Annotated in this window: 60 protein-coding genes and 2 tRNA genes (2 of these 62 cut by a window edge); 22 read left to right on the top strand and 40 right to left on the bottom strand. The window is 59.3% G+C overall.

Annotation, left to right across the window (positions count from 1 at the left end; translation table 11 throughout):
- The 3 genes from HDC32_RS17355 to HDC32_RS17345 form a co-directional block, all read right to left on the bottom strand.
- Positions 1-399 carry the 5' portion of an EamA family transporter gene (locus HDC32_RS17355; RefSeq protein ID WP_131700432.1) on the bottom strand. Its footprint begins 435 nt before the window's first position, so 399 of the gene's 834 nt are visible here — the first part of the coding sequence; it begins with the start codon at positions 397-399; its stop codon lies off the left edge, out of view.
- Positions 400-796: 397 nt separating this feature from the next.
- The gene (locus HDC32_RS17350; RefSeq protein ID WP_131700431.1) at positions 797-1,747 is read right to left on the bottom strand and encodes a transporter; all 951 of its coding nucleotides are present in this window, start codon (positions 1,745-1,747) and stop codon (positions 797-799) included.
- Positions 1,748-1,937: 190 nt separating this feature from the next.
- Positions 1,938-3,185 (bottom strand): acyl-CoA dehydrogenase family protein, encoded by a 1,248-nt coding sequence (locus HDC32_RS17345; protein ID WP_167654690.1) that lies wholly within the window; start codon positions 3,183-3,185, stop codon positions 1,938-1,940.
- 507 nt (positions 3,186-3,692) lie between these two features.
- Here HDC32_RS17345 and HDC32_RS17340 point away from each other — a divergent pair.
- Positions 3,693-4,694: a helix-turn-helix domain-containing protein gene (locus HDC32_RS17340; protein ID WP_145335596.1), complete on the top strand. Its 1,002-nt coding sequence runs from the start codon at positions 3,693-3,695 to the stop codon at positions 4,692-4,694.
- Positions 4,695-4,758: 64 nt separating this feature from the next.
- On the opposite strand, the gene HDC32_RS17335 is transcribed toward HDC32_RS17340, so the two are convergent.
- The 6 genes from HDC32_RS17335 to HDC32_RS17310 form a co-directional block, all read right to left on the bottom strand.
- A complete protein-coding gene (locus tag HDC32_RS17335) occupies positions 4,759-5,436 on the bottom strand; it encodes an energy-coupling factor ABC transporter permease (RefSeq protein ID WP_131700428.1) in 678 nt (225 codons plus the stop codon).
- Between the two features lie 68 nt (positions 5,437-5,504).
- Positions 5,505-5,945: a nitrile hydratase accessory protein gene (locus HDC32_RS17330; RefSeq protein WP_131700427.1), complete on the bottom strand. Its 441-nt coding sequence runs from the start codon at positions 5,943-5,945 to the stop codon at positions 5,505-5,507.
- Positions 5,942-6,595 (bottom strand): nitrile hydratase subunit beta, encoded by a 654-nt coding sequence (nthB, locus tag HDC32_RS17325; protein WP_065924014.1) that lies wholly within the window; start codon positions 6,593-6,595, stop codon positions 5,942-5,944. The genes HDC32_RS17330 and nthB overlap by 4 nt, the downstream gene beginning before the upstream one ends.
- Positions 6,596-6,615: 20 nt before the next feature.
- The gene (nthA, locus tag HDC32_RS17320) at positions 6,616-7,248 is read right to left on the bottom strand and encodes a nitrile hydratase subunit alpha (protein ID WP_184744881.1); all 633 of its coding nucleotides are present in this window, start codon (positions 7,246-7,248) and stop codon (positions 6,616-6,618) included.
- Positions 7,249-7,956: 708 nt separating this feature from the next.
- A complete protein-coding gene (locus HDC32_RS17315; protein WP_131700425.1) occupies positions 7,957-8,445 on the bottom strand; it encodes a group 1 truncated hemoglobin in 489 nt (162 codons plus the stop codon).
- A gap of 769 nt (positions 8,446-9,214) precedes the next feature.
- The gene (locus HDC32_RS17310) at positions 9,215-10,108 is read right to left on the bottom strand and encodes a LysR family transcriptional regulator (protein ID WP_131700424.1); all 894 of its coding nucleotides are present in this window, start codon (positions 10,106-10,108) and stop codon (positions 9,215-9,217) included.
- Between the two features lie 94 nt (positions 10,109-10,202).
- On the opposite strand from HDC32_RS17310, the gene HDC32_RS17305 reads away from it, so the two are divergent.
- Positions 10,203-11,369: an MFS transporter gene (locus tag HDC32_RS17305; protein WP_184744879.1), complete on the top strand. Its 1,167-nt coding sequence runs from the start codon at positions 10,203-10,205 to the stop codon at positions 11,367-11,369.
- Positions 11,370-11,933: 564 nt separating this feature from the next.
- Here the strand turns inward: HDC32_RS17305 and HDC32_RS17300 are convergent.
- Positions 11,934-12,010, bottom strand: a tRNA-Met gene (locus HDC32_RS17300).
- 143 nt (positions 12,011-12,153) lie between these two features.
- Here HDC32_RS17300 and HDC32_RS17295 point away from each other — a divergent pair.
- Positions 12,154-12,297, top strand: coding sequence for a hypothetical protein (locus HDC32_RS17295; RefSeq protein ID WP_178116706.1), 144 nt, complete (start codon positions 12,154-12,156; stop codon positions 12,295-12,297).
- Positions 12,298-12,348: 51 nt separating this feature from the next.
- Here HDC32_RS17295 and HDC32_RS17290 read toward each other — a convergent pair whose 3' ends face one another.
- Positions 12,349-12,900 (bottom strand): RNA polymerase sigma factor, encoded by a 552-nt coding sequence (locus HDC32_RS17290; protein ID WP_131700422.1) that lies wholly within the window; start codon positions 12,898-12,900, stop codon positions 12,349-12,351.
- Positions 12,901-13,162: 262 nt separating this feature from the next.
- On the opposite strand from HDC32_RS17290, the gene sctW reads away from it, so the two are divergent.
- The 11 genes from sctW to sctU are packed head-to-tail and all read left to right on the top strand — an operon-like array spanning position 13,163 to position 23,300.
- A complete protein-coding gene (gene sctW, locus HDC32_RS17285) occupies positions 13,163-14,227 on the top strand; it encodes a type III secretion system gatekeeper subunit SctW (RefSeq protein WP_184744877.1) in 1,065 nt (354 codons plus the stop codon).
- Complete coding sequence (gene sctV / locus HDC32_RS17280) at positions 14,224-16,317, top strand: type III secretion system export apparatus subunit SctV (RefSeq protein WP_184744876.1); 2,094 nt, start codon at positions 14,224-14,226, stop codon at positions 16,315-16,317. The genes sctW and sctV overlap by 4 nt, the downstream gene beginning before the upstream one ends.
- A gap of 34 nt (positions 16,318-16,351) precedes the next feature.
- Entirely contained in the window at positions 16,352-17,251 is a 900-nt protein-coding gene (locus HDC32_RS17275) for an FHA domain-containing protein (protein ID WP_131700461.1), read from the top strand.
- Positions 17,248-18,606, top strand: a complete 1,359-nt coding sequence (locus HDC32_RS17270) for a FliI/YscN family ATPase (protein WP_131700419.1) — start codon at positions 17,248-17,250, stop codon at positions 18,604-18,606. Before HDC32_RS17275 ends, HDC32_RS17270 begins: the two co-directional genes overlap by 4 nt.
- Positions 18,593-19,021: a type III secretion system stalk subunit SctO gene (gene sctO, locus HDC32_RS17265; RefSeq protein WP_131700418.1), complete on the top strand. Its 429-nt coding sequence runs from the start codon at positions 18,593-18,595 to the stop codon at positions 19,019-19,021. The genes HDC32_RS17270 and sctO overlap by 14 nt, the downstream gene beginning before the upstream one ends.
- Positions 19,018-19,476 carry a type III secretion system HrpP C-terminal domain-containing protein gene (locus tag HDC32_RS17260; RefSeq protein ID WP_131700417.1) on the top strand — a complete coding sequence of 153 codons (459 nt, stop codon included), beginning with the start codon at positions 19,018-19,020 and terminating at the stop codon, positions 19,474-19,476. Before sctO ends, HDC32_RS17260 begins: the two co-directional genes overlap by 4 nt.
- Complete coding sequence (locus tag HDC32_RS17255) at positions 19,473-20,486, top strand: FliM/FliN family flagellar motor switch protein (protein ID WP_184744875.1); 1,014 nt, start codon at positions 19,473-19,475, stop codon at positions 20,484-20,486. Before HDC32_RS17260 ends, HDC32_RS17255 begins: the two co-directional genes overlap by 4 nt.
- A complete protein-coding gene (gene sctR / locus HDC32_RS17250; RefSeq protein ID WP_115486563.1) occupies positions 20,483-21,136 on the top strand; it encodes a type III secretion system export apparatus subunit SctR in 654 nt (217 codons plus the stop codon). The genes HDC32_RS17255 and sctR overlap by 4 nt, the downstream gene beginning before the upstream one ends.
- A gap of 7 nt (positions 21,137-21,143) precedes the next feature.
- On the top strand, positions 21,144-21,407 hold the full coding sequence (sctS, locus tag HDC32_RS17245) for a type III secretion system export apparatus subunit SctS (RefSeq protein WP_065938437.1): 264 nt from the start codon (positions 21,144-21,146) through the stop codon (positions 21,405-21,407).
- A 10-nt stretch (positions 21,408-21,417) separates the two neighbouring features.
- On the top strand, positions 21,418-22,206 hold the full coding sequence (gene sctT / locus HDC32_RS17240) for a type III secretion system export apparatus subunit SctT (RefSeq protein WP_131700415.1): 789 nt from the start codon (positions 21,418-21,420) through the stop codon (positions 22,204-22,206).
- The gene (gene sctU, locus HDC32_RS17235) at positions 22,203-23,300 is read left to right on the top strand and encodes a type III secretion system export apparatus subunit SctU (protein ID WP_131700414.1); all 1,098 of its coding nucleotides are present in this window, start codon (positions 22,203-22,205) and stop codon (positions 23,298-23,300) included. Before sctT ends, sctU begins: the two co-directional genes overlap by 4 nt.
- Here sctU and HDC32_RS17230 read toward each other — a convergent pair whose 3' ends face one another.
- The 17 genes from HDC32_RS17230 to HDC32_RS17155 all read right to left on the bottom strand — a co-directional run bounded on the left by HDC32_RS17230 (position 23,301) and on the right by HDC32_RS17155 (position 37,785).
- On the bottom strand, positions 23,301-23,651 hold the full coding sequence (locus HDC32_RS17230) for a transcriptional regulator (RefSeq protein WP_145335457.1): 351 nt from the start codon (positions 23,649-23,651) through the stop codon (positions 23,301-23,303).
- An 11-nt stretch (positions 23,652-23,662) separates the two neighbouring features.
- Complete coding sequence (gene hrpT, locus HDC32_RS32090) at positions 23,663-23,866, bottom strand: HrpT family type III secretion system protein (protein ID WP_131700412.1); 204 nt, start codon at positions 23,864-23,866, stop codon at positions 23,663-23,665.
- The gene (gene sctC, locus HDC32_RS17225) at positions 23,863-25,998 is read right to left on the bottom strand and encodes a type III secretion system outer membrane ring subunit SctC (RefSeq protein ID WP_131700411.1); all 2,136 of its coding nucleotides are present in this window, start codon (positions 25,996-25,998) and stop codon (positions 23,863-23,865) included. Before sctC ends, hrpT begins: the two co-directional genes overlap by 4 nt.
- Before the next feature lie 14 nt (positions 25,999-26,012).
- Positions 26,013-26,405, bottom strand: coding sequence for a type III secretion protein (locus HDC32_RS17220; protein WP_145335453.1), 393 nt, complete (start codon positions 26,403-26,405; stop codon positions 26,013-26,015).
- A 1-nt stretch (position 26,406) separates the two neighbouring features.
- Positions 26,407-26,613: a hypothetical protein gene (locus HDC32_RS17215; protein ID WP_145335452.1), complete on the bottom strand. Its 207-nt coding sequence runs from the start codon at positions 26,611-26,613 to the stop codon at positions 26,407-26,409.
- Positions 26,614-26,720: 107 nt separating this feature from the next.
- Positions 26,721-27,293, bottom strand: coding sequence for a type III secretion system stator protein SctL (gene sctL / locus HDC32_RS17210; RefSeq protein WP_145335450.1), 573 nt, complete (start codon positions 27,291-27,293; stop codon positions 26,721-26,723).
- Between the two features lie 573 nt (positions 27,294-27,866).
- Positions 27,867-28,667, bottom strand: a complete 801-nt coding sequence (gene sctJ / locus HDC32_RS17205; RefSeq protein WP_122309105.1) for a type III secretion system inner membrane ring lipoprotein SctJ — start codon at positions 28,665-28,667, stop codon at positions 27,867-27,869.
- A 490-nt stretch (positions 28,668-29,157) separates the two neighbouring features.
- Positions 29,158-29,355: a hypothetical protein gene (locus HDC32_RS17200; RefSeq protein WP_131700407.1), complete on the bottom strand. Its 198-nt coding sequence runs from the start codon at positions 29,353-29,355 to the stop codon at positions 29,158-29,160.
- 279 nt (positions 29,356-29,634) lie between these two features.
- On the bottom strand, positions 29,635-30,558 hold the full coding sequence (locus HDC32_RS17195) for a sigma 54-interacting transcriptional regulator (RefSeq protein WP_184744874.1): 924 nt from the start codon (positions 30,556-30,558) through the stop codon (positions 29,635-29,637).
- A 314-nt stretch (positions 30,559-30,872) separates the two neighbouring features.
- Positions 30,873-31,973, bottom strand: coding sequence for a redox-regulated ATPase YchF (ychF, locus tag HDC32_RS17190; RefSeq protein ID WP_065924046.1), 1,101 nt, complete (start codon positions 31,971-31,973; stop codon positions 30,873-30,875).
- A gap of 22 nt (positions 31,974-31,995) precedes the next feature.
- The gene (pth, locus tag HDC32_RS17185) at positions 31,996-32,580 is read right to left on the bottom strand and encodes an aminoacyl-tRNA hydrolase (RefSeq protein ID WP_131698530.1); all 585 of its coding nucleotides are present in this window, start codon (positions 32,578-32,580) and stop codon (positions 31,996-31,998) included.
- A 167-nt stretch (positions 32,581-32,747) separates the two neighbouring features.
- Positions 32,748-33,347, bottom strand: a complete 600-nt coding sequence (locus HDC32_RS17180; RefSeq protein WP_131698529.1) for a 50S ribosomal protein L25/general stress protein Ctc — start codon at positions 33,345-33,347, stop codon at positions 32,748-32,750.
- A 138-nt stretch (positions 33,348-33,485) separates the two neighbouring features.
- Positions 33,486-34,427 carry a ribose-phosphate pyrophosphokinase gene (locus HDC32_RS17175; protein ID WP_003171603.1) on the bottom strand — a complete coding sequence of 314 codons (942 nt, stop codon included), beginning with the start codon at positions 34,425-34,427 and terminating at the stop codon, positions 33,486-33,488.
- Positions 34,428-34,473: 46 nt separating this feature from the next.
- Positions 34,474-34,548 (bottom strand) — tRNA-Gln (locus HDC32_RS17170).
- Between the two features lie 37 nt (positions 34,549-34,585).
- Entirely contained in the window at positions 34,586-35,389 is an 804-nt protein-coding gene (gene ispE / locus HDC32_RS17165; RefSeq protein ID WP_205885421.1) for a 4-(cytidine 5'-diphospho)-2-C-methyl-D-erythritol kinase, read from the bottom strand.
- 49 nt (positions 35,390-35,438) lie between these two features.
- Positions 35,439-36,056 carry a lipoprotein insertase outer membrane protein LolB gene (gene lolB, locus HDC32_RS17160; protein WP_131698528.1) on the bottom strand — a complete coding sequence of 206 codons (618 nt, stop codon included), beginning with the start codon at positions 36,054-36,056 and terminating at the stop codon, positions 35,439-35,441.
- A gap of 4 nt (positions 36,057-36,060) precedes the next feature.
- A complete protein-coding gene (locus HDC32_RS17155; protein WP_131698527.1) occupies positions 36,061-37,785 on the bottom strand; it encodes a tetratricopeptide repeat protein in 1,725 nt (574 codons plus the stop codon).
- 274 nt (positions 37,786-38,059) lie between these two features.
- Here HDC32_RS17155 and hemA point away from each other — a divergent pair, with 274 nt between their 5' ends.
- The 6 genes from hemA to HDC32_RS17125 all read left to right on the top strand — a co-directional run bounded on the left by hemA (position 38,060) and on the right by HDC32_RS17125 (position 43,413).
- A complete protein-coding gene (gene hemA / locus HDC32_RS17150; protein WP_131698526.1) occupies positions 38,060-39,346 on the top strand; it encodes a glutamyl-tRNA reductase in 1,287 nt (428 codons plus the stop codon).
- Positions 39,343-40,425: a peptide chain release factor 1 gene (gene prfA, locus HDC32_RS17145; RefSeq protein WP_184744873.1), complete on the top strand. Its 1,083-nt coding sequence runs from the start codon at positions 39,343-39,345 to the stop codon at positions 40,423-40,425. Before hemA ends, prfA begins: the two co-directional genes overlap by 4 nt.
- The gene (prmC, locus tag HDC32_RS17140) at positions 40,426-41,256 is read left to right on the top strand and encodes a peptide chain release factor N(5)-glutamine methyltransferase (protein WP_184744872.1); all 831 of its coding nucleotides are present in this window, start codon (positions 40,426-40,428) and stop codon (positions 41,254-41,256) included.
- Positions 41,250-42,005, top strand: coding sequence for a molybdopterin-synthase adenylyltransferase MoeB (locus HDC32_RS17135; protein WP_131698524.1), 756 nt, complete (start codon positions 41,250-41,252; stop codon positions 42,003-42,005). Before prmC ends, HDC32_RS17135 begins: the two co-directional genes overlap by 7 nt.
- Positions 41,998-42,792: a glutamate racemase gene (gene murI, locus HDC32_RS17130; RefSeq protein ID WP_184744871.1), complete on the top strand. Its 795-nt coding sequence runs from the start codon at positions 41,998-42,000 to the stop codon at positions 42,790-42,792. Before HDC32_RS17135 ends, murI begins: the two co-directional genes overlap by 8 nt.
- A gap of 102 nt (positions 42,793-42,894) precedes the next feature.
- On the top strand, positions 42,895-43,413 hold the full coding sequence (locus HDC32_RS17125) for an acyloxyacyl hydrolase (RefSeq protein ID WP_131698522.1): 519 nt from the start codon (positions 42,895-42,897) through the stop codon (positions 43,411-43,413).
- 136 nt (positions 43,414-43,549) lie between these two features.
- Here HDC32_RS17125 and HDC32_RS17120 read toward each other — a convergent pair whose 3' ends face one another.
- The 12 genes from HDC32_RS17120 to HDC32_RS17065 form a co-directional block, all read right to left on the bottom strand.
- A complete protein-coding gene (locus HDC32_RS17120; RefSeq protein ID WP_016977069.1) occupies positions 43,550-43,855 on the bottom strand; it encodes a YkgJ family cysteine cluster protein in 306 nt (101 codons plus the stop codon).
- Between the two features lie 54 nt (positions 43,856-43,909).
- A complete protein-coding gene (locus tag HDC32_RS17115) occupies positions 43,910-44,389 on the bottom strand; it encodes a DUF2878 domain-containing protein (RefSeq protein ID WP_131698521.1) in 480 nt (159 codons plus the stop codon).
- Positions 44,382-45,653, bottom strand: a complete 1,272-nt coding sequence (locus tag HDC32_RS17110) for a cyclopropane-fatty-acyl-phospholipid synthase family protein (RefSeq protein ID WP_184744870.1) — start codon at positions 45,651-45,653, stop codon at positions 44,382-44,384. Before HDC32_RS17110 ends, HDC32_RS17115 begins: the two co-directional genes overlap by 8 nt.
- Positions 45,640-46,449, bottom strand: coding sequence for a DUF1365 domain-containing protein (locus HDC32_RS17105; protein ID WP_131698519.1), 810 nt, complete (start codon positions 46,447-46,449; stop codon positions 45,640-45,642). The genes HDC32_RS17110 and HDC32_RS17105 overlap by 14 nt, the downstream gene beginning before the upstream one ends.
- On the bottom strand, positions 46,446-47,693 hold the full coding sequence (locus HDC32_RS17100; protein WP_131698518.1) for an FAD-dependent oxidoreductase: 1,248 nt from the start codon (positions 47,691-47,693) through the stop codon (positions 46,446-46,448). Before HDC32_RS17100 ends, HDC32_RS17105 begins: the two co-directional genes overlap by 4 nt.
- Positions 47,690-48,472: an SDR family oxidoreductase gene (locus HDC32_RS17095; RefSeq protein WP_145335433.1), complete on the bottom strand. Its 783-nt coding sequence runs from the start codon at positions 48,470-48,472 to the stop codon at positions 47,690-47,692. Before HDC32_RS17095 ends, HDC32_RS17100 begins: the two co-directional genes overlap by 4 nt.
- Positions 48,469-48,891 carry a nuclear transport factor 2 family protein gene (locus HDC32_RS17090; RefSeq protein ID WP_184744869.1) on the bottom strand — a complete coding sequence of 141 codons (423 nt, stop codon included), beginning with the start codon at positions 48,889-48,891 and terminating at the stop codon, positions 48,469-48,471. The genes HDC32_RS17095 and HDC32_RS17090 overlap by 4 nt, the downstream gene beginning before the upstream one ends.
- Positions 48,884-50,326, bottom strand: a complete 1,443-nt coding sequence (phrB, locus tag HDC32_RS17085) for a deoxyribodipyrimidine photo-lyase (protein WP_184744868.1) — start codon at positions 50,324-50,326, stop codon at positions 48,884-48,886. Before phrB ends, HDC32_RS17090 begins: the two co-directional genes overlap by 8 nt.
- A complete protein-coding gene (locus HDC32_RS17080) occupies positions 50,327-51,256 on the bottom strand; it encodes a MerR family transcriptional regulator (protein ID WP_131698514.1) in 930 nt (309 codons plus the stop codon).
- A 15-nt stretch (positions 51,257-51,271) separates the two neighbouring features.
- Positions 51,272-52,237 (bottom strand): DUF523 and DUF1722 domain-containing protein, encoded by a 966-nt coding sequence (locus HDC32_RS17075; protein ID WP_131698513.1) that lies wholly within the window; start codon positions 52,235-52,237, stop codon positions 51,272-51,274.
- A gap of 112 nt (positions 52,238-52,349) precedes the next feature.
- Positions 52,350-52,565, bottom strand: coding sequence for a TIGR02450 family Trp-rich protein (locus tag HDC32_RS17070; protein ID WP_184744867.1), 216 nt, complete (start codon positions 52,563-52,565; stop codon positions 52,350-52,352).
- Positions 52,562-53,548, bottom strand: a complete 987-nt coding sequence (locus tag HDC32_RS17065; RefSeq protein WP_131698511.1) for an NAD(P)/FAD-dependent oxidoreductase — start codon at positions 53,546-53,548, stop codon at positions 52,562-52,564. The genes HDC32_RS17070 and HDC32_RS17065 overlap by 4 nt, the downstream gene beginning before the upstream one ends.
- A gap of 212 nt (positions 53,549-53,760) precedes the next feature.
- On the opposite strand from HDC32_RS17065, the gene HDC32_RS17060 reads away from it, so the two are divergent.
- Together HDC32_RS17060 and hemH are read left to right on the top strand one after the other, a co-directional pair.
- Positions 53,761-54,660, top strand: coding sequence for a TIGR01777 family oxidoreductase (locus HDC32_RS17060; RefSeq protein WP_184744866.1), 900 nt, complete (start codon positions 53,761-53,763; stop codon positions 54,658-54,660).
- 15 nt (positions 54,661-54,675) lie between these two features.
- Positions 54,676-55,041, top strand: partial view of a ferrochelatase gene (gene hemH / locus HDC32_RS17055; protein WP_131698509.1) — the 5' portion only. The gene runs 660 nt beyond the window's last position; only the first 366 of its 1,026 coding nucleotides appear in the window; it begins with the start codon at positions 54,676-54,678; the stop codon falls past the right edge of the window.

The following is a 55,041-nucleotide window of genomic DNA, read 5'->3' as shown; positions in this document are numbered from 1 at the left end:
GGTTGCAGCCATGCTCAAAATGCCGATGCAGATGATGGCAATGCCAAGCCAGGCGAAGGAGGACAAGGATTCGGACAACAGCCCTACGCTCGCTGTCGCCACCAGCAACGGCGCGGTGCCGCGCATGATCGGGTAGGTCTGGCTCATGTCGGCAATGCGGTAAGTCGAGGCGACCAGCACGAAATACACCACCTGCAAAATCACCGACGCGCCGATGAAGGGCCAACTTTCCTTGGATGGCAGTTCCAGAAACGGAATGACCGCCGATGCGATCAGTGATGCGATCGACGCGATCATGCAGGTGGTCAGCAGCTTGTTGTCACCGCCCTTGACCACGGCATTCCAAGTGGCGTGCAACGCAGCGCCCAGCATGATGATTGCGAACACATCAAGGCTCATGAAGGGACGTCCTATTGGCTAAGTTCTGTATCCAGGAGGGGCGCTGCGAGTATGCCCCAGGCACTTTCTTCAAGGCATAAAAAAACGGTCTACCTTTCGGTAAGCCGTTATCAGTACTGGGTTACGCGTCAATTGAGGGCAAATGCTGTTCGATTACGCCTGGCTACCCCATGCCCGGATATGTTTTAACGCCAGGCGTTCTTCTTCGTCTTCGCTGATGCGAACTCCTTTAAGAGCGCAATCGGCTTGATTTTTCCAGTGAGTGACCGTCGAGTCGGTGGCGCGAAGATGAGACAGTGCACCGGTGCATGCCGACAGTGGTGCGCGGCAGCTCGGTGCTCAATGTCTGCTCGATCGATTGTTGGCTCGGGGCTAGACAAACATGTTGTCTTCCTACTCAGAACACCTGCAACAGTCGAACGTTGATGCGGGCGCTTTCCTTGAAGCCATTTTCCACCTCAAGGTCGCGCCCAAGGGCTACTAGCAGTTGCGTCTTCGGGCGGATGAAGTAACTGCCACCCACGCTGATTTTTCGTTGCCGGGCTTCGTCGTTGCTGTCAACGCCATTGACCCGGGTCTCACCGCCCCAGGTCTGCGACAGGCCGACGAAAGCGTTGGCTCCGGGCGTGAACTGGTAACGCAAATATCCCTGCCCCTGGTAGAGCTGTTTCTGCTTGAGCGTGTCGCCGGCAGCGCCATAGTTGTCGTTCTTGCCGTGGAACATGACGTCGCCGGTCAAATCGACATACCAATTGTCGGTCAGCCCTTTGACGAAACCTACCTGTAAATCAAACTTCCAGCGGTTTTCACCCAGATTGAGCGGGCGGTCGTGGCTATAGCTACCCGTTGGAAGGTAAAGATAGGGCGCTATGGCTAGATAGGTGCGAGACGCTGAGTCGTTGATCAACCAGACTGGTGCGGCCAGGATGACGTCACCTACCCCGCTGGTCTTGCCCAGTGCACTCGTGTCGCGCCCGGCATCCAGCCGGCCAAACGGTACCAGGATCTGGGGGCCTACCGTCAGCCCGCCAATCGTGGTGTAGTGCACCAGCCTCCCGATACCGACATCCGAGACCAGCCGAGGATCCCGCGCCGTCTGCCGTCCCTGAGCATAGAGTTTGTCGCGCTTGGCATGCTGCAGGTACAGCAACCCCGCTGTCGTACCCTCCGGCGCCGGGACGAAATCACCGATGTCCACATCGATGGCCCGGGCGGTCATCGGTACCATCGTGACCATCGGTAGACAGGCCAAGGCCAATACCTTGTTCATGCAGCTCAGGGGCGAGTGGGTACCGGCCTTTGACACGTGGCCGGTCCTGCGGGCGACGCTGGAGAATGCTTGGGTCATTACGGAAGTCCTCTCTCGAGTAGTCATCTGTCATTGATCGGTCGGCGAAATGCGGCGACACAGGACAACGCGGTAGTGCGCATGACAAAGATAGGGGGGGAGCGCCCCAAGTCGCTTTGTTGGGGCGGTCATTCGTTGTGCTGGGAAGGACAGCTGCTCGGCGCTTACGCCTCGTGGCACGGGGGCCGCTTCAACTGCGTGCCTCTGCGCAGGCCATGGCGTCGTAGGCCGGCGAGCGCAGCAGGGCATGGAGTTGCCGGCGGCGGACCCCCATGTTGCCGCCGTCGTACAGGGGAAAACACAGCGCGTCCTGCATCAGGCCGGCCAACGGGTAGAGGTCGGTGTAGGCATCGACACCGACAACGCGCATGGCATCGTAGACAGCCTGAACGCACAGTTCCGAACAGTGCACCTTGGTGATGATGGCCAGTTCGCGGCTGCGTCCCTGGGTGATATCGAGTTGGTGACAGGCTTTCCAGGTCAGGTAGCGCGCGGCCTCGATGCGCATCTTGATGTCGGCCAGCATGAAGCCAACGTTCTGGTGCTCAATCACAGGCACCGTGCCGGAGCGCTTGTCGGTGCGGGCAAACTTCAAGGCGACGTCGAAGGCCGCGCGCATCACACCTACGCAGGCCGCGCCGATAAGAGCCGCAGTCCAGGAGAAGGCATCTTCCACCATGGCAATGCCATCGCCCGGCTTGCCGACAATATTGGCCGCCGGCACGCGCACATTGTTGAAATGGATGCGCGGCGAGATCGTCGCGCGATGGCCGACGGTATCGAGAAAACCCGCGATCTCGATGCCCTGAGCGCTACCGGGCACCATGATGACTGCCAGCGATTGCTGTGGCGGCAGGGCCGCATCGGTGCGGCATATGACGCTGTACAGGTGCGCGCCCTTGCCGTCCCAACCGGTACCGTTGGTGGTGTAGTGCTTTGCGCCGTTGATGACCCATTCGTCGCCTTCGAGGCGGGCGAATGTCTGTACGCCGGCGGAGGGGTCAGGGCTGTCGTAGTTCGCGCCTCCGGTGACCTCAGTGAAGGCCAGGGCGGCCAGGCGCGAGCCATCTTCGACGAAGTCCGGCAGGAAGCGGCGTTTCTGCTCCTCGGTGCCGTGGTGCAGCACCGCGTGCAAACCCAGGCCGGTGCCCAGTAAGGCCGAAGGCAAGTTGACGTCGGCGGCGGCGAGTTCTTCGGCAGCCAAGGCAAAATCCAGCGTGGTCAGGGCGCTGCCGCCGAACGAGGCTGGCAGCAACGCCTTGATGAAGCCGGCGTCGACCATTGCATCGTAGAACGGCCGCGTGGCGTAGAACCGGTCTTCCGGTCGCGCGATTGGGGCGATGGTGGAGGCGACCTTGCTGAGGACTTCGGCGGCGAAGGTTCGCGCGCTTGCCTGTAAAGCCTTCTGTGATTCGGTGAGCTGGAAATCGATAGCCATGGGAAGCGACCTTTCTTGCGGTGGGTTAGGTAACGGACAACCCATCGTAGGCAGCCGGACTGCCTCGGTCTCGCTGGAGCGTGCAACCCCAGTTGACGATTTGCGCAAGGGCGCAGGGCTTTCCCGACTGAGGTTGTGCCTTCTGCAGAAAGAGCCTGTAGCGGGTGAATGCCCCCTTGGTTCTGGCGCGGACTTTGCGTCTTTCTGCCGCAGGTCACATGGGGTCAGTCGTGCGCCTGATTATCCGGCGAAAAACTGCACCGACATGACACATTCGCATTCCCGCCGTGCACAGCGCAGGAGCAAACGAAAATGCCGTGCCAGGGTGCCTGCAGCCCATCAACCGGCGACTTGCCTTTGCGTGCAAGACCAGTTGACGATCTGTGCAACAGGAGGAACACATGACACGTCTGAGCGGCCTGCCATACCGTGACATTGGCTCAGAAATTAGTTGCTGGCTTGCGCTCGTGATGATTGTCTTTTGCGCCACTGAGGGGTGACCGCAGGATGCAAATCTGGACTACCGAAGCGTGCGTGCAGCGCGAAAGATTCAGCTACTGGCGTGAGGTCCTCTGCGAAGCCTTCGTCTCGCTCAATCCCATCCTCAAGCAAGAGCATGCAGGATCGGACTTCACGGGCGAGGTGAGCTCCCGGCCCCTCTCCATGAGCGCGCAGACCCGCGTGTTTTCCCGTGCGCAGTTCGTCCAACGACGCTGGGATGAAATCCGCCGCAACCCGGTGGAGTTCTGTTTCGCGAACTTCCAGTTGGAAGGGTCATGCGTGGTGCGTCAGGATGGGCAGGAGACACTGGTGTTGCCCGGTGACTTCTCCGTCGTGGACTCCACGCGTCCCTACTTTCTCGATTTCAGGGAAGATTGGCGAGTGCTGTCATTCCGTATACCCAGGGAGCAACTGGTGTCCAGGCTCGCGGCACCGCGCCAGGCGACAGCGCGCTGCGTCAGTGGACAAGCGGGACTTGGATTGGTCGCGGCTCGCTTCGCCCGTTCGCTTGAACAGATGGACGCCAGCGTCGGCATACAGGCGCAGCATGGGCTCAGCGCCGCGCTCAATGGCGTCATCGCCATCGCGTTGGGCGCCACGCTGGAGGCGCAGGAGCAGGACCGGGTACCGGTGCGGACAGCCTTCCGCCAGGCGGTCGAAACTTATATAGCCGATCATTTATCTGAACCCGGGCTCGGGCCGGACCTGCTTGCGGCGCGATTCAAAGTCTCGCGCCGGACACTCTATGGCCTGTTCGAGGAGGAGCCATTTTCTGTCAGTGGCCTGATTCGGGAGCTGCGCTTGCGGCACAGCGCTCGCGATCTCTGCAGTTCCGGCCATCCTGGCGTACTCGCCGTAGCGCTGCGCTGGGGCTTTAACGATGCTTCGCATTTCTCCCGGTTGTTCAAGCAGCGGTTCGGGATCTCCCCACGCGGACTCGCAGCCAGCGTAGAAGGTGAAGCCAAACCAGGAACGGACAGTTGTGGATCGGTCCAGAATCTTCTTTGATGCCCCGAGCATTGCGGTCTTCGAATGCCCGGGGAAAGTCTGACCTGGACTGGCGTCTGTCGACTCAGGCGGCCTGGTACAGACGACGCTCGACCAGCCTGCTATTGCGCAGGTGATGCGTTGCCTTCGCTCCGGCCAGCACGGCCAGGTCCAACAGCGGTTCGAGGATGACGACGGTCATGTAGGCACTGCCGAAGGTCAGGACTGACAGTGCGTTCTCTGCCGTGAAGCCCTTCCCGTAGAAGGCCCAGAAGGCAACCCAGGCGACGATGCCTGACTGGAAGGCCGTCGACAGCCCCAGTGCCTGGCGATAGCTCAGATCAACATAGGGCGTGTTTGGCGCGATGATACGCCGCGCCAGGGCAGCAACTGCTAACAGCGGTACCAAAAGGGTGGTGACGTTCATGCCGTACTGCGGCAGGTCGAATGGGGCGAAGAACAGCCCCTGGATTAACAGCCCCAAAGCGAGACCTACTGCTGCAGGTGCTGCACCGAACAACAGGAACAGCGTCGAGCCGAGTATGAGATGCACCTCCGAGACGCCAACCGGATGATGGGGTAGCAGTTCAAAGAAGCCAAACACCAGCGCCGTGGCGGCGGCGGCGCGAACTACCAGCGAGACGGCACCTCGTTCACCAATGGCGTCCGCAACGAGTTTGACGGTGTAGGTGCCGACGCTTGCGGCGGTAACATAGCTCAGCCAGAGTTTTCCGGCTTCCACGAGGCCAGGTTCGATATGCATGACGATGACTCCTTGGCCGCCTCTGCGGCTTGCTAGGTAAAAAAGGACAACAAAAAACTGCTCTGCCTTCAGTTAGAGGCTCGGCTGATTGCCACGGGCTTGCGATGCGGCAGATGCTCAGAGGTGTGCCCGTGGGCCGGCGGACAACTTGCATTGAGCAAAACCACCGGTTGTCCATGGGGAGTATTCAGGTAGGCCTGCCTCCATTCCTCGCCCCGCTGGAAGATGTCCTCCATCCCGGTCAGGCCGAGGGTGGTGACCATTCTTTCCATGGCCGTGATCCATTGCCGGTAATAGGCGTCATTGACGCTTTCTCCGGGTTGCGCCGGGGCAGCCTTGATCTCTTCGCTGAATACCTGCACCCAGTCCTTCCAGGGGAACACGCCGGCTTGGTGCAAGTGCACCAGCAGGGAAAAAGCCTGAGCCTGCCAAGGCTTGTCGAACACCGGGCCTTCATCGTCGAGAGGGAGGCCGACGGCCTTGTAGTCGTGGTGCATGCTCGTGTTCATACGGCCTCCAGGTAGTTGTCCCATAGGTCGATGCATACACTGTCGGGTCGCCGTACTCCCCACAGCTCTTCGGCACTGAAGCGTACGGCATAGACCTGCTGCGGCTGTTCGCCCAAACCATGGGCCATCGTGTCCGGGGTAGCGAACGCGCCATGTGCAATCACGATGGTGCCGACCTTACCGCGCGCGTAGCGTGGCAGCCGGGTGTGATTGGTTGGGTTGAGGCACTTCGTTCGCACCCGGTCACCGACTCGGAATTGGCCGGGGACATCTTCTTTTGCCCGCGACGAGGCGCCGCCGAGCACTACGGCGTCGACGATGTCCGGAGTTAAAACCGTGACGGGCTGTGTCGGTGGGGTTGGTTTGGCCGTACCCTGCAGTTCGGCGGCGCTGATGACACCCTTTTCTGTCAGCAGGGTCTCGAAGGCGTGCAGCCAGTGCTCGTAGTAGCTCGACTGCAGGTATTCGGCCGGCTTCATGCGTTCGATCGCGTGGCGGAATTCGTCGACGTTGAAGTACCCGCCGACGAAGAGCGAGGCGAAGAGCGGAAAAACTCTGCGCTCCCAATCATGATGGAAGATGGGTTCGTGCTCTTCCGTGAGCACTGGGCCGAAGCCATGCATGCCGCCCAGGTCGTGTATACCATTCATGGGTTTTCTCCTTCTCAGGTTCAGGCTACTTGATCTGGTTTCTTAGGCAGTCCGGTGCCGATCATGGCGTCGCGAGTCACGAGTTCGACCAGTTGTTCCTCGTTCCAGCCATCGGTACCCGCCGGACGTTCCGGCAATACCAGATAGCGCAGCTCAGCGCTGCTGTCCCAGACGCGAACTTCCTTGTCATCAGGGATCGTCAGACCGAACTCCGCCAGCACGCCGCGCGGGTCAATGACTATCCTCGAGCGATAAGGTGCGGACTTGTACCAGACCGGTGGCAGGCCCAGGGTCGGCCACGGGTAGCAGGAGCACAGTGTGCATACCGTCACGTTGTGCACGGTCTGGCTGTTCTCCACTACCACCATGTCTTCACCCTGAACACCAGAAAAGCCCAGCTCGGCGATGGCTGCGGTGCCATCTTCCAGCAGCCTGTGTTTGTACAGGGGGTCGAACCAGGCTTTCGCTATCACCTGGGCGCCGTTTCTCGGGCCGACCTTGTGTTGGTAGGTGTCCACCAAAGCATCCATGGCTACGGGATCGACCAGCCCCTTTTCCGTCAGCAGGGACTCGAGCGCTTTGACGCGTAGCGCTATGGCCTCCGGTGGCTCAGTGTGGTCGTGATCATGATGATTTTCGTGCGTATGGCTCATGTCTTTGCCCCCTCTGAAGTTGATGAAATCGCTCCCTGCATTACTTGCCGATGGAGAACCGTTCGCCATGCGTCGAAAGCGGTCCCAGGGATATCGGTACACTCATCGGTTGTTTCCTGATCTGCTTATACGGATGGAGAGTAACGTTCGACGCACAACGTTTTTGAGCCGGCGGTGGAGCAGGCTTACAGCGTTCGCCAATCGACAGAAGCCTCGAATGCGGCGCTGTCATTGTGCTGAGCAATTAAAATAATTGGGGGGCCACGCTGTTGCTTGGTCGAACAGGACAACTACTTGTTTGAGCAGGACAGCTACCTGCTTGAGAAGGAACGTCTATCTGTTTCTGACTCAGAGTGGAAAGCGTGTTCAGTGCACCAACACCATTGACCTGCCACTGCACCTTGAAGGCTTCAATATTCAGGTCCTCGACGAGTGCAGCAATACCAGTATCCGGCGCCAGATAATCAAGTGGGCCGAGCGATGCTGCACATGAAGCCCGCGCGTCGAGGTCCTGGTGTTTTGTGACATCGGCCGCCAACCATTGAAGTTGATCCTCGAGTCGTCATTGCAATTGCTCCGGTCGCTCCCTGCGGGCCATGGCCAGGACGGCAAGCGTGTTCCTGAATTTGCTCATTAAGATTCCTGACAGTCTTGGCAGGTTGATAATGATCTTCAAGAAGTGTCCTCTGCCGACAGCTTTTTTGCAGGTTACTTCCCTCGTTTCGGCCAAATTACCCCAACGCTTTTCATTCCTTTGGCGGGGTCCATTTCGGGGTGTGCGAGTACAACGTCGCGGTAGGAGGGGCTCCCAATCACGGCTGGTTTGAACTTGACCAGAAAGTCATTGACCTCTTTGCGCAGGTCCGGTGCCAGATCGTAGTCGTTGTAGCATTCCTCAAGACAATCGAGCACAGCTTGCCAGTGCACCTCGGTAAGACCCATTCCGCGATGCGCGGTGACCATGTCCCTACCTCTGTATTTAGCGCTGCCACCCCAGTGTTCAGAAAGGAAGTCGACAAAATTGATGTGTTCCTTCTGGAATGTTGATTCGGACATGTGGGCCCAGATGTGGCCGATAGCGGGATGCCCCATGGTCTTCCGCAAAACTGCACCTGCGAACTGATAAATAACGTCGTAACCCCCAAGACGCGTATAGAGGGAGGGCTGTTGTTCCATGGAGGGTTGCTGGTCGGTCATGATGCGGTTTCTCCGTTTCGGCTGGGGACGATCTTATTCGCTGAATGTCGCGTTCCACGCGGTTGATAAGGGGCGCGAGAGCTTGCGACGGATCCAAATTAGATCTGCTGTCGAGTGCACGCTTTGCTGGCAAGGACAATCGTTTGGTCTAGAGGGACAACGGCTTAGAAAGCCGTGCTTACAGCAGACGCAGAATGCCGACATCGGAACTGGTCTTGCGGCCATGGGAGTAGATATTGCCCGTGGCTGGGAGCTCCTTTATTTCTGTCTCAAACGGACGGTCGCTGTTCTAGATCCCCGTGGAGGTTGGTGTTTTACGATTGGTACCATTCCATCGGCGTTGCAGCACCAAGGTCCCGAGTTGCAATAGATAAGTGGCAAACTCTTCGGGGGCCATGTCCCATCTCTGTAAAAACCAGGATGAATCGGATAGTCGCTGCTGTTCTCGTAGATGCATGAGACACCTCGTCATTTGTGTTTGTAGGGACACGGCATGGAGTGAAAATTATCTAGGGGAGATGAAGCGCGCTTGGCTCGAATGGACAACCGTTTGGTTAAAAAGGACAGGTATAAATGTTCGGCATACCAGTGCGCAGCGATGGTATGGGGGGAGGAGGCGAGGCGCCCTGGGAAGTCGCATGGGGAGTGTTTAGACGGGTCTATCTACATACATTCCAGCCAAGTGTTCAGCAAGTAAGCGCCCGGCGAAGTCACCTACCCGATGCGGACAGTATCGCGAGTAGCCGGAAGGATCAGGTGACGCTGCCGCTTACATCCGGTGATTTTCCAGTAGGAAGTCCACGAACAGCCGCACCCGCGCTGGCATCGCCGATCCACCTACAAACACCGCATGAATCGGCTCTTGGTCGCCAGGGTTCCAGGCTTCCAGCAGCGGTATCAGGTCGCCGCGCTGCAGATCTTCGCTCACGCTGAACTCGCCGATACGCGCAATGCCGGCACCTACTCGCGCGAGTTGTGCCAGCGCTTCACCACTGCTGCATTCGATGTTGCCACTGACCTTCAGGGAAAACTCTATTCCGTCGCGGGTGAACGGCCAGTTGGGTTCGGCACGCCGGAAGTTGAAGCGCAGGCAGTTATGCCGTAGCAGGTCTTCCGGTTCGCGAGGGATGCCGTGGCGTTGCAGGTATTCGGGCGAGGCCACCACGACCTGGCCGGTGTCGCCGATCCTGCGCGCGGTCAGCGGGCTGTCGGGCAGATGGCCAAAACGTACCGCCACATCGGCCTGGCCGCCGAGAATGTCGACCACTTCGTCGCCGAGGGTAAGGTCGACCAAGATGTTCGGATGGCGGGCGCTGAATGCCGCCACCAAGGGAACGATGGCCAGCCGCCCGTGGCCAAGGGCGGCACTGACCCGCAATCGGCCCCTGGGTACGCCCTGGTCGGCGATGGCTTCTTCCACCTCGGCCATATCGGCCAGGATACGCCGGGCGCCGCGCAGGAAAGCCTCGCCCTCGGCAGTGAAGCTGATCGCTCGGGTGGTGCGCAACAGCAGCCGGGTGCCAAGGCGCTGTTCGGTACGCGCGATGATCCGACTGACCGCCGAGGGTGTAAGCCCTAATGCACGCGCGGCAGCCGATAGGCTGCCTTCCTGCGCCACGGTGGCGAACACGAGCATGTCACCGGATCTGCCGTTGAAGTCCATTTGTGCTCCTTACGCATAGGTGATTGCCAGAAATGCTATCTACCGCCTTAAAACGCTGGATCGTAGCATTGGCGGCATAGATAAGGAGCCTTCCATGCGTATCAATCCACCACTTGTCGCACTCGCCATAGGTGCCTTTGGCATCGGTGTTACCGAGTTCGCCCCAATGGGCATGTTGCCGGGCATCGCTGAGGATCTCGGCGTTTCCATTCCCGCCGCAGGCCTGTTAGTCAGTGCTTACGCCATGGGTGTACTGCTCGGCGCGCCACTGATGACCCTGACCACCGGCAGGATTCCCCGGCGCTATCTGCTGATCGGACTCATGGCGATTTTCACCCTGGGTAATCTGATGTCAGCCCTGGCGACCGATTACTACAGCCTCATGATCGCCAGGGTGGTGACCTCACTGAACCACGGTGCGTTCTTTGGCGTTGGCTCCATCGTTGCCGCCAGCGTGGTCGCCCCTGAGAAGCGTGCCGGGGCGGTCGCGGCAATGTTTATGGGCCTCACCCTGGCAACCATCGGCGGTGTGCCGCTGGCCGCCTGGTTTGGCGAACTGTTCGGCTGGCGCACAGCATTCTGGGGTATTACCGGCCTCGGTGTGGTGGCTATGGCCGCGTTGTGGTTCGCCCTGCCCAACCTGAAGGCGCCGCCAAGCGTTGGTGTAATGGCCGAAATTCGGGTACTGGGCCGTGGCCCGGTGCTGGGCGCGTTGGCCCTCACGGTAGTCGGCTCGGGTGCAATGTTTACCGTCTTCACCTACATCGCGCCGATCCTCAGCAGCGAGACCCGTGCGTCCACTGCCTACATCACCGCCATGCTGGTACTGTTCGGTGTGGGGTTGACCCTGGGCAACATGTGGGGCGGCAAGGCCGCTGATCGCTCGATAGATCGCACCCTGATCGTTTCGCTGAGCGTGCTGATTCTCGTGTTGCTGGCGTTTACGGTACTGATGCGTTGGCCGCTGCCGGCAGCCGTTGCCATCCTGATATGGGGTATTGCCAGTTTCGCCCTGGTGCCGCCGCTGCAGATGCGCGTCATGGAAGCTGCCAAGGAGGCGCCCAATCTGGCCTCGGCGGTGAACATCGGTGCGTTTAACTTCGGCAATGCGATTGGTGCGGCGCTGGGCGGCGCGGTGATCAATGCCGGGCTAGGTTATCCGGCGATTTCCCTGGCCGGAGCGGCGGTGGCGGGGCTAGGGCTGCTGATGGTGTTGGCGTTTGCGTGGCGTTCCAGAAAGATTGCAACTGCGGTGGTGTGACCTTGATGTGAGCGCCAGTCGCTTAGTTGCTCCGTGACTTTCATCGTGTTTTGGGCATGACCACAGTGGATTGGCTGAATCGCCGATCAACACGCGCCTTGCTGCCCACGGGAACACTTAGAATGGAGCCTGATATGGCGGTTGGAGAGTAGCCTAAGGCCCGCGTTAAGACCCCTCATCTTCCTTCCTTGACACCTCATTAATGAGCACCGGGAAGTGTTGGGCTTCGTGTTACACCGCTCGAAAAATATACGTGCTTAGGGTCGTATTTCCCATCACCGGTACCTGCCGATAAATTTCAGGTTTGATCTAGATGCATGCTCTAGTTCGCGGTTTGCCCCGGCCTCAGGCTCCAGGCTGGAAAGTGTCGTGTCAGCGAGAGGGCGTCGCTTGATATCTGTGCGTTGCCTCCAGTTCAATTTTTATTGAAGCATGCATGGGGGCATACACGGAGGGGAAGGATAGGGATAGACAGAGGTGAACAGCCAGAAACAAGAAAGCCCGCACGAGGCGGGCTTCTTGAGGTGATTCATAGACTGCTGTAGACATCTATGGATCGGTACTTGGTGGCTACACAGGGACTTGAACCCCGGACCCCAGCATTATGAATGCTATGCTCTAACCAACTGAGCTATGTAGCCAAGTGGCGCGCATTATTCGCGTAGAACGGGAATGCGTCAAGCATTTATTTTGAGTTTTTATCTACGCTTTCAATTGTTTATCGGAAACGCGCGCGTTGGGCGACGAGTGGTTGCTGATTCGCGTCTGCTGTGAAGTGACCCCCATGACGTCAAGCAATTCCTCGACTGCCGGGCAAACCAGCTCGTTGACCCTGCTGGCAGTTGGGCTGATGTTCGGTCGTGGCGGGATCAGTGCGGCGCTGTCAGGACTATTGGTGATCTTTCTGGCGCGCACGAAAAAGGTCTGATTCGGTTGGGCAGATATCCCTGTCGCCCAACGCTTGGCCAGTCAGCCGGATTTACGATTGAAACGGGTTCTGGGTGGTGCGCTTGAGCTGTTCGCGTGCTCGCGACAGTCGTGAGCGAACGGTGCCGATAGGGATGTCCAATACGTCGGCTGTGTCCTGGTAGCTGCCGTCGGTTTCCAGCGAGGCGTACATCGTCCTGCGCATTTCCGCCGGCAGGTGGTCAATGGCGCTCAGGGTGTTCTCCAGGCGGCGGTTGATCTCAAATTCCCAATCCAGGTTGTTGTTTTCTTCCTGTCCATGCCACAACGACTCATCAAATTCGCAATGCACGGGTTTGGCATACATGCGCCTGAAGTGGTTGCGAATCAGGTTCTGTGCGATGCCGCACATCCAGGTGCTGAGCGAGGCGTTGCCGCAGAAACGCTCGCGGTTGCGCCAGGCTTCCAGGTACGTCAGTTGCAGAAGATCATCCGCATCTTCCGGGTTGAGTACGCGTTTGTGAATGAAGCGCCTGAGCTTTTTCTGCTGGTCGTCTGTCAGGTGATGCATGAATTGAGGCGAGCTGCCAACGAGGTGAGCTAAAGCTTCAATGGGGAGATTCATGTTTTTTTTCCTTAGGGTAGACGCAGTCGAGCGGGTGTCGACAGGTCCCTTTAGCACTCCCTGTGCCAATCGGAAAAAAATCGTAACTTTATGATTTATATATATAAATATTCTGAATCAATGGTTTTTTTTGCAATGATTTGCACGGAACGCTGAAGGCTTTTGCAAGTTTTATCAAATTCGTATTGAGAGAGGATTTCGATGGAACTGCATGGGGAGACATTGCCACACAGGGAAACACTCTTCCTGTACTGGCGTGTCCATGAAAGTCGAATCCAACAACGATGTGCAAACAATCCGCCCCCTGGATCAGGCGGCTATCAGCCATGCCTCAGTGCCCGCACCCGCGAAGGGCATCGATGAGCTTGCACATCTGTTCGGTCAGGAAGTGGAGCTCAACAGCCGAGCGCTGAGCGAGCGGAAGATGACGGTGCGCGTGCCCCCAGCCGCGCAGCTTGCGCAACTTTATGACCAGTTGGGCCATCCGGCCAAGAAGAAGCTGCCTTTCCTTTTAGCACTCTTCAGACAGCAATTGCAGGACAAACCTACTCTCGAAAAATTGCTGAAGCTTGCGGACGGGGACCCGGCGCGCGCGTTCGTGGTGCTCAAGCATATGGTGACCGAGGCAGGCAGCGAGGTCCGTCAGTCCGAGGCTACGTTGGCGCGCGATGCCATTGCCAAGCTTGAAGCCCGTTTCAAAGGGGAGATCCAGGCAGGCCTGAACATCGCCTTGGCATTGCAGTCTGCCGGGCTCGACCCTCAGGAGCGCCAGGCACTGCGTGTGCTCTACTACAGTAGTGTGGTCACGCGCCAGTCCCTGTCGACGATGATGCAGGCTTTGCTGGGTGTATACGGTGGTGAGCAGTTCCACGTCGGGCTCAAGGTGATGTGTGAGGCTTTGGCGGATGACATTGCGGCCAAGGTGTCGTCAATGCCCACGCCCCTGTTGCGCACTTTGCTGCTGGGCCTGCGGGACTGCGGGCAGTTGAGCTCCGTGTTGGCCGGGTGCAATGCGTTGATCGGGCGCTTGGGCATCGAACATGACGCGGTAGGCTTGTTGCAGCGTCTGTTGGCTTACGCCGGCAGCGGCATTGAGGCTGCTGAGGTCCTGCGACTGGCGAATGATCTGGGAGGGAACTCATCCCTCCGGCAAGTGGTAGCCCTCCAGACGCTATACCCGTTGCTCCAGCAGTTGCCCTTGGCCTTGTGGTCTGACAGTCATGTACGACGGGATACCTTGGCTCGGCTTGTGGTGGTGGTGGATGAACTGGACCGGCATTTGCGCGGGCCTACACGATTTGCCGCTGAGCCGAGGACCATGACGTGACCGCTCTGTCGGCCATCAACCGTGTATTGCTCAAAGTGGCACAGCGCGCCGAAGTGTTGGGCGCGGTGGTGGTCATGGCCATCGTATTCATCTTTATTGTGCCGCTGCCCACCTGGCTGGTGGACATTTTGATCGCCCTGAATATCTGCATTTCGTGCCTGTTGATCGTGCTTGCGCTTTACCTGCCGGGCCCCCTGGCGTTTTCGTCGTTTCCGTCGATCCTGTTGTTGACCACCATGTTTCGACTGGCCCTGTCGATTGCAACCACGCGTCTGATCCTGCTGGAGCAGGATGCCGGCGACATCGTCGAGGCCTTTGGTAATTTCGTGGTGGGGGGCAACCTGGCAGTGGGGATGGTGATTTTCCTGATCCTGACCCTGGTTAACTTCCTGGTGATTACCAAGGGCTCGGAACGGGTTGCCGAGGTCGCGGCGCGGTTCAGCCTGGACGCGATGCCGGGCAAGCAGATGTCCATCGACAGTGACTTGCGTGCTGGCCTGATTGACGGCACACAAGCGCGGGACAAGCGCGAGCAATTGTCCCGTGAGAGCCAATTGTTCGGCGCGATGGACGGGGCCATGAAGTTCGTCAAGGGCGACGCTATCGCGGGGTTGATCATCGTCGTGGTCAACCTGTTGGGCGGCTTCTCTACGGGCATGTTCCAGCACGGCTTGAGCGCTGCTGATTCAATGGCGTTGTATTCGGTGCTGACGATCGGCGATGGCCTGATTGCACAAATTCCGGCGCTGCTGATCTCCCTGACCGCCGGCATGATCATCACCCGCGTGGCGCCGGAGGGGCGCAAAGGTATCAGTAACATGGGCGCCGAAATTGCCCGGCAAATGACCAGCGAGCCCAAGAGCTGGATAATCGCTTCGGTGGGCATGCTCGCGTTTGCGATAGTGCCCGGTATGCCGACCGGGGTATTTATCCTTATTTCGCTGATAACCGGCACCCTGGGGTATTACCTGATGCGCCAGCGTCAGCGACGAGCAGAGCCTGCGGCCGCAGCCGCCGAAGCCGTGCGTCCCGAAGAGAACGGAAAAGAGGACTTGCGCGGGTTCGATCCGTCGCGCCCTTACCTGTTGCTGTTCCCCCCGGTTTTGCGTGGGACGCCTGAGGTGGCGGAGCTTATTCATGGGATTCGCCAGTCCCGAAATGCACTGGTTGCCAATATTGGCCTGACCCTGCCGCCATTCGAAGTCGAACTCGATGACTCGCTGGCCGCCGACGAAATGCGTTTCTGTGTGCATGAAGTGCCGATGGTCAAGGCTTCGGTTGTCAACTATCTGGCCGTCGAGCGTAACGCCTTGACGGTCGAGCCTGAGCATGGAATACCCGGGCTGGCTGAGCGTGATGAACAGGACTGGGTCTGGCTGGCACCGGATGATCCACTGCTCGATGACCCGCAATTGGAACGCTTTACTGCGACCACTCTGATCATCGAACGCATGAAGCAGGCCATGATGCTCAGTGGACCGCAGTTCCTGGGGATCCAGGAGAGCAAGTCGATCCTCAGCTGGCTGGAGCACAACCAGCCGGAGTTGGTGCAGGAACTGCAGCGAATCATGCCGCTATCGCGGTTTTCATCAGTGCTGCAACGTCTGGCCAGCGAAGGTGTACCGCTGCGGGCCGTACGGTTGATTGTCGAATCGCTGATCGAGTATGGCCAGCATGAGCGTGAGCCGGAAGCATTGGCCGACTACGCGCGTATTGCGCTCAAGGCGCAGATTTTCCACCAGTACAGCGAGGCCGACGGCCTGCATGCCTGGCTGCTTTCACCGCACTCTGAAAACATCCTGCGCGAGGCATTGCGCCAGACCCAGACCGGGGTGTTTTTCGCGCTGGACGACGACCATAGCGCTGTGTTGATCACCCTGCTCAGCCAGGCCTTTACCTTAAGGGCCAAGAGCAAGAGTGTGCTGTTGGTGGCGCAGGACCTGCGTAGTCCCTTGCGTACCTTGCTGCTGGAAGAGTTCAACCATGTCCCGGTGCTCTCATTCGCCGAGTTGGGGAGCACCTCCAAGGTCAAAGTGCTGGGGCGCATTGACCTTGGCCAGGACGAGCTGATGCGTGGTGCGGTGGCATGAGTATTTGGCCATGGCCAGCGTGGAGGTCTCGCTGATGTTTGAGTTAAGGGTGCTTGACGGGCTGCGTCAGGGCGCTGCGTTGCCGTTGTTTGGGGAGCAGTGGAGCATTGGCGCTCACGCGGACGCTGACCTGATGCTGAACGACCCGGGCGTCGTCGAGCAGCATGCGCGCCTGCGGTTTATCGACGCCAACTGGTTGGTGCAGGCCGAAGCCGGGCTGTTGCGAGACCCCGAAGGCCAGGTACTGGCGCAGATCGCCAAACTGGAACTGAACGTGCCGTTTTCAGTGGGAGGGGTGCGCCTGTGCGTCACCTTGGCCGAGCAGCCCTGGCCCCAACCCACAGCCCCTGCGACGGTAGCGCCGCTACCGGCCAATGAGCCTGCGCAAGGGATGAAGTTATCGTCAATCTCGCACTCGCAGCAAAAGCGCCTGATCAGCCTGGTGTTGGTGGTGACGGTAATTATCGTGGCAGTGGGCATGGTCTCCACAGGGGAGCGTGAGGCACAGGCTTCGCTGATGCAGCCCGTGGTTCAGAAGCAGGAATTGGCCTCGTCTTTTGAAGTACGCCAGCAGCTGTTGAAGATGCTCAGCGAGCGTGAGTTGAGTCAGCGGGTCATCTTGCAAGTGATCAATGGCCAGGTGGCGCTCAGCGGAGATGTTTCTCAGGACGACGTGGAGCTGGTAGCGCGCATGCTCAGCCGTTTTGGTGAGCAATTCGACAGCTCGGTGCCGGTGATCAGCCGTGTGCGTGTGCGTGATAGCACGCTGCCATTTAGGATTGTGCAGATCGTCGGCGGGCCGAACGGTCACGTGGTCCTGGAGGAGGGCGGCCGACTGTTTGTGGGCGACGAAGTGGAAGGGTTGCGATTGGTGCTGATCGACAACAGCAAGGTGGTCTTCGACGGCGCGCAGCGTTACGAGGTGCGCTGGTGAGTGCAGATCTGCAAGCGCGTCTTGAAGCCTGGCAGCAGCGCCAGTCCCAGTCATTGAGCAGCTTTGCGCCGGTGACGATGCGTGGCCGAATCCAGCGCGTCAACGGCATGCTGCTGCAGTGCCGGCTACCCCAGGCGCGTATCGGTGACTTGTGCCAGGTGGAAAAAAGTCCGGGCGACTATATGCTCGCCGAGATCATCGGCTTCGATCAGCAGGATGCGGTGCTCAGTGCCTTGGGTAATTTGGAAGGCGTGCGGGTAGGGGCTGGAGTGGAGCGCCTTGGGGTATCCCATCGAGTCCAGGTCAGCGAGGCCCTGTTGGGCCAGGTGCTGGATGGTTTCGGACGGCCGATTACGGGGCAGGGCGTGAGTGCGTTTGTCGAGGCTGACTTACCGGATACCAGTGCGGTGTTGTGTGAAGCGCCGTTGCCCACCGAGCGGCCGAGGATTAACCGTGCACTGGCCACCGGAGTGCGCTCGATCGATGGCCTGATGACGATTGGCGAGGGCCAGCGTGTAGGCCTGTTCGCCGGGGCCGGTTGTGGCAAGACCACCTTGCTGGCCGAGATCGCGCGTAACGTCGAGTGCGATGTCATCGTATTCGGGCTGATCGGCGAGCGGGGGCGGGAGCTGCGTGAATTTCTTGACCATGAGCTCGATGACCAGTTGCGCGCCAAGGCGGTACTGGTGTGCGCCACCTCCGATCGTTCCAGCATGGAGCGCGCGCGGGCCGCGTTCACGGCCACGGCATTGGCCGAAGGGTTTCGGCGCAAGGGGCAACGGGTATTGCTGCTGATTGACTCCTTGACCCGTTTCGCCCGGGCCCAGCGTGAAATCGGCCTGGCTGCCGGCGAACCCCTGGGGCGCGGAGGTTTGCCTCCCTCGGTATACAGCCTGCTGCCACGGCTGGTGGAGCGTGCCGGGTTGACGCGTGACGGTGTGATCACCGCGATCTATACGGTGCTGATTGAGCAGGACTCCATGAACGATCCGGTGGCCGATGAAGTTCGCTCGCTGCTCGATGGGCATATCGTGTTGTCCCGCAAGCTTGCCGAGCGTGGGCACTACCCGGCGGTGGATGTGTTGGCAAGCCTTTCACGGATCTTGAGCAACGTCGCAGAGCCGGAGGACATCCAGGCGGGTACGGCATTGCGACGGTTGTTGTCGGCGTACCAACAGATCGAGCTGATGCTCAAGCTGGGGGAGTATCAACCTGGCAGCGATGCCCTGACCGATTTGGCGGTGGACAGCCGTCAGGCGGTCGACGGGTTCCTGCGCCAGGACTTGCGCGAGCCTACGCCGATGTTGACGACGCTGGAGCTGCTTAAGGATCTGACCGCCCATGTCCCATTCTGATGTGCTTCTCGGCGAAGTCGAGACGCTGCGGCGCCTGCGCAGGCATAGGGCTGACCGCGCCGAGCGCGCCCTGCGTGAGGCCAAGCGTGCCCAGCAGGCCCTGCTCGCACATATCCAGCAGGCTAAGAATGCGCTTGAGCAGACTCGGCAGGAGGAGGCTCGGCAAAGTGCTGAATTGCTCAGTCAGCATCAGGGTCAGGTGCTGAGCCTGAAGGCCTTGAAATCGTGGGGCGCACAGGAGCGAACATTATCTGCCGGTACCCGGCGGGACCAAGGCCAACTGGCGCAATTACAAGGCCAGCAGGACGAAAAGGAAAGCCGCGTCGGGAGTGCTCAGAGGCACGTCACCGAGTGTCTGCGGCAGGTGGAGAAACTTCAGGAGTTATCCCTACTTCTGGCTCAGGAGCCGACATGACCCAGGTTTCAAATAAACCCCTTGAGCGGCCACGTCCGCGTGAGGTGCGCGAGGAGCGGGAGCCGGGCGCTACGGGCGTAGTGCCTTGGGAACAAGTGCGACTGTTCACTCAACTGTTTGCCGATAACGATGAAGGCACTGGATCGGGAGCTTCCTTAGCGGGAATCAAGGCGTCGGCCGGTGCCTCCATGGTCGAGGCCCTCACCGAACAATTGGCCCCTCGTGTACAGGCCGGTTCCCAGTGGCCGCTGCAGGCGGTGTTGTACTTGCCTCGGCTGGGGCGGATCAACGCCAGCGTTCGCCGTGAGCAGAGTGCCTGGAGCATCGAGCTGGAAGCGGAACATGACGCCACGGCACGTTGGCTCAGCGGCGTGCGGCAACAGTGTGAGGACCGGTTCTCGGCAGTGCTGGGGTTGCCGGTCAACCTGCTTGTGCCTAGTACCGGCTGCGCATGAGAGTGCCGCACTTGAGCTTTCCCTTGATCAAGAGCAACACGGTTGCCGCACGCCGTCGGCTGGGGCGCGGCTTGTGCCTGGCGTTTCAGGTCGCCGGCGAGGACGGCGAGCTGCGACTGGAACCTGGACGGGCCCCAGCAGGGGCCGAGGCGTTCTGCTTCGAAACCGTGTGTGGTGTCCTGGCGCTCGCGGAAGCGGGGCCGTTGCTCAGCCTGCTGGGCGAATGCCCGGTGACATTGGCCCCGTCCGGCAACGATCCGGAGTCCTGGTTCTGGGCTTTGTTCCAGCATCACCTGAGCCCGCAGGTGAGTGCGTTATTGGGGTATATGCGATTGCTGGAGACCGATCGGCCCAAGGGGTTTGGTTGTCGGCTCAGCGTAACCTTGGGGGCGTCGCGGGTCGTGGGCTATCTGTGGCTGGCCCCTGAAACTTTCCTGGCGTTTTGCGACGCCGGGCCGTGGCGCACCGCTGCCGGGCCGATGCCGACGCGGTTCCAATTGGCTATTGCCGTGACCCTTGGGCGTTTGCAGTTACCGATTGCACAGGCTCGTAGCCTGCGTACCGGTGATGTGCTGGTGCTTGAGCAGACCTTTTTTCAAGCCCAGGGCAGCGGCTACATACAGGTTGGAAAGCAGCGGCTACATGGCTGCATTGACGATGCCACTGGTCTTTTGTGCCTGACCCTTACTTCTATCGAGGACACGTCCATGGACGAAGAGTTTGCAGCGCCCCATTATTCGGAATATGAGGCGGGGGAGCCCGTGGAGGATGTGTTTGGCCATGAGCCGTTCGATGAGTTGAGCATGGCGCTGAATGTACGCTGCGGAACGCTGAACCTCACGCTGGGTGAGCTGCGTAATCTCGCACCCGGCTCGATACTCGGTATTGCCGGCTATGCCCCTGGTATGGCAGGCCTGTACTACGGTGATCGGCCTATTGGCCAGGGGCAGTTGGTGGAAGTCGACGGGCGCCTTGGCTTGCAGTTATCTCGTGTGCTGTTCGGCCGATGATACTCCAGGGGCTCGACCCCCTCGTTCTCGCGCTTTTTCTTGGGGCATTGACGTTGATGCCCCTGCTGTTGGTCATCTGCACATCGTTTTTGAAAATCGTGATTGTGCTGATGATTACCCGAAATGCCATCGGCGTGCAGCAAGTGCCACCCAGCATGGCAATCAATGGCATAGCGTTGGCAGCGACGTTGTTCATCATGGCGCCGGTGGGTTACGAAATCGCCGAGAGCGTCAAGGCTTCGCCCTTGGACATGAGCAATGTGCAAACGGTACTGCAGACGGGTGGAGAAGCCATCAAGCCGTTGCGTGCCTTCATGCTGCGCAACGTGGACCCGGATGTGCTGACGCATCTGTTGGAAAATACCGCGCGGCTGTGGCCCGCACAGATGGCGCAGGAGGTGCAGCGCGAGGACCTGATCCTGCTGATTCCGGCCTTTGTGCTATCGCAGTTGCAGGCAGGGTTCGAGATCGGCTTCCTGATCTACATTCCCTTCATCGTGATCGACCTGATTGTCTCCAACCTGCTGCTGGCGCTGGGCATGCAAATGGTCTCGCCGATGACCATTTCCCTGCCGCTCAAACTGCTGTTGTTCGTGCTGGTGTCCGGCTGGTCGCGGCTGCTCGACAGCTTGTTCCTCTCCTATCTCTGAGTGGCTTATGGAACCGATCGTGCTGTTCAAACAGGGCATGCTGTTGGTGGTGGTGTTGTCGGCGCCACCGTTGATCGTAGCCGTCGTGGTGGGTGTGCTGACGTCCCTGGTGCAGGCACTGATGCAGATACAGGACCAGACGCTGCCCTTTGGCATCAAGCTGGTGGCGGTGGGTATTACGCTGATCATGACCGGGCGCTGGATTGGCGTGGAGTTGATCCAACTGATCAACCTCACCTTCGAGATGATCGGCCGCTCGGCCCTGAACTGAGGCCTCGCCTGTGTTGCTCTATCTCGAATTCCTGCCCAGCCTGGTGATCGGCATGGCGCGTATCTACCCCTGTGCCATCCTGGTGGCGGCGTTTTGTTTTCAGCACATACGCGGCATGCCTCGGCACACCATTGTGATGGTCATGGCATTGCTGCCCGCGCCTGGTATCCATGCGGCGCTGGAGGGCCAGGATTACTCGGCGCTCATGCTCGGTGGGTTGGTGCTCAAGGAGGTGGCGCTGGGGTTGTTGCTGGGAGTGTTGCTGGCGATGCCGTTCTGGATGTTCGAAGCAGTGGGGGCATTGCTGGATAACCAACGCGGTGCGCTTGCCGGTGGTCAGCTCAACCCTTCGCTTGGGCCGGATGCCACGCCCATCGGGCACTTGTTCAAGCAGCTGGCGATTTTTCTGCTGATGGTCAGCCTGGGGTTGGGCGCGGTGACGCAGGTGATCTGGGACAGTTACCTGATCTGGCCCCCCACCGTGTGGTTTCCGCTGCCTGCGCCTAATGGCATGAGTGTATTTGTCGGCCTGCTGGGCGATACCTTCACGCACATGATGCTGTACGCCGCGCCCTTCATTGCGGTGCTGTTGTTGCTGGAGTTCGGTATTGCGTTGCTGGGGGTCTACAGCCAGCAATTACAGGTGAGTACGCTGGCGCCGCCGGTCAAGAGCCTGGCAGGTATTGGTATTGTGCTGTTGTACTTTGCGCTGCTGCAGGACCTGATTGTCGGGCGCATGCTCCAGTTGGGTGACCTGAAACACTCGCTGGGGCTTCTCTTCAAGGCCTCAGTACCATGAGTGACTCGGGGGAAAAAAAGCACCCGGCTTCAGCCAAGAAACTGCGCGACCAGCGCAAGAAAGGCCAGGTCGCCCAGAGCCAGGATGTTCCCAAATTAGTGGTGCTCACCGCCATCAGTGAGATCGCCTTGTTAACCGCCGAGACCAGTCTTCAGCGCTTCCAGCAATTGATGGTGTTGCCGATGTCGCGCTTGAACCAGCCGTTTGTACGCGCGTTGGAGGAGGTGCTGGTTGAAGGGCTGGTCATGTTTGCTTCGTTTGCCCTGTTGATGGTCGCAGTGGCGATCACGGCGAAGCTGATCAGCAGTTGGATGCAATTCGGGTTGCTGTTCGCCCCGGAAGCGCTGAAGCTCGATTTCAATCGCCTCAACCCTGTCAGCCAGATCAAGCAAATGTTCTCTGCCCAGTCGGTGATGAATCTGATGATGAGCATCGCCAAGGCGTTCCTTATCGGCCTGATTGTGTACCTGGTGGTCTGGCCTTCGCTGGGGGTGTTGATCAATTTGGCAAACAGCGATCTGCAAAGTTACCTGCTGGCGCTGATTGCCCTGTTCCGCCATCTGCTGCACGCCTGCCTTGGGTTGCTGCTGGTGCTGGCCCTGATTGACCTGGCCTTGCAGAAACACTTCTTCGCCAAACGCATGCGCATGACCCAGGTCGAGGTCGTCAAGGAGTACAAGGACATGGAAGGCGACCCCCATGTGAAAGGCCAGCGCCGCTCGTTGGCGTACCAGCTGGCCCAGGAGGAGCCGAAGGTCAAGCTGCCCAAGCTGGAGGAGGCCGATATGCTGGTGGTCAACCCGACGCACTTTGCGGTCGCCTTGTACTACCGGCCCGGTAAGACGCCGCTGCCGTTACTGATCGGCAAAGGCACCGACGCCGAGGCCCGCACGTTGATCGTACGAGCCAAGGCCGCCGAGGTGCCCGTGATCCAGTGTGTGTGGCTGGCCCGCACGCTCTATACGAAACAGCTCGGCGCGAGCATTCCTCGCGAAACCTTGCAGGCCGTTGCGCTGATCTACCGCACCTTGCGCGAGCTTGATGACGAAGCCAAGCGCGAAACCCTGGAATTGCCGGAGCTTGAGCGGCGTTGATCAGCGACTGGAAGGCGCGTCTAGGGCGCCGAGGTTGGCCAGCGATAACATCCGGCTGAAAATCTTGTCCAGCGTGTTATGCGCTGCAGGCAGCGCGTGCCAGATCACCAGGGCGTACTGGGCATCGAGGTAGATGAAAAAGCCATCGTATAACGACGCGTACTCAAAGCGTCGCTCCAGTATCCATTGCAGTTGCCCGGTTTGTTGCGCTTCACGGGCGATATGCAAGGCCACCCCCGGCTGACTGCCGCCTTGCAGCGCGCACAGCTTGATGCCGGGAGCGAGCAGCTGGTGAGCGGCAGCGCCGCTCACCAGACTGTTCAGAAACACCTGGCGTTGTGCGTCGGGCATTTCCTTCACGCTCATCGTTCCAGTGATACCGTTTGATAGTCTTTTCGCTCCCCGGCGGGGCCAGGCTCGACACGCATCTGCGGTGGCCACCAGATCACCATTTTGTCCTTGGTCGCTTGCGGGCGAGAGCACGAGTCACCCTTGCAGGTGGGGGTGCAGCCGGCGACGAGCAGTACAGTGCCGATCAGGGTGACGCAAAATAAGCGGTGTTTCATGGGGTAGCCTTTTGAGCAGGAGTGATCAAGGAGGGGCGGGGCACACTGAGGTGTTCATCCTTCACCACAGGGCGCATGGCGATAAATACCTCGGCTTCTTCACCCGGCTTGAGCCAGGCGCGCGGCCATACGCTGACGGCCAGGGTCTGGGAGTTACTGCACTCCTTTTCGTCGATACGCACATTGCGTTTGAACTGGTTGCGCAACACCACCACCGCTACGTTGTACTCAGGGCCTGCATACCACTGGCTGCGTTCGGTGTTCAGCGCCAGCAAGTCGCGGGTGTTGCACAGGGTATTCAGCCCCAGCGGCATCGGTGCCGCCTTGAACGCCTTGGGCACTTCACCGCTGACCAAATGCGCCAGGGTGCTGATGATATCGCTGCGCTTGATCACCGGTTGGTGAGGGCTATAGCGCCGCGCCAACGGTGCGAGGGCTGCCTGCAATTCGACTTGGTCGTCCTGGGGCAGGTAGCGCGACGGATCGGCCTGGTCACCGATGACGCGCGGGGTGAGAATGAACAGGCGTTCACGCCGATTGTTCTGCCGTTCGGTCGAGGAAAACAGCGCCTTGCCCAGCAGGGGGATATCACCCAGCAGAGGCACTTTGTTGTGCTTGTCAGTGTTTTCGGTCACGTGGAAACCGCCGACCACCAATGAACGTTTTTCCGCCATCACAGCCTGGGTGCTGACTTTGCCTCGGCGTACGTCAAGGTTGCCGGGGAGGGGGTTGGTCTCGTCGAAATTGCCGTCTTCAATATCCACCACCAAGTGGATCTGATGGCCCCCACGGCTGGTGATGACGCGTGGCACTACCTGGAAGCTGGTGCCCACGGTGACCGGCAAAATGGTTGCGTTCTCCCTACCGGGCGTCAGGTACTGCGTGCGGTTGAAGTCGATCACCGCCGGTTGGTTTTCCAGCGTGAGCACCGAAGGGTTGGAGACCATGGTTGCCAGTCCCTTGGCTTCCAATGCGCGTATATCGGCATAGAAGCGATCGCGATTTTCGATCGACAGCTGCGACGAGGTGCCCGGTGACACGTTAGCACCGCCGCGGAAACGACTGTTCTGGAAACCCCAGTTCACCCCGAACTCACGCAACTGCGTGCGTTCGATATCGAGAATGATCGCGTCGATTTCCACCAGCTTGCGCGCCACATCGAGTTGGGTGATCAGCTCGCGGTACATGGCCTGGCGTTCCGGCAAGTCATAAATCAGCACCGCGTTGTTGCGCACATCGGCTTCGACGCGAATCCGGCTATTGGAGACCGGGGCGCGTGGGGTGAGCGCGGGGCCGATGTCCAGTGATGCCGGGTTGGCGTTAGCACCGAGCATCTGGCCCAGCAACGGGTTGCCCAACCGCGGAATGGTGGGTGTGAGCGGCGCGGGTTGAGAGGTGGGACGTTGACTCAGCCCCGCAAGCGTTGAGGAGGAGCGCGGCTCCAACAAGCCGCGCAAAATGCTGGCCACCCCTGGGATGGTGAGCTTCTCGCCGCGATAATCCACCAGGCGGTCCGCTGCATTTGCGAACTTCAGCGGATAACTCAGCACACTCTGTTTTTCATCCGGTGAACGGCGTTGACTGCTGAACTGCTTGATCTGCTCGATGTAGCGTCGAGGACCGGAGACGAGCACTACGCCATCTTCGGGTAACTCACCCCAGCCGAAACGACTGTCGAGCAGGCCGATATCGGTAAGGGCCTGTTTGAGGTCGGCGATGGTTTCGGAAGAGACTTCCAGGCGTGCGGATTCCTGCTGGTCGAGGGTGCTGATATAGAGGGTGTTGTTGTACAGGTACCACTGGAAACGGTGCTCTACACCGAGACGGTCGAGCAGCGACTGCGGGGTATTGGCGCGGATCTTGCCATTGACGTTGCCTTCCAGCAGGCCCTCGACTTGAAGCTGTGTGCCGAAGGTCTGGGCGAAGTCTTCGAGTACTTCCCGTAGGGGTTTGTGCTCGGCTTCATAGGCGTAGGCGGTGTTTTTCCATTCGGGGGGGATGGCCGCCAATGTGTGTTCCACTGGAATCAGTAGCCAGGGCAACAGGAGTATGGTGCGCCAATGGGCTCTTTTGGGCGACTTGCCAGGCGAATCAAAGCGCAAGCAACTGCGCTTGTGGATCTTGTTATACATAGACAATTCTCTGGTTAGTACGAGAGTGAACGGAGTGAGGTGGGTTTGAGGTTTTGGGCTGGGCGAGCGAGGCGTGCGAACGTGGCTCGCCATATGTCGCGCTGGTTGAGCAGGGTTTCAAAGCAACAGAGCACTTGTGCTTCTTCCCGCTCCTCGCGCAGGGTTTGAATCAGCCAAAGGTCTTCACTGTCAGCTTTTCGGACCAATACGCCTTGAAAGCGGCTTAGGCTGACCGCGCCCAAGCGCATCCAACTTTGCAAGCTCGCGTTATCTGAAGACACGGATGTCAGTTGAGCTTCCAATAAAATGAAGGGTCCCTGTCGTTTTAAAATAATTTCGTCGTTATTTTCAGATAAGTTGAGTTGCTCCTCTTGGCTACGTAACCATTCAAGAATCAGGTCGTTCATGTTATTGAAAACTTTCAATGGTCGTTTTTAGAGAAAGCAGCTCAACTCGATGATTCTCAGTGAACATCCCGTGGGTCGCTAAAGACTGCATTGATAACCTATGGAATAGTTCACCGTCCAATTCTTCGCTCACGCTGGCTTGAAGCCGTTTGTACGAAGAGTCAGCCATTTTTGTTGCTTGGTGCGCGAGTGTCTTGGTAGCGGACATAGCGGTTCCTTTAAACTCTGTTATTGGTATTTTTTACTGATTTGGTTTTTTGCAGAGCGCAGTTTTCAGCATGAACTGAGCATTATTAGATGTTGCTCCGATATTCTTTATAAGGTGTGAAAAAAAGCGGTGAGCATGGTCTCCCAGCTGATACAAAAGTCTCCCTCCTCTGTTTTCAGGATCAGTGTTTGAGGAGGGGTCGCCTCATCCGCGTTAAGTTTCCAAATAGTAGGTTTTTGATGAGCAAACCATCGTTTTATCTCATCAAAATCATGCGGATGGCAGAATAGGTCCGCGCAGACTTCGTGGACTTGATTCGCCATCAATTGCCTCAGGAGTGCCGCCAGCCTGATGGGACGGGGTGTTTCATCAAGCAGGCATCGAATAGCCTCACGGGTGATGAAACTCGCATGTTGCTCGAGCTTGTCGCACATGGCTTGACGATCGTGCTCCCAACGTTTGAGCTGAGCATCAGCGCGTCGCCAGATTTCCAGAGATGCTTCCTCCTTCAACGTCTCACATCTTTTTTGCGCCAAACTCAGCAACTTATCGGCTTGATCGTTGGCGTGCCTCAAGAGCTGTTCTGCCTGTATCCAATTTGCAAGTTCTTCCCGTGGGATGAGACTGCGAGGCAATTCGTGCCTGTCCTTGGGCACATCAATGGTATGTCGGTATAACATCACTGATCTCCTTACCCATGTGAGCCAGGGGGTATAGAGTCGCTTGGCAAGGAGGTTACACGCCAGACGACCGCCTGCCAGAGGGTGCTTAATCGGTTGCTTGTGTTCTCTAGGCAGATAGATTTTTTTTCAACCTCATACGTTCTCTGACGGGGAAAGCGCAATCTAAGGCGCTGCCAGATAGGAGGGTCGAGCCAGCTAAGTAGCAGTTGTAATGGATCTGCGTCGGGGGAAAGCATTGCAGGAGGAAGTGCCTTAGATAGGCGTCTGCACCAGTGGTGATGACTTTCACTCAACGTTGGAGCCGCATGAGGATTAACGGTGTCGTGAGCCAGTGCCAGCGCCAGGTCGAGTTGTTCACTTGACGCAAGGGCCAAGCGCAGCACGGTGGGGTTTGTCGCAGGGGGTAAACAGGCTTTCACACCCATGAATACGCCCCATACCGGCTGTTTGCCCTGATAAAGTGTATTAAACGTAGCGTGCTGACCCTCCTTCCAGTCTTCATGGGCGTTTTGCCAAGGGCATGCCCACCACTGAACCCATGCCAGGTGCTCACTCAGTGGGTATTCGATCTTAGGCATCATTCGCAGGTCCGGCAGAATCGTTCATTACTGACGACGCGTGCAGAAATCGCTGACGCCGACGGTGCATAAATAGCGTGGCAACAACAGTTACCACCACGCCAAGCAGAGCGGTGATTAATGTGCTACGCCAAAAACCTAGATCCTCGCCGGGCACCAGGAAGGGGCCAAAATACACTAGGCGTTGCTGCTCCTGATAAGCAGTCGCTGGAACGAATATCACGCTGAGTTTTTGAGGGTTGTCGATTGCCGTGGCCATGCCTGGGATGCTGCCTGCCACCATCCTGCGAACACGTGCGCGGATGTTGTCGGGATCCAGGCGTGGGTCGTGTTTTATAAACACAGAAGCAGATGCGGGCTGGACCGGTTCACCGGGTGCGATGCGTTCAGGCAGTACCACGTGGACTCGGGCAACGATGACTCCGTCAATGTTGGACAGCGTGGCCTCAAGTCCTTGGGACAAGGCATAGATGTAGCGCGCTCGCTCTTCGAGCGGCGTGGAGATAACGCCTTCCTTGCGAAATGTTTCGCCCAGTGTCGTCCTGGCCGCTCGTGGCAGACCCGCGGCTTCCAAGGTACGTACGGCGCGCCCGATGTCGTTTGCGTTGACCGTCACAATGACACCATCTTTGCTAGGGACTTTTTTCGCGCGAATGTGTTTATCTGCAAGTTCTGCTATGACCTCATTGGCCTCTTGCTCAGAGAGCTTGCTATGGAGCTCGACCCGCTCACCGCAACCGTTCAGCATAAGTATAGTTGCCAAGAGTAATACGAAAGGCAATAAGTTATTCATGTTGATTATTGTAAGTTAGAAACTTTGTCAATGCTTTGTGTCGTCTTGGCAAGGCATTTTACTAGCAGTTGGGAGGTTATTTGTATATTCGCCAGCACTCCAGGGAATTCCCGGAATTTAGTCATGTCCAGCTGCTTGTTAGTTGATTTAAGCAGTTTTGCCATTCGCATTTTAGAGGTGTATAACGGATTGATAGCCTCAGCAATCCCGGGGGCTAGAGAAGGCCTGGTATTAGATGCGTTTATCTTTGTATGCTCTTCGAGCAATGATGTGAAGAAACAAGAGTCGCTATGGCAGGTTGACTGATCTCGTTTGGTGTTAGTAGTGCCGAGATCTAGCTTTTTCTCTAAGTCAACAAGTTCTCTTATTTGCATAACATACCTATTATATAAAGCGCCGCAGAAAAATTTACAAAGAATAGTGAGCGCTCACTACGGTTTGGGGTCGAGGCGGGGCCTCTCGGGCTGATATGCCCGAGAGGTAGAAACTATTAAGTTTTGGCAACTTGAAGAAGGTCGTTAAATTTTTTCTTATCAATTTGCTTCAAGGCAGTTTCAATTTTATTCTCTCTGTCAAGGCCGTCAAGAGCGTCTGCGGTGGAGTTAGATCCCGATCCCGAGCTCGGTAAGGCGCCGTAGTTTTGCTGTTGAGGATATAGACTTGTTGGGGAGAGACCGGATATAGCCATGAGAAAAACTCCAGAACATTAATTTTCAAGTTTGTTTTTTGCTGTCGATCAAAAATGTGGAAAAGGTCATTTTTTCTCACAAATGATCTTGGCGTTAGATATGTGGCTTGTAGGTCGGTGGCGTTCCATGTCATGAGTAAATTAGATATTTCTAAATGTGTTACTGGCATGAATGTCGGTATGATATTTTTGTTAAGGTATGGAGTTGCTGAATTTCTCGAGGTGTACCCAGGGGGGGGCAAATGTTTCTAGAGAAAATGCACCTTCAAGCCAACCTGATTACCTCAGCGATATCGCTAGCTGTTTCATCCTATAGTATAAAGTCCGCTTGGTTACCTTAAGCTCAACCGCTACATTGTCTACACAGTGTTGGTGCCGGAACAACGACTCTTCAATTAGCGCTTTTTCAATTTGCTGCAAGCGCTCCTTGAGGCTTGCTTGAACTTCTTGTTCGCTGCTCATGGGAGTAGAAAACGGTGGCAAATTCAACACGAACCGTTTGGCCGTTGACCGTAGTTCACGCACGTTGCCGAGCCATGTGTGGCATAGCAGTTGTTGCAGTAGCCCCTCAGAAGGGGGCGGGGCAGTGCATTTGAAGTGGTTTGCTTCTTGCCGGATCATTTCCAGGAACAGCGGAATGATGCGCTCGCGTCGCTCCCGCAGTGCCGGGAGCTGAATATTCACGACGTTCAGGCGAAAATACAGGTCACGCCTGAAGGTGCCGTGTTCGACCATCTGGTGCAGCGAGTGCTGGGCAGACGCAATGACGCGCATGTCCACAGGGATGAAGCGGGTCGAACCCAGGCGCTCCACGCCGCGTGATTCCAGCACGCGTAGCAGCTTGGCCTGCAGGTTCAATGGCATGCTGTCGATCTCATCAAGGTAAAGCGTGCCCAGGTGGGCAGCCTCTACGAAGCCGGCCCTGGATTGCATCGCCCCGGTATAGGCGCCGCTGTTGACGCCGAACAATTGGCTTTCCGCGAGGCTTTCCGGGATGGCTGCACAGTTCACGGGAACAAAATTACCTCGCCGTCCCGATAGAAGATGAATCCGTTGTGCTAGCGTATCTTTGCCTGTACCGGTTTCCCCCAGTAACAAAATGTCAATGTTGAGGGTAGCCGTGTTGTTTAGTGTGTTTTCAATATCTGGGCCTTCGATGAGTGAAAATGCCGTTTCATTTTCCATGTTGAAGGTTGTCGACATTGAAAGATGTTCCCTTCCTGCTATTAATTCATTGTTAAAAGGACGTTATGCTCGCGATGACCAGTGGCGTAGATTATAGGGGCTGTCATTCATTCTTAAAGGGGGGCGACGGGCAATTGCTGTAGGAAAGTGTCTTTCTGTTGTAGCGATGAAGTCGCATCGTTCTTGGTGGGTGCGAGGAATAAGCAAGTCAAATAGGATAAGTCTGAAAGTATTTAATATTCGGATATGAAGGCTATATAAAATTAAATACGTGCCCACAAAAAAGCCGATGCAATGCATCGGCTTTTTTATTGGTGTGTTAAGAGTGACGTTTACACGTTAAAGCGGAAGTGCATCACGTCGCCATCCTTGACGATATATTCCTTACCTTCCAAACGCCATTTACCGGCTTCCTTAGCACCGGCCTCACCCTTGAACTGGATAAAGTCGTTGTAGGCGATCACTTCAGCGCGGATAAAGCCTTTTTCAAAGTCGGTGTGGATCACACCCGCAGCCTGTGGCGCAGTGGCGCCGACTTTTACGGTCCAGGCGCGGACTTCTTCGACACCGGCGGTGAAGTAGGTCTGCAGGTTGAGCATTTCGTAGCCGGCGCGGATCACGCGGTTCAGGCCAGGTTCTTCCAGGCCCAGGGCCTCAAGGAACATGTCTTTCTCTTCGCCGTCATCCAGCTCGGCGATTTCCGCTTCGATCTTGTTGCACACCGGCACCACGATGGCGCCTTCTTCGTCGGCGATGGCCTTGACCACGTCGAGCAAAGGGTTGTTCTCGAAGCCATCTTCAGCGACGTTGGCGATGTACATCACAGGCTTGGTGGTCAGCAGGTGGAAGCCCTTGACCACGGCCTTCTCGTCAGCGCCCATGGTCTTCATCAGGCTGCGTGCCGGCTTGCCCAGGGTGAAGTGCGCGATCAACTGTTCCAGCAGGCCTTTCTGGACCACAGCGTCCTTGTCGCCGCCTTTGGCGTTGCGTGCGACTTTCTGCAGTTGCTTCTCGCAGCTGTCGAGGTCGGCGAAGATCAGTTCAAGGTCGATGATCTCGATGTCGCGTTTCGGGTCGACGCTGTTGGAGACGTGAATCACGTTCTCGTCTTCAAAGCAGCGGACCACGTGGGCGATGGCATCGGTTTCACGGATGTTGGCCAGGAACTTGTTGCCCAGGCCTTCACCTTTCGACGCGCCGGCTACCAGGCCTGCGATGTCGACGAACTCCATGGTGGTCGGCAGGATGCGCTTGGGATTGACGATGGCCGCCAGTGCTTCCAGGCGCGGATCGGGCATCGGCACGATGCCGCTGTTGGGTTCGATGGTGCAGAAGGGGAAGTTCTCCGCCGCAATACCGGACTTGGTCAAAGCGTTGAACAAGGTGGATTTGCCGACGTTGGGCAGGCCGACGATGCCGCAATTGAATCCCATGGTGTTTCCCCTCGGAAAAAAGTCAGGCCTTCTGGCTGTGCAGGTTTTTCATCGCGCGGTTCCATTCACCGGCGAAGATATCCGGCAGCACGCCGAGGGCAAAGTCGATGCTGGCATCGAGTTTTTCCTGTTCGGCGCGTGGCGCACGACCCAGGACGAAATTTGAAACCATACTGGCGACGCCTGGGTGGCCTATGCCGAGCCGCAGGCGGTAAAAATTATTCTGATTGCCCAACTGCGCGATAATGTCGCGCAGGCCATTGTGCCCGCCATGCCCGCCGCCTTGCTTGAGCTTGGCAACACCGGGTGGCAGGTCCAGTTCGTCATGGGCCACCAGGATTTCCTCGGGTTTGATCCGGAAGAAGCCCGCAAGCGCCGCGACAGCCTGGCCGCTGCGGTTCATGTAGGTGGTGGGAATCAACAGACGAATATCCTGACCCAGGTGCGAGAAGCGCCCGGTCAGGCCAAAATATTTGCGATCGGCCACCAGGTTTACACCTTGGGCGTGGGCGATGCGCTCAACAAAAAGGGCCCCCGCGTTATGCCGGGTCTGTTCGTATTCGGCGCCTGGATTTCCCAGGCCAACGATCAGTTTAATGGCAGTCACGACAGGGGCCCTTCCTTTGGAGTTGTGGATAACATCGCCTGACCTGAGTGCGGCGAAAGTGGACGACAGGAGCTAACTTATCCAGAGATAAACTTCGCGTTATCGCCCGCTTTCTCGCTACGTTTCGGTCCGCGATGTTTCCTCAAGCTCCGGCAATACAGAGTGAATTACTCTGCAGCGCCTTCTTCAGCTTCTGGAGCAACGCGTGGAGCGTGTACGTTTGCAACAGCTTTGTCATCACCGTGAGCCAGTGCAACGAACTCAACGCCTTTAGGGGCCTTGAGGTCGGACAGGTGAATGATGTCGCCGATTTCCAGAGCCGACAGGTCGACTTCGATGAACTCAGGCAGGTCTTTCGGCAGGCAGGTCACTTCGATTTCAGCAACAACGTGCGAGACTTCGCCGCCTTTCTTGACCGGAGCTTCTTCACCCACGAAGTGCACAGGTACGATAGCGGTCAGTTTCTGACCCGCTACGACGCGTACGAAGTCAGCGTGCAGCACGTGGCCTTTAGCTGGGTGACGTTGCAGGGCCTTGATGATGACGTTCTGCTTTTTGCCACCAACGTTCAGCTCGATGATGTGGCTGTAGGCCGCATCGTTTTCGAGCAGTTTGGCAACTTCTTTAGCCAGCATGCTGATGGATTCAGGGGCTTTGTCGCCACCGTAAACTACAGCTGGAACCAGGCTTGCGAGACGACGCAGGCGGCGGCTCGCACCTTTCCCCAGGTCGGAACGCACTTCAGCATTCAGAGTAAAATCGTTCATGTTGTATCTCCAAAATAACCACATTCGCCTCAGCGTTTGCGACCAGCGCTAAAGGCGATATGGGCAAAAAAGCCCCGCCCCAACAGTATGCTGGGGCGGGGCGCTTTTCGTCAGTGAGGTGTTCCGAAGGTTTGACCCTTAGCGGAACATCGCGCTGATCGATTCTTCGTTGCTGATGCGGCGAACCGCTTCGGCAACTACCGGCGCGATATCCAGTTGACGGATACGCGCACAGGCTTGAGCAGCGGCGGACAACGGGATGGTGTTAGTCACCACCAGTTCGTCCAGCACGGAGTTCTCGATGTTCTCGATCGCTCGGCCCGACAGCACAGGGTGTGTGCAGTAGGCGAAGACTTTAGCTGCACCGTGCTCTTTCAAGGCTTTGGCCGCGTGGCACAGGGTGCCGGCGGTGTCGACCATGTCATCAACCAGAATACAGGTACGCCCTTCGACATCACCGATGATATGCATCACTTCAGAGTGATTGGCTTTCTCGCGGCGTTTGTCGATGATCCCGAGGTCCACGCCCAGGGATTTGGCAACAGCCCGTGCACGCACGACGCCACCAATGTCCGGGGACACAATCATCAGGTTTTCAAAGCGCTGGTCTTCGATGTCATCCACCAATACGGGGGAGCCGTAGATGTTATCTACCGGAATATCGAAGAACCCCTGGATTTGGTCAGCGTGCAGGTCAACCGTGAGCACACGGTCGATGCCTACCACGGTGAGCATGTCAGCAACGACTTTCGCGCTGATAGCCACACGTGCGGAACGCGGACGGCGATCCTGACGTGCATAACCAAAGTAAGGGATTACAGCTGTGATTCGAGTCGCTGAGGAGCGGCGGAAGGCATCAGCCATCACGACGAGTTCCATCAGGTTATCGTTGGTCGGAGCGCAGGTCGGCTGGATAATGAAGACGTCTTTACCGCGGACGTTTTCATTGATCTCGGCTGTAATTTCGCCGTCGGAGAATTTACCGACAGAGATGTCACCGAGAGGGATATGCAGCTGACGTACGACACGTCGAGCCAGATCGGGGTTGGCGTTCCCCGTAAAGACCATCATCTTGGACACGCGCAGTACCTAGAGGCTGAGGGTAACCTGGATGAGTATTAGAAAATGGCAGGGGCGGCTGGATTCGAACCAACGCATGGCAGGATCAAAACCTGCTGCCTTACCGCTTGGCGACGCCCCTGTATCTGTTGCAACGAGTACCCAGTACTCGATTCCTTTTAGAGCAGACTTTGCAGCTTGCGATGCAACATCGAAACGTTGCTTCCCTTTGCTACAAACCCTGTAAGGGTCTCTGTAAGAAGGGCCGAGACTTTATCAGCTTCAGCTTTGCTTGGGAAGCCCCCAAACACACAACTTCCAGTTCCGGTTAATTTTGCTTCGGTAAATTTACCTAACAAATTCAAAGCGTTACGTACCTCTGGATAACGCCTTGCTACAACCGGTAAGCAGTCATTTCGACTGTTTCCCTTGGGAACGGGGCGCACTTTAATGGGAGGAGAGTTACGTGTCAACAGCGGATCTGAAAAAATTTCTGCTGTACTTACAGATACTTGCGGGACAAGCACGACATACCACGGCTCTTCGGGGTATTCCGGGGTGAGTTTTTCCCCCACACCCTCAGCAAAAGCGGCGTGTCCACGCACGAAAACCGGGACGTCGGCGCCCAGCGTGAGGCCCAGCGCAGCCAGGCGATCATGGTCCCAGCCCAGTTGCCACAAGTGGTTCAGTCCCAGCAGTGTGGTCGCGGCATTCGAGCTGCCACCACCGATTCCGCCACCCATGGGCAAAATTTTATCGATCCAGATATCGATGCCCTGGGAACAGCCGGACTGCTCCTGGAGTTTTTTGGCGGCTCTCACGATCAGATTGCTGTCGTGGGGCACGCCTTCGAATTCAGTGTGCAACTGGATCACGCCATCGTCGCGCAGGGCGAAGGTGAGCTCATCGCCGTAGTCGAGAAATTGAAACAGCGTCTGCAACTCGTGATAGCCGTCTTCACGGCGACCGAGAATGTGCAGCATCAGATTGAGTTTGGCCGGCGAGGGCAGGGTCAGTCTTTCTACGGCCACGTTATTGCCCCAGCTTGCGCGGTTGCCAGTCCTTGATCACCAGCGTGACGTCCAGGTCGGTGCCATGCAGCTTGATACGCTCTGGCAACCAATAACCGCCCTGTTCCACGTAGCTGAGGTACTCGACCTGCCAGCCATCTTGTTCCAGGGTGGCCAGGCGGCTGTCACCGTTAAGGCTCAGGCGGCTCTTGCTGTCCGGCGCAGGCAGGCCGCGGACCCACCACACCAGATGCGAGACAGGCAGTTTCCAGCCAATCTGTTCTTCCAGCAGCGCTTCGGGCGATGTGGCCTCATAGCGACCCTGATTGGCGACTTCGAGGCTGACTTGTCCTGGGCGACCCGTAAGGCGAGCGGCGCCACGTCCCAAGGGGCCGGACAAGCGAATGTCGTAGTAGTCCTGGCGTTGCAGCCAGAACAGGGTGCCGCTGCCGGAGTCTTTCGGTGCGCGAACCCCGACTTTGCCTTCGATCTGCCAGCCGTCGATGCTGGCGAGCTGATCCTTGTGCTGCTTCCATTGCGCCGGGTTGCCCTGGCCCTCAACGGATTCGCGGGCACCGAAGCCCGCGCAACCGGCGAGCAGGGCAATGAAGCTGAAAACGATAACGTGGCGCAAGAACATAAGCTTAAAGGGTCTCGGATCCGGTCAGGCGCTTGATGGTGCCGCGCAGGATGGGGCTTTCGGGTTGTTCCTTGAGGAATTTTTCCCAGATTTGGCGGGCTTCGCGCTGCTTGCCATTGGCCCACAGCACCTCGCCCAGGTGTGCAGCGACTTCCTGATCGGGGAAGCGCTCCAGGGCCTGGCGCAGCAAGCGTTCGGCTTCGTCGAGGTTGCCCAGGCGATAGTTCACCCAGCCCAGGCTGTCGAGTACAGCCGGGTCTTCCGGGTTGAGCTTGTGCGCTTGTTCGATCAATACCTTGGCTTCGTCGTAACGCGTGGTGCGGTCGGACAAGGTGTAGCCCAGGGCATTGAGGGCCATGGCGTTGTCCGGGTCACGCTTGATGATCAGGCGCAGGTCTTTTTCCATCTGCGCCAGGTCATTGCGTTTTTCCGCCTGCATGGCGCGGGTGTACAGCAGGTTCAAATCGTCGGGGAATTGCAGCAAGGCTTGTTGCAGCACCTTCCAGGCGCGCTCGCCCTGATTATTGGCTGACAAGGTCTCCGCCTGGATCAGGTAAAGCTGGATCGCGTAGTCCGGTTCGGCATCCCGTGCAGCAGCCAGGCGTTTTTCTGCCTCATCGGTACGCCCGTTGCTCATCAGGATGTCGGCCTGGCGCAGTTGGGCCGGCAGGTAGTCGTTGCCTGGCCCGACTTGTGCGTATTCAAGCAGGGCGGCTTGGGGGGCGTTGCGCTCTTCAGCGATGCGGCCCAGGTTCAGGTGCGCCGAGTCGACATGACTTTCGCGCTCGATCAGCTCTTCCAGATAACCCTTGGCCTCGTCCCAGGCCTTGGCTTCCAGGCACACCAGCGCCAGGGAGTAACGCAGTTCATCGTCGTCCGGGTATTGCTGGAGCAGGTTGGCGAACTGCACTTTGGCGTCCTCCATTCGGTCCTGCTCCACCAGCGTGCGCGCGTAAGTCAGGCGCAGGCGCTTGTCGTCCGGATATTTCTTGATGCTTTTTTCCAGCAGTGGAATCGCTTCCTTGCCGCGGTTGAGGTTCTGCAGCAGGCGCGCGCGCAGCAGAATCGGCGCGATCTCGCCGTCTTCCGGCGGGTTCTGTTCCAGCAGCTTCAATGCGGCTTCGGCTTCATCATCCTGTTGCAGCAGCAGGGCCTTGCCGAACACCAGTTGACTGTTCTTCGGGTGTTTTTGCAGCAGGCGGTCGAAACTCTTCATCAGGCCGTTTCGGGTGTCCTGGTCGGTGTCGGCAGCCGACAGCGCGAGGAAGTCGAAATGGGTGTCGCCCTTGCCCTGCAGGACTTTCTCCATATAGACCATGGAGTCGTCATAGCGCCCGGCGCGGGCCAGTTGAATGGCCGCTGCCCGTTGTGCCTCCAGATCGTCCGGCGCGTTCTTTGCCCAGATCAGCGAGGTATCCAGTGCGGCCTGATCGGCCCCCAGGTACTCGGCAATACGGAACGCCCGCTCGGAAATCCCCGGATCCTGAGTGTTGATGGCCTGGGTCACATAATTATCCAGCGCAATATCGAAGCGATTGCGCTGGCCGGCCAGTTCCGCACTGAGCAGGCTGAACACCGTTTCTTCACTGAACGAGGAATAAACCTTGGGCTTTTCAGGGGCGGGGGTGCTGTCTTCCACCGGCGGTGTACCGTCCGGCGACACGGGTGCCATGGCCTGGCAGCCGCTGAGGAAGACAAAAGCAAGGAGCAACGCGGAGGATCTATTCATATAGGAAGAGGACGACTAACCTGCGGTCGGATCATCATGACACAAGCCTTCGGTCAAACATAACCGTGTAGGAGCGAGCTGGCTCGCGATAAGCCTGAGGACAACGCGTTTTATCAGGAGGCCGCGTCATGGTTCACGACCATCGCGAGCAGGCTTGCGCCTACAGATGGCCTTTTTATAGGCATAAGCTACTAGGACAATAGACGACGGTGGTTGTTCTGAATCTTTCGAAGTAGGACAATTGTCGGCTTCCCGACATCATCAGCGATATTGAATGGCCTTCCTCGCACTCGGTATTAACCACAAGACTGCTTCCGTAGACGTGCGCGAGCGCGTGGCGTTTACGCCAGAGCAGTTGGTTGAGGCCTTGCAGCAGCTCTGCCGTCTCACCGACAGCCGCGAAGCTGCGATCCTTTCGACCTGCAATCGCAGTGAGCTTTATATAGAGCAGGAACATCTTTCAGCGGATGTGGTACTGCGCTGGCTGGCCGATTATCACCATTTAAGCCTCGAAGATCTGCGCGCTAGCGCCTATGTGCACCAAGACGATGCGGCAGTTCGTCACATGATGCGTGTGGCATCCGGTCTCGATTCGCTGGTGTTGGGCGAGCCGCAGATCCTGGGCCAGATGAAGTCCGCCTACGCCGTGGCGCGCGAGGCCGGCACCGTCGGTCCGCTGCTGGGCCGTCTGTTCCAGGCCACTTTCAATTCCGCCAAGCAGGTGCGTACCGATACTGCCATCGGTGAAAACCCGGTGTCCGTGGCGTTTGCCGCCGTCAGCCTGGCCAAGCAGATCTTCAGCGACTTGCAGCGCAGCCAGGCGCTGTTGATCGGCGCCGGCGAGACCATCACCCTGGTTGCCCGCCACCTGCATGACCTGGGCGTGAAGCGCATCGTGGTCGCCAACCGTACCCTGGAGCGCGCCAGCATCCTCGCCGAGCAGTTCGGCGCCCACGCGGTGCTGCTGTCGGACATCCCGGCCGAACTGGTGCGCAGCGATATCGTCATCAGCTCCACCGCCAGCCAGCTACCGATCCTCGGCAAGGGCGCGGTAGAAAGCGCGCTGAAACTGCGCAAGCACAAGCCGATCTTCATGGTCGATATCGCCGTTCCGCGGGATATCGAGCCCGAAGTCGGCGAGTTGGACGACGTTTACCTCTACAGCGTCGACGATCTGCATGAAGTGGTGGCCGAAAACCTCAAGAGTCGCCAGGGCGCTGCCCAGGCTGCTGAGGAGATGGTCAGCATCGGCGCCGAAGAGTTCATGGTGCGCCTGCGTGAACTGGCAGCGGTGGACGTGCTCAAGGCGTATCGTCAGCAGGGCGAACGCCTGCGTGATGAAGAGTTGATCAAGGCCCAGCGCCTGCTCGCCAACGGCAGCAGCGCCGAGGAGGTGCTGATGCAGCTGGCCCGCGGCCTGACCAACAAGTTGCTGCATGCGCCCAGCGTACAATTAAAAAAACTGACTGCCGAAGGCCGCCTCGATGCGCTGGCCATGGCCCAGGAACTCTTTGCCCTCGGTGAGGGCGCGCCCAGCTCTTCGGATAAAAAATCGCAATGAAAGCGTCACTGCTCAATAAACTGGACGTCCTCCAGGACCGTTTCGAAGAACTGACCGCCTTGCTCGGCGATGGCGAGGTCATCTCCGATCAGACCAAATTCCGCGCCTATTCCAAGGAATACGCCGAAGTTGAGCCCATTGTGGCTACTTACAAAAACCTCACCAAAGTGCAGGCCGACCTCGAAGGTGCCCAGGCACTGCTCAAGGACAGCGACCCGGACATGCGTGAAATGGCCGTGGAAGAAGTCCGCGAAGCCAAGGAAAAGTTGGCCGAGCTGGAAGGCGACCTGCAACGCATGCTGCTGCCCAAGGACCCCAATGACGGGCGCAACGTGTTTCTCGAGATCCGTGCCGGCACCGGCGGTGATGAAGCGGCGATTTTCTCCGGCGACCTGTTCCGCATGTATTCGCGTTATGCCGAGCGTCGCGGCTGGCGGGTCGAGATCCTGTCCGAGAACGAGGGCGAGCACGGCGGCTATAAAGAAGTCATTGCGCGGGTCCAAGGCGACAACGTCTATGGCAAACTGAAGTTCGAGTCCGGTGCCCATCGCGTGCAGCGGGTTCCGGCGACGGAATCTCAGGGCCGTATCCACACCTCGGCCTGCACCGTGGCCGTGTTGCCTGAGCCGGACGAGCAGGAAGCTATCGAGATCAACCCAGCCGACCTGCGGGTCGACACCTACCGCTCGTCGGGCGCCGGTGGTCAGCACGTCAACAAGACGGACTCGGCGATCCGTATCACCCACTTGCCATCGGGCATCGTGGTGGAGTGCCAGGAAGAGCGCTCCCAGCATAAGAACCGTGCGCGGGCCATGTCCTGGCTATCGGCCAAGCTGAATGACCAGCAGACAAGCGCCGCCGCCAACGCGATTGCCAGCGAGCGCAAATTGCTGGTGGGCTCGGGCGACCGCTCCGAGCGCATCCGTACCTACAACTTTGCCCAGGGCCGGGTCACCGACCACCGGGTCAACCTCACCCTTTACTCGCTGGACGAGATTCTGGCTGGTGGCGTGGATGCGGTGATCGAGCCATTGCTCGCCGAATACCAGGCCGATCAGCTGGCGGCGATAGGTGAATAAATGACCATTATCGCCAGCCTGCTGCGCGCCGCCGACCTGCCCGACTCGCCCACGGCGCGCCTGGATGCCGAACTGCTGTTGGCGGCTGCCTTGGGCAAGTCCCGCAGCTACCTGCACACCTGGCCGGAAAAAATCGTCAGCAGCGAACACGCCCTGGTGTTTGCCGGCTACCTGCAACGCCGCCGCGCCGGCGAGCCGGTGGCCTATATCCTCGGCCAGCAAGGTTTCTGGAAGCTGGACCTGGAGGTCGCGCCCCACACGCTGATCCCGCGTCCGGACACCGAGCTGCTGGTGGAAGCGGCCCTGGAATTGTTACCGGCCACCCCCGTCAAGGTCCTCGACCTGGGCACCGGCAGCGGCGCCATCGCCCTGGCCCTGGCCAGCGAGCGCCCGGCCTGGCACGTCACGGCCGTCGACCGCGTGCTGGAAGCCGTGGCCCTGGCCGAGCGCAATCGCCAGCGCCTGCACCTTAATAACGCCACGGTGCTCAACAGCCATTGGTTCAGCGCCCTGGCAGGCCACACTTACGATCTGATCATCAGCAACCCGCCCTACATCGCCGACAATGATCCGCACCTGGTGGCCGGCGATGTGCGTTTTGAACCGGCCAGCGCCCTGGTGGCGGGCCATGATGGTTTGGACGATCTGCGGCTGATCACCGCCCAGGCCCCGGCCCACCTGAACGCCGCCGGCTGGCTGCTGCTGGAGCACGGTTACGACCAGGCCGCCGCGGTGCGCGACCTGTTGCTGAGCCAAGGCTTCGAGCAGGTGCACAGCCGCATCGACCTTGGCGGTCACGAACGCATCTCCCTGGGACGCTGGCCGTGCTGACCGATCAGGAGCTGTTGCGCTACAGCCGACAGATTCTGTTGCAGCATGTCGACATCGACGGCCAATTGCGCCTGAAAAACGCCCGTGCGTTGATCGTCGGCCTCGGTGGCCTGGGTGCCCCGGTGGCGATGTACCTGGCCGCCGCTGGCGTCGGCGAATTGCACCTGGCGGATTTCGACACCGTCGACCTCACCAACCTGCAACGCCAGATCATCCATGACACCGACAGCGTCGGGCAGGCCAAGGTCGACTCGGCCATCCATCGCCTGAGCGCCCTCAACCCCGAAATCAAATTGGTCGCCCATCGCATCGCGCTGGATGCCGATACCTTGGCGGCGGCCGTGGCGGCCGTGGACGTGGTACTCGATTGCAGCGACAACTTCTCCACCCGCGAGGCGGTCAATGCCGCCTGCGTGGCGGCGTGCAAGCCATTGATCAGCGGCGCGGCGATTCGTCTTGAAGGGCAGCTGTCAGTATTCGATCCACGTCGGGCCGACAGCCCGTGCTACCACTGCTTATACGGGCACGGCAGTGACACTGAACTCACCTGCAGCGAAGCGGGCGTGGTCGGCCCACTGGTGGGCCTGGTCGGCAGCCTGCAAGCCCTGGAGGCCTTGAAGTTGCTGGCTGGTTTCGGCGAGCCGCTGGTGGGGCGCTTGCTGCTGATTGACGCATTGAGCACTCGCTTTCGCGAATTGCGGGTCAAGCGTGATCCCGGTTGCAGTGTCTGCGGGACGCGACATGGGTAAGGACGCGCCGATCGGTGTGTTCGATTCCGGCGTCGGCGGCTTGTCGGTGCTGGATGAGATTCAGCAATTGCTGCCCCATGAGTCACTGTTGTACGTCGCCGATTGCGGACATATCCCCTACGGCGAGAAAACCCCCGCGTTCATTCTTGGGCGCTCCCGGTCGGTTGCCGAGTTTTTCCGCGAGCGGGGCGCCAAGGCTTTTGTGATCGCCTGCAACACCGCAACCGTCGCGGCTGTCGCGGATTTGCGCCAGGACTACCCCGATTGGCCCCTGGTGGGCATGGAGCCTGCGGTCAAACCCGCTGCGGCTGCCACTCGCAGTGGCGTGGTCGGGGTGCTCGCCACTACCGGTACCCTGCAAAGCGCCAAGTTCGCCGCGCTGCTCGATCGGTTTGCCACCGATGTGCGGGTGATCACCCAGCCGTGCCCGGGCCTGGTGGAGCTGATTGAAACCGGTGATCTGGATAGCCCGAGCCTGCGTCAGTTGTTGCAGGGCTATATCGACCCGCTGCTCAGCGCCGGCTGCGACACCATCATCCTCGGCTGCACCCACTATCCCTTCCTCAAGCCGCTTCTGGCGCAGATGCTGCCCGCCAGCATCATCCTCATCGACACCGGCGCTGCCGTCGCGCGGCAGCTCAAGCGTTTGCTGGGCGAACGCAATCTGCTGGCCCTCGGCGATCCTGAGCCGACACAGTTCTGGACCAGTGGCGATGTGTATCACCTAAGAAATATCCTACCGACACTATGGAAACATTCTGGAGTTGTGCGAAGCTTCGGGTCGTGAAAATTTCGTTAAATGTCGCTGAACTTCTGAGTGTACGTCAGCTTCTATAGCGAGATGGCCTGTAAAAAATCATACAACTTCGTTTTCAAAGGACTGTTTCTTATGAAGCGCTTGTTCTGTTTGGCCGCGATTGCGGCTGTAGTGGTGGGACACTCTGTTTCGACCCAGGCCGCAGGCCTGGAGTTTGGGGTTGGCAGCACCAGTGATTCGACGTTGACCTATCGGCTGGGCCTGACCTCGGATTGGGACAAAAGCTGGATGCAGAGTGACGTCGGTCGCCTGACCGGCTATTGGAGCGGCGCCTATACCTATTGGGAAGGTGATGACCGTGCAGGCGCCAGCAGCCTGTCGTTCTCGCCGGTATTCGTGTATGAGTTTGCCGGCCAGTCGGTCAAGCCCTACATCGAAGCCGGGATCGGTGTAGCGGTGTTTTCCCGTACCAAGCTGGAAGACAACAACATCGGCCAGGCTTTTCAGTTCGAAGACCGCTTGGGTTTCGGCCTGCGCTTCACCGGTGGGCATGAAGTGGGCATTCGCGCCACGCACTACTCCAATGCCGGGATCAGCAGCAATAACGATGGTGTAGAAAGTTACTCGCTGCACTACACCATGCCGCTGTAATTCCCAGGAACGCTGCAAAACAGTGTGGGAGGGGGCTTGAACCCGATGGCGATGGATCAGTTGGCAAATTCCGCGACTGACACTCCGCTATCGGGGGCAAGCCCCCTCCCACATTAAGGTCTTCACTGGCCTGAGATCAGCGGTAGGCCGTGGCGATTCCTTCGCGCTCGGTCAGGCACTCCGGTGCGCCCATCTCGAACTCGCGGCAAATCAGCGGCCGACGCTCGTAGATCGTGCACATCATCGTGTCGCGATCCAGTGCCGCGCACCAGCCGTCGTCCAGGCGCAGCATCACTTCACCGCCCCAATCGTCAGTGTCGATATAGCGCTCCGGCACGCCGGTGTCGGTGATCAGCATCACTTCCAGCTGGCAGCAGCAGGCCGCGCAGGTCGAGCAGGTGACGGCGGGTTCGGTGATTTGAGTGTGCGGGATGTTGGTCATAGGCGCGCAGTGTAAGGCAAGCGGGTGACGCAGGTGTGAAAGGTCTGACAGGCGTCAGCGCGCCAGCCGATGCAGTCCGACGAACACCACTGCCCAAAGCAGCGCGAGCCCCGCCATGGTGGGTAGCACTGCGTAGCCAAAATGCACGCCCGCCAACTGGCTCCCGGCGTAATACGACAGCGGCCCCCCGATCGCCCCCAATGCTGCCGCACGCCACCAGGGCCGTGCACTCCAGGCCAGGCAATGGCGCAGGGTGGTGGCCAGCACTGCCCACAGCAGGATGAGCCACAACGGAATCAGTGGTCCCGGCTCGCTAAATTGAAAGACGCCCAGGCTGCGCAGCATCGTATCCAGTACCGTGCCGAGCAGCGTCACGCGGATAATCAGCGCGCCGTCCTGGGCCCACGAACTTATCCACAGCAGGTGGATTGCCAGCACCGCCAGCCCCACCAGCAACCAAGGGCTATCGCCACCGAGTACACAGGCAAACCACCCGCACTGGAACAGCACGGCATTGGCCAGTGGTTTAAGCACTGAAGCGCCCGAGTAACGGTGGGTTGATGGCCGACGGTTTGGCCAACAGCAATTGCGCGGTGCCAATGCTGCGCTCCATAAAGCCGCCCTCGCAGTAGCACAGGTAAAACTCCCACAACCGCAGGAAATATTCGTCGTAGCCCAACTCCGTCAGACGGCCGTGGGCGTGGCGAAAGTTCTCGTGCCACAGGCGCAGGGTTCGTGCGTAGTGCAGGCCGAAATCCTCCATGTGCAACAGGTTCATGTCGGTGTCGCGGCTGACGATGTGCAGCATGTTCTGCACACTGGGCAGGGCGCCGCCGGGGAAGATATAGCGCTGGATAAAGTCGACGCTGTTCTTCGCCTGCTCAAAGCGCTGCTCGCGGATGGTGATGGCTTGCAGCAACATCAGGCCATCGCGCTTGAGCAGGTGCGCGCACTGTTTGAAGTAGGTCGGCAGGAAGCGATGGCCCACCGCTTCGATCATCTCGATGGACACCAGCTTGTCGTACTCGCCGGTCAGGTCGCGGTAGTCCTGCAGCAGCAACGTGACCTGGTCTTGCAGGCCCACGGCCGCGATGCGTTTTTCGGTGTAGGCGAACTGCTCTTTGGACAAGGTCGTGGTGGTGACCTTGCAGCCATAATGCTGCGCCGCATACAGCGCCATGCTGCCCCAGCCGGTGCCGATTTCCAGCAGATGATCGGTGGGTTTGAGTGCGAGCTTCTGGCAGATGCGTTCCAGTTTGTTCAGTTGCGCTTGCTCCAGGGTGTCGTCGGGCGTCAGGAACTGCGCGGCCGAATACATCATGGTCGGGTCGAGGAATTCTTCGAACAGGTCGTTGCCGAGGTCGTAGTGGGCGGCGATGTTTTTCTGCGAGCCCTTGCGCGTGTTGCGGTTGAGCCAGTGCAGGCCTTGGGTGAACGGCCGCGCCAGTCTCGCCAGGCCACCCTCCATCGCGTCGAGCACATCCAGGTTACTCACCATCACCCGCACCACTGCGGTCAGGTCCGGGCTGCTCCAATACCCATGGATAAACGCTTCGCCGGCGCCGATGGAACCGTTGGCCGCCACCAGCCCCCATACCGCCGAATCGAGGATCTGGATTTCCCCCAGCAGGTGCGCTTCCCGTGCGCCGAATACCTGGCGCTCGCCGTCCTCGATCACCACCAACTGGCCATGGCGCAGTTGGCTGAGTTGGCGCAGCACGCCCTTGCGCAGCAGCGCACTGGTCATGCCGTTGACGTTCAGGCGGTTGGTCTTGACCGATAAACTAGGGGATTTCATGGCGTCGATCCTTGGTGTACCCGACAGCTGTGCGAGAGGCGCCGTCGGCGGCCTGATGGGAAAAAATCGGTGTGCGCTTGAGCAACAGACGCAGGGCCTGCCAATAAATGGCCAGGCAGGTCTTGGCGGTCATCCACGGAAAGCGCCACAGGTAACGGTGCAGGCTGGCGCGGTTCAGCGTTTCTTTGTGCAGGCTCAAGGTGGCATCGAAGACTTTCACCTCGCCCTGCCAATCGGCCATGTGCACGCCGAGCTTGGCGGCGGGCGGGCTGAAGCTCATGCGGTATTCCAGGTCGCGCGGCAAAAACGGCGACACGTGAAACGCCTTGGCCACGGCGAAGTGCTGGTGCTCCTCCGCACCAAGGGCCTGGGCCGGCAGCACGTAGTGATAGCGCTCGCGCCATGGGGTGTTGGTCACTTCGCACAGGATCGCGGCCAGTTGCCCATCGGCCTCGAAGCAGTAGAAGAAACTCACCGGATTAAAAGCCAGGCCCCAACTGCGGGCCTGGGTCAGCAGGCAGATAACGCCCTGGGGTGTATGCCCCAGAGCCTTGCCGACTTCCTGGCGCACGGCATCGGTCAAGCTCATGCCGTGGCGCGTGAATTCATGCAGGTAGTCCTGCTGGCGAAAACCGAAGGGCGCCAGGCGACTTGCGCCGGCCAGGGGCGATAGCCCGAGCACTTCGTCCTGTTCGCTTAAGTCCAGGTACAGCAGACCGATGCGGTAGCGAAAGGCGTGGGCCTTGGGGGCAAACCGCCGATGGGCGATCCAGCCACTGTACAGGGCGCTGTTCACAGGCTTTCCCCAAAGGCTTCGGCCACGCGCAAGGCGCTGACCACGCCGTCTTCATGGAAACCATTGGCCCAATAGGCGCCGCAATACCACGTATGTCGCGTGCCGTTCAGTTCCTCCCAACGCGCTTGCGCGGCCACGGCGGCCAGGCTGTATTGCGGGTGGGCGTAGGTGTAGCGTGCGAGGATCTTCAGCGGGTTGATCAGCGACGTCTGGTTGAGGCTGACGCAAAAGGTGGTGGCGCTGTCGATACCTTGCAGGATGTTCATGTCATAGGTGACAGCGGCCTGGGTCTGCGCGTCGCCGCTCAGCCTGTAGTTCCAACTGGCCCAGGCCAGTTTGCGGTCGGGCAGCAGGCGCGTGTCGGTGTGCAGCACCACGTCGTTGTCGGCATAGGGCAGGGCGCCGAGGATCTCCTGCTCGGCCTGGCTCGGCTCGTTGAGCAAGGCGAGTGCCTGGTCGCTGTGGCAGGCGAACACCACCTTGTCGAAAGCTTCGGTGCCGGCGGCGCTGTGGATAATCACCCCCTCAGCGTCACGCTCGACCAGGTGCACGGGGCAGTTGAGGCGGATGTGCTCACGAAAGCTGCGGGTCAGCGGTTCGATATAACGACTGGAACCGCCCTCGATCACGCACCACTGCGGCCGGTTGTTCACCGAGAGCAAGCCGTGGTTCTTGAAGAAGCGCACAAAGAACTGCAGCGGAAAGTTCAGCATGTCCGCCAGGGACATCGACCAGATCGCTGCGCCCATCGGGACGATGTAATGCCGGATAAATCGCGGCCCGTAACCGCCGGCTTCGAGGTAGTCGCCCAGGGTCATCTCGGCGCTGATGCGCTGCTCTTGCAGGTCTCGCGGTGCCTGGCGATTGAAGCGCAGGATGTCGCGCAGCATGCCCCAGAAGCCCGGCGAGAGGATATTGCGGCGCTGGGCAAACAGGCTGTTGAGGTTGTTGCCGTTGTACTCGAAGCCGTTGCTCTGGTCGCACACCGAAAAGCTCATTTCGGTGGGCTTGAAGGTGACGCCGATCTGCCCCAGCAGGCGAATGAAGTTGGGGTAGGTCCAGTCGTTGAACACGATGAAGCCCGTGTCCACCGCATAGGGTTCGCCCTCGACGGTGACGTTGACCGTGTGGGTATGCCCACCGATACGCTCGCCCGCCTCGAACAGCGTGATGTCGTGACGGCGGCTGAGCAGGTAGGCGCTGGTCAGTCCGGCGATGCCGCTGCCGATAATGGCGATCTTCACAGGTCGTCCTTCTTCGGGGGCGGGCTGCGCAACATGCGTTTGCCGATGATCAATTGCGCGCGGTTCGGCAGTTTCGACAGCGGCCACAGCGTGGCGATAAACAGCGCAGGGAAGGCGATCTCCAGCGGGCGCTTCTCCAGCTTGGCGAAAATATGCCGCGCGGCCTTGTCGGCGGACCAGCTCAGGGGCATCGGGAAGTCATTGCGTTCGGTGAGCGGGGTGTCGACAAAGCCCGGACTGATCACCGTGACGTCGATGTTCTCGGGCGACAGGCTGATGCGCAGGGATTCGAACAGGTAGCGCAGCCCAGCCTTGGATGCGCCATACGCTTCGGCCCGTGGCATCGGCAGGTAGGTCACGGCGCTGGCGACGCCCACCAGGTGTGGTGTGCGCCCGGCGCGCAACAACGGCAGCGCCGCTTCAATGCAGTAACTGCTGGCCAGCAGGTTGGTGCGCACCACGTGTTCGATAATCGAGGAATCGAATTGCCTGGCGTCGACATATTCACAGGTGCCGGCGTTGAGGATTACGGTGTCGACCGAACCCCAGGCCGCGCCGATGTATTCACCGATCTCGCGCACGGTCTGGCTATTGGTCAGGTCGCCGGCCACCACCAGCACCTGGCCGGGGTACCGTTGGGCGAGTGCTTCCAGCGGGCCTTTGGTGCGCGAACTGACGGCCACGTGGGCGCCGCTGTTGAGCAGCTCCACCGCCAGGGAAGCGCCGATGCCACTGCTGGCACCGGTCAGCCAATAACGACGGGGCGGCAGTGCGTTCATCCCACTCTCCTTTTCAACCAACTGACGACCCCACCCAGCACGGGAAGGTGTTCGTACAACAGGGCGCCGGCATCGAAGTAATCGCGGTGGCGGTACACCTTGTCACGCCACATCAAATGCGAGCAGCCCTCCACGCGGATGACCTTGCCCTTGCCCAGGCGCGGGTGGCAGAAACTCATGTTCCAGCGCAGGTAACCTTCGCCTTCGGTCACCTGGTCGAAACCGTGGAAGTCGAAGCGCAGCTGGCTGACGTTGCTGTACAGCTCGGCGAAATACGTGTGCAGCGCAGTCAGACCGTGGATTTCATGCAGCGGGTCAGTGAACGCGATGTCCTTGCTGTAGAGGCCGTCGAGCAACTGCAGGTTGTGCTTGTCCAGCGAGGCGAAGGCCTGGGCGAAGCGGGGCAGGAAGTCACTCATGTTCGGCGACCTCCTGGCGTGAAGGCAGGTTGCGAAAGGCCGCCAGGGCGCGTTCGCGGGATTTTTTCAGGTCGACAATCGAGCGCGGATAATCTGTCACGCCAAACAAACCGCCGGCGGTTTCCGGGTTGTGTACTTCCTTCTTGTTCAGCGTGGCCAGCTCCGGCAGCCAGTGCTTGATAAACACACCTTCGCTGTCGAATTTTTCCGACTGGCTCAGCGGGCTGAAAATCCGGAAGTACGGCGCCGAGTCGGTGCCGGTGGATGAGCTCCATTGCCAGCCGCCGTTATTGGCCGCCAGGTCGCCGTCGATCAGGTGCCGCATGAAGAAACGCTCGCCTTCGCGCCAGTCGATCAACAGGTTCTTGGTCAGGAACATCGCCACCACCATGCGCAGGCGGTTGTGCATCCAGCCGGTTTCCAGCAATTGGCGCATCGCGGCATCGATGATCGGCAGGCCGGTGCGGGCTTGCTGCCAGGCGGCGAGGTCCTTGGGTGCATCGCGCCAGGCCAGGGCTTCGGTCTCGGGGCGGAAAGCGCGGTGACGGGAGACCCGTGGGTAGCCGACCAGAATATGTTTGTAGAACTCACGCCACAGCAGTTCATTGATCCAGGTGATGGCGCCGATGTCGCCGCTTTCGAACTCGCCCTGATTGGTTTGCAGTGCGGCGTGCAGGCATTGGCGCGGCGAAACCACGCCGGCGGCCAGGTAGGCGGAGAGCTGGCTGGTGCCGGGCTTGGCCGGAAAGTCGCGTTCGTCTTTGTAGTAGCTGATCTGCTGGTCGGCGAATGCGTCGAGGCGGCGGCGGGCTTCGTCTTCGCCGGCGGGCCAGAGGGCGCGCAGGGTCTCGCTGGGTGGCTCAAAGCCTTCGACCTGTTCGGGAATCGGATCGCTCTTGAGGGGGATCGGGCTTTGGGCCTGTGGCGTCGCGACCAAGTGCGGCAGGGCGCTGTGCAGGCGAGCGTAGCAGACCTTGCGGAACTGGCTGAACACCTGGAAGTAGGTGCCGGTCTTGGTCAGCACGCTGCCCGGTTGGAAAAACAGTTGGTCCAGGTAGCTGTGGAACGTCACGCCGCCGGCTTCCAGCGCCTCAGCGACAGCAGCATCGCGACGGCTTTCATGAATGCCGTATTCCTCGTTGACGTGCACCGACTCCACGGCCAGTTCCCGGCACAGTTGACTCAATACGGCGGGGGCCTGGTCCCAGGTGGCGGCGTGGCGGATCAGCAAGGGAATGTTCAGTGCGCCCAGGGCCTGGCTCAAGTGCTGCAGGTTGCGCAGCCAGAAATCCACTTTGCACGGCGCATCGTCATGGGTCAGCCATTGCTCAGGCGTGATCAGGTACACGGCCGCCACCGGGCCTCGCTGGCAGGCCGCAGCCAGGGCGGTGTTGTCGTGAAGGCGCAAGTCGGTGCGCAGCCAGATCAAGTGCATTTAAATAAGTCCACGCTGGATCAGGAGCTGGTGGGCCGACAGCGGGTCTTCGGCCACGAACAATTCAGGAGTGTCTTGGGTTAATACGGCCAGCTCGGCCTGGTGGATGCAGACCGTGGGTCCGACGAGCAGTTTTGCGCAACTGACTCCGCCCAGCAGCTTGGTCAGTGCGGGCAATTGCAGGGCCTTGCTCGAATACAGGAGCACGGCACGCGGTTGCAGGTGTTCCGCCGCCAGGGCCAATTCGCCGGTGGGCAATGGCCAGTCGAAGACTTCCACCGGGCAATCGGCGCTGCTGGCCAGCCAGGCGCTGAGCCACAGGTGCGGCTCCAGGGGCAGGTCGGAGTGGTTGACCAGCAACAGTGGCGCGCCGTGCAACTGGCGATTGTTGTGGTAGATACGTGCACCGAATTTGCTGCGCAGCCAGGACAGGAAAAACACCCGTTCCATCTGTGCGCCAAACTGGCCTTGCCAGCGTTGCTCCAACTCCTGCAGCAGCGGCAGCAGCAGTTGCTCACACAGGGTGCGCGGCGGGTACAGCGCCATGGCCTGGTTGAACACATCGTCCACCCGGCGTTCGGCCAGCTCGCTGACGGCCTGCACCAGGTTCTGGCGCAAGGCTTGCCACTCGTTCTTTACGGCATCGGGAAGGGCTTGAGCGGAATCGATCAGGCCTTTGACCTGGCTGACCGGTACGCCGCGATTGAGCCAGGTGAGGATGGTGTGGATGCGTTGTACATGCTCGGCATTGAACAGCCGATGGCCCTTGGGCGTGCGCTGGGGCACGATCAGGCCATAACGGCGTTCCCAGGCGCGCAGAGTCACGGCGTTGACGCCGGTCTGGCGCGCCACTTCGCGGATCGGCAGCCAACCGTCTTCGAGGGCTTGGGCGATGTCTGCGCCGGGTTCGTCTTGCAAGATAGCGGTCATGACGCTTTTCATGGTTTAGATCGCATTACGCAGGCTGAGATTTTCCGGGTGCGGCTGCAAGTAGGCCTGCTGCGCGATGTAGCGGTCCGGGTGTTGGCGAAAGTGATGCTTGAGCAGGGTCAACGGCACCACCAGTGGCACGATGCCCTGATGGTACTGGCCGATAACTGTCTGTATTTCCTGTTTGTCATCGGCGCTGATGGCCTGCTTGAGGTAGCCGCTGATGTGTTGCAGCACGTTGGTGTGGGTGCCGCGGGTGGCGCACTTTTTCAGGCCGGTCATCAAGTCGCTGAAATAGCAGGCGCCCAACTCGTCGAGGTCGACGTCCTTGGCCATGCTGCCGAGGCGGTGGCCCAGGCTCTTGTAATGCATCAGGCTGTGGGCCATCAGCAAATACTTGTAGCGCGAGTGAAACGCCAGCAAGCGGTGGCGGGTCAGGCCCTCGGCCTGCAGTTGCTGCCAACTGGCGTAGACGAAGACGCGGGTCAGGAAGTTTTCCCGCAGTACCGGGTCATTCAGGCGGCCGTCTTCTTCCACAGGCAGGTTCGGGTGACGCGCGCAGAACGCCTGGGCGTAAATGCCACGCCCGCCGCCCTCCACCGGCGCTCCGTTTTCACGGTAGACCTTGACGCGTTCCAGACCGCAGGATGGCGACTTCTGCATGAAGATGTAACCGCACAGGTCGGTGTGTTCGGCGGCCATTTTGCGGGCGTATGCGTCCAGCGGCGCGGTGACATTCAGCTCGCGGTGTACGGTGCCGACGGCCTGGGGTTGTTCGGCATCGCCCACCAGGCGAATGGTTTCACGGGGGATACCCAGGCCGATCGCCACTTCCGGGCACAGCGGCACGAAGTCGAAATACTCGGCGAGTACTTCGCTGCATAGCTGGGATTGCTTGTGACCGCCATTGAAACGCACGTTCTCGCCCAGCAGGCAGGCGCTGATGCCAATCTTCGGCTTGATGGACGATGGTGTGGGCATGGCCAAACCTCTGCAAGATTCCTGTACAAAATATAAAATCTGTACAACCAAGTCTCATCATAGGTTTGATGCTGTACAAGTCAAATTATTTGTACAAGTATTTGCTCGGGAGCTATTTCCAGCCGATTTGCCAATCCTCGGCATTTTGCAGGGTTTGCCAGGCCAGGCGATCAGTGCGCTTGGTCATCACGGCTTGCAGCTCGATTTCCAGCAAGGTGCCTTCTTCGTCACGAAACAGCTCGGTCACCAGGAAGTGTTTTTCTTTGTTGCGGGGCCGGGCTGCCGTCCACTTCGACAGCAGCAGTTTGGCGGGGTTGATGCGGTTCATTGCAGGTGCTCGATCAACCGTCGCGCGGCTTCCTGGCCACTGAGCCATGCCCCTTCCACCCGGCCCGAGAGGCACCAGTCGCCACACACGTACAGGCCCAGGTCGGCGTCGGCCAGCACCCCGAATTCATGGGCGCTGGACGGTCGTGCGTAGAGCCAGCGGTGCGCCAGGCTGAAGGACGGTGCGGGCATGGCGCTGTGGAGCAATTCGGCGAAGGCACCGTGCAGGTGTTCGATCACCGCCTCCTTGGACAGGTCCAGGTGGGCCTTGCTCCAAGTGCTGGTGGCGTGCAGCACCCAGGTGTCGAGGGTGTTGTCGCGCCCGGGCTTGCTGCGGTTGCGCGCCAGCCAGTCGAGTGGGCTGTCTTGCACGAAGCAGCCTTCCATTGGTGTATCCAGGGGCTTGTCGAAGGCCAGGGCGATGGCCCAGGTCGGGTCCATCTTCACGCCGGCGGCGGCGCTCGCCAGTTTGGGGGCGGCGGCCAGAAGCGCAGTGGCCTGGGGGGCGGGCGTGGCGATGATCACGTGGCTGAAGGGGCCGTGGTTTTCACCGTCGGCATCCAGCAGGTTCCAGTGTTGCTTGCCTTGGAACACTTCGGTGATACGGCAACCGAACTCCACCGGCAGGTCGTCGAGCAGGGCGCGGGTGATTGCGCTCATGCGTGGCGTGCCGACCCAGCGGATCTGTTCATCGGGGGAGGGCGTGAGCTGGCCGGACTTGAAGTTGTACAGCTGGGGTTTCCATTGCTCGGCCCAGCCGTTGCTTTGCCAGCGCTGCACTTCGTTGACGAAGCGTCGATCGCGGGCGGTGAAGTATTGGGCGCCCATGTCCAGTGCGCCGGCGTCGCTGCGCTTGCTGGACATGCGGCCGCCGCTGCCGCGGCTTTTATCGAAGAGTTGTACAACGTGCCCGGCGTCTTGTAACGCTCGGGCGGCGGAGAGACCGGCGATGCCGGTGCCGATGATCGCGATGGGGACAGTCATGGGAGGCCTCGTTTTACCGTTGGGTACAGGCTACGCCGACACCAATAGCTGTACAATATTATTTTTTGGTATAAGTTTTGGCGTACCTGATCGCTTGGCGTGACCTATGGTTAACCATGAGGCTTAAACAAAAGTCACGCTCGATTACAAATTGATCCCTGCTTATAAAATAGACTAGTGATCGGCGGCGAACGTTACATGAGGAGCGTCCCATGCATATTTTGCTGACCGGCGGTACCGGCCTGATCGGTCGCCAACTCTGCCAACACTGGATTGCCCAAGGGCATCGCCTGACGGTGTGGAGCCGTCATCCTGAAGACGTCGCCCGGTTGTGCGGTGCAACGGTGCTGGGCGTGAGTCGTCTGGAGGAGGTGATTGGCGCGGTGGACGCGGTGGTTAACCTGGCGGGTGCGCCGATTGCTGACCGTCCCTGGACCCACAAACGCAAGGCGTTGCTTTGGAGTAGCCGCATCGGCTTGACCGAAACCCTGCTGGCCTGGCTCGAAAGCCAGGCGCAGAAACCGGCGGTGCTGGTTTCCGGTTCGGCGGTGGGCTGGTACGGCGACGGTGGCGAGCGCGAACTGACCGAGGCCAGCGGGCCGGTACAGGACGATTTCCCCAGCCAACTGTGCATCGCCTGGGAAGAAACCGCCCAGCGTGCCGAAGCGATGGGCATCCGCGTGGTGCTGGTGCGTACCGGCCTGGTGCTGGCGGCCGAGGGCGGCTTTTTGTCGCGCCTGTTGCTGCCGTTCAAACTCGGGCTGGGCGGGCCTATCGGCAACGGGCGGCAGTGGATGCCGTGGGTGCATATCAAGGATCAAATCGCCCTGATTGATTTTCTTCTGCACAAGGATGACGCCAGCGGTCCTTATAATGCCTGCGCGCCGCACCCGGTGCGTAACCGCGAGTTCGCCAAGACATTGGGCCAGGTGCTGCACCGCCCGGCGTTCATGCCGATGCCGGCCTTTGCGTTGAAGGTGGGTTTGGGCGAGTTGTCCGGCTTGTTGCTGGGCGGCCAGAAAGCATTGCCCGAACGCCTGGTGGCGGCCGGTTTCACTTTCCAGTTCACTGAGTTGCGTGCGGCTTTGGACGACGTTTCCAGCCGCCTCTAAGAGATAGGATGTTGCATGACGGATCACGCGTTGTTACTGGTCAACCTGGGCTCACCGGCGTCCACTTCGGTGGCCGATGTGCGCAGCTACCTCAATCAGTTCCTGATGGACCCTTATGTAATCGACCTGCCGTGGCCGGTACGGCGCTTGCTGGTATCGCTGATCCTGATCAAGCGCCCCGAGCAGTCTGCCCATGCCTACGCCTCGATCTGGTGGGACGAGGGCTCGCCGTTGGTGGTACTCAGTCGTCGCCTGCAACAGCAGATGACCGCGCAGTGGACCCAGGGGCCCGTGGAGTTGGCGATGCGTTATGGCGAGCCTTCCCTGGAAACGACCCTCACGCGGTTGGCCGCCCAAGGTATTCAAAAGGTCACGCTGGCG

The sequence above is a fragment of the Pseudomonas sp. JAI120 genome (genome assembly GCF_014207255.1).
Taxonomy (GTDB): domain Bacteria; phylum Pseudomonadota; class Gammaproteobacteria; order Pseudomonadales; family Pseudomonadaceae; genus Aquipseudomonas.
The sequence above is the reverse complement of the archived record's forward strand: the minus strand, read 5'-3'. Positions and strand labels throughout refer to the sequence as shown.

Coding starts and splice junctions, on each gene's coding strand:
- HDC32_RS17350 (WP_131700431.1), bottom strand. CDS start 1,747: ATGACCCAAGCATTCTCCAGCGTCGCCCGCAGGACCGGCCACGTGTCA.
- HDC32_RS17345 (WP_167654690.1), bottom strand. CDS start 3,185: ATGGCTATCGATTTCCAGCTCACCGAATCACAGAAGGCTTTACAGGCA.
- HDC32_RS17340 (WP_145335596.1), top strand. CDS start 3,693: ATGCAAATCTGGACTACCGAAGCGTGCGTGCAGCGCGAAAGATTCAGC.
- HDC32_RS17335 (WP_131700428.1), bottom strand. CDS start 5,436: ATGCATATCGAACCTGGCCTCGTGGAAGCCGGAAAACTCTGGCTGAGC.
- HDC32_RS17330 (WP_131700427.1), bottom strand. CDS start 5,945: ATGAACACGAGCATGCACCACGACTACAAGGCCGTCGGCCTCCCTCTC.
- nthB (WP_065924014.1), bottom strand. CDS start 6,595: ATGAATGGTATACACGACCTGGGCGGCATGCATGGCTTCGGCCCAGTG.
- nthA (WP_184744881.1), bottom strand. CDS start 7,248: ATGAGCCATACGCACGAAAATCATCATGATCACGACCACACTGAGCCA.
- HDC32_RS17315 (WP_131700425.1), bottom strand. CDS start 8,445: ATGACCGACCAGCAACCCTCCATGGAACAACAGCCCTCCCTCTATACG.
- HDC32_RS17310 (WP_131700424.1), bottom strand. CDS start 10,108: ATGGACTTCAACGGCAGATCCGGTGACATGCTCGTGTTCGCCACCGTG.
- HDC32_RS17305 (WP_184744879.1), top strand. CDS start 10,203: ATGCGTATCAATCCACCACTTGTCGCACTCGCCATAGGTGCCTTTGGC.
- HDC32_RS17295 (WP_178116706.1), top strand. CDS start 12,154: ATGACGTCAAGCAATTCCTCGACTGCCGGGCAAACCAGCTCGTTGACC.
- HDC32_RS17290 (WP_131700422.1), bottom strand. CDS start 12,900: ATGAATCTCCCCATTGAAGCTTTAGCTCACCTCGTTGGCAGCTCGCCT.
- sctW (WP_184744877.1), top strand. CDS start 13,163: ATGAAAGTCGAATCCAACAACGATGTGCAAACAATCCGCCCCCTGGAT.
- HDC32_RS17275 (WP_131700461.1), top strand. CDS start 16,352: ATGTTTGAGTTAAGGGTGCTTGACGGGCTGCGTCAGGGCGCTGCGTTG.
- sctO (WP_131700418.1), top strand. CDS start 18,593: ATGTCCCATTCTGATGTGCTTCTCGGCGAAGTCGAGACGCTGCGGCGC.
- HDC32_RS17260 (WP_131700417.1), top strand. CDS start 19,018: ATGACCCAGGTTTCAAATAAACCCCTTGAGCGGCCACGTCCGCGTGAG.
- HDC32_RS17255 (WP_184744875.1), top strand. CDS start 19,473: ATGAGAGTGCCGCACTTGAGCTTTCCCTTGATCAAGAGCAACACGGTT.
- sctR (WP_115486563.1), top strand. CDS start 20,483: ATGATACTCCAGGGGCTCGACCCCCTCGTTCTCGCGCTTTTTCTTGGG.
- sctS (WP_065938437.1), top strand. CDS start 21,144: ATGGAACCGATCGTGCTGTTCAAACAGGGCATGCTGTTGGTGGTGGTG.
- sctU (WP_131700414.1), top strand. CDS start 22,203: ATGAGTGACTCGGGGGAAAAAAAGCACCCGGCTTCAGCCAAGAAACTG.
- HDC32_RS17230 (WP_145335457.1), bottom strand. CDS start 23,651: ATGCCCGACGCACAACGCCAGGTGTTTCTGAACAGTCTGGTGAGCGGC.
- hrpT (WP_131700412.1), bottom strand. CDS start 23,866: ATGAAACACCGCTTATTTTGCGTCACCCTGATCGGCACTGTACTGCTC.
- sctC (WP_131700411.1), bottom strand. CDS start 25,998: ATGTATAACAAGATCCACAAGCGCAGTTGCTTGCGCTTTGATTCGCCT.
- HDC32_RS17220 (WP_145335453.1), bottom strand. CDS start 26,405: ATGAACGACCTGATTCTTGAATGGTTACGTAGCCAAGAGGAGCAACTC.
- HDC32_RS17215 (WP_145335452.1), bottom strand. CDS start 26,613: ATGTCCGCTACCAAGACACTCGCGCACCAAGCAACAAAAATGGCTGAC.
- sctL (WP_145335450.1), bottom strand. CDS start 27,293: ATGTTATACCGACATACCATTGATGTGCCCAAGGACAGGCACGAATTG.
- sctJ (WP_122309105.1), bottom strand. CDS start 28,667: ATGAATAACTTATTGCCTTTCGTATTACTCTTGGCAACTATACTTATG.
- HDC32_RS17200 (WP_131700407.1), bottom strand. CDS start 29,355: ATGGCTATATCCGGTCTCTCCCCAACAAGTCTATATCCTCAACAGCAA.
- HDC32_RS17195 (WP_184744874.1), bottom strand. CDS start 30,558: ATGTCGACAACCTTCAACATGGAAAATGAAACGGCATTTTCACTCATC.
- ychF (WP_065924046.1), bottom strand. CDS start 31,973: ATGGGATTCAATTGCGGCATCGTCGGCCTGCCCAACGTCGGCAAATCC.
- HDC32_RS17180 (WP_131698529.1), bottom strand. CDS start 33,347: ATGAACGATTTTACTCTGAATGCTGAAGTGCGTTCCGACCTGGGGAAA.
- ispE (WP_205885421.1), bottom strand. CDS start 35,389: ATGCTGCACATTCTCGGTCGCCGTGAAGACGGCTATCACGAGTTGCAG.
- lolB (WP_131698528.1), bottom strand. CDS start 36,056: ATGTTCTTGCGCCACGTTATCGTTTTCAGCTTCATTGCCCTGCTCGCC.
- HDC32_RS17155 (WP_131698527.1), bottom strand. CDS start 37,785: ATGAATAGATCCTCCGCGTTGCTCCTTGCTTTTGTCTTCCTCAGCGGC.
- hemA (WP_131698526.1), top strand. CDS start 38,060: ATGGCCTTCCTCGCACTCGGTATTAACCACAAGACTGCTTCCGTAGAC.
- prfA (WP_184744873.1), top strand. CDS start 39,343: ATGAAAGCGTCACTGCTCAATAAACTGGACGTCCTCCAGGACCGTTTC.
- prmC (WP_184744872.1), top strand. CDS start 40,426: ATGACCATTATCGCCAGCCTGCTGCGCGCCGCCGACCTGCCCGACTCG.
- murI (WP_184744871.1), top strand. CDS start 41,998: ATGGGTAAGGACGCGCCGATCGGTGTGTTCGATTCCGGCGTCGGCGGC.
- HDC32_RS17125 (WP_131698522.1), top strand. CDS start 42,895: ATGAAGCGCTTGTTCTGTTTGGCCGCGATTGCGGCTGTAGTGGTGGGA.
- HDC32_RS17120 (WP_016977069.1), bottom strand. CDS start 43,855: ATGACCAACATCCCGCACACTCAAATCACCGAACCCGCCGTCACCTGC.
- HDC32_RS17110 (WP_184744870.1), bottom strand. CDS start 45,653: ATGAAATCCCCTAGTTTATCGGTCAAGACCAACCGCCTGAACGTCAAC.
- HDC32_RS17095 (WP_145335433.1), bottom strand. CDS start 48,472: ATGAACGCACTGCCGCCCCGTCGTTATTGGCTGACCGGTGCCAGCAGT.
- HDC32_RS17090 (WP_184744869.1), bottom strand. CDS start 48,891: ATGAGTGACTTCCTGCCCCGCTTCGCCCAGGCCTTCGCCTCGCTGGAC.
- phrB (WP_184744868.1), bottom strand. CDS start 50,326: ATGCACTTGATCTGGCTGCGCACCGACTTGCGCCTTCACGACAACACC.
- HDC32_RS17080 (WP_131698514.1), bottom strand. CDS start 51,256: ATGACCGCTATCTTGCAAGACGAACCCGGCGCAGACATCGCCCAAGCC.
- HDC32_RS17075 (WP_131698513.1), bottom strand. CDS start 52,237: ATGCCCACACCATCGTCCATCAAGCCGAAGATTGGCATCAGCGCCTGC.
- HDC32_RS17070 (WP_184744867.1), bottom strand. CDS start 52,565: ATGAACCGCATCAACCCCGCCAAACTGCTGCTGTCGAAGTGGACGGCA.
- HDC32_RS17065 (WP_131698511.1), bottom strand. CDS start 53,548: ATGACTGTCCCCATCGCGATCATCGGCACCGGCATCGCCGGTCTCTCC.
- HDC32_RS17060 (WP_184744866.1), top strand. CDS start 53,761: ATGCATATTTTGCTGACCGGCGGTACCGGCCTGATCGGTCGCCAACTC.